The sequence below is a fragment of the Sphingomonas mucosissima genome (assembly GCF_002197665.1).
In the GTDB taxonomy this organism is placed as follows: domain Bacteria; phylum Pseudomonadota; class Alphaproteobacteria; order Sphingomonadales; family Sphingomonadaceae; genus Sphingomonas; species Sphingomonas mucosissima.
Genome location: NZ_NBBJ01000007.1, coordinates 1 through 57,671 on the forward strand (window position 1 = coordinate 1; position 57,671 = coordinate 57,671).

44 protein-coding genes and 4 pseudogenes (1 of these 48 running past the window's edge) are annotated in these 57,671 nt (G+C 63.2%); 22 read left to right on the forward strand and 26 right to left on the reverse strand.

Features of this window, described 5'->3' with window-relative positions:
* The first annotated feature begins 526 nt into the window (after positions 1 to 526).
* Positions 527 to 1,157 (forward strand): annotated as a pseudogene (locus SPMU_RS15680) (tyrosine-type recombinase/integrase).
* Positions 1,158 to 1,375: 218 nt separating this feature from the next.
* Here SPMU_RS15680 and SPMU_RS15685 read toward each other — a convergent pair.
* Positions 1,376 to 3,907: a M16 family metallopeptidase gene (locus SPMU_RS15685; RefSeq protein ID WP_088335196.1), complete on the reverse strand. Its 2,532-nt coding sequence runs from the start codon at positions 3,905 to 3,907 to the stop codon at positions 1,376 to 1,378.
* Between the two features lie 350 nt (positions 3,908 to 4,257).
* Here SPMU_RS15685 and SPMU_RS15690 point away from each other — a divergent pair, with 350 nt between their 5' ends.
* The 4 genes and pseudogenes from SPMU_RS15690 to SPMU_RS15700 all read left to right on the forward strand — a co-directional run bounded on the left by SPMU_RS15690 (position 4,258) and on the right by SPMU_RS15700 (position 6,846).
* Positions 4,258 to 5,625, forward strand: coding sequence for an erythromycin esterase family protein (locus tag SPMU_RS15690; protein WP_088335198.1), 1,368 nt, complete (start codon positions 4,258 to 4,260; stop codon positions 5,623 to 5,625).
* Positions 5,626 to 5,706: 81 nt separating this feature from the next.
* A complete protein-coding gene (locus SPMU_RS15695) occupies positions 5,707 to 6,339 on the forward strand; it encodes an SGNH/GDSL hydrolase family protein (RefSeq protein WP_088335200.1) in 633 nt (210 codons plus the stop codon).
* An 8-nt stretch (positions 6,340 to 6,347) separates the two neighbouring features.
* Positions 6,348 to 6,416: pseudogene (locus SPMU_RS17570) on the forward strand (hypothetical protein); the annotation flags it as partial.
* A 28-nt stretch (positions 6,417 to 6,444) separates the two neighbouring features.
* Positions 6,445 to 6,846: an RNA 2'-phosphotransferase gene (locus SPMU_RS15700; protein WP_245833425.1), complete on the forward strand. Its 402-nt coding sequence runs from the start codon at positions 6,445 to 6,447 to the stop codon at positions 6,844 to 6,846.
* A 94-nt stretch (positions 6,847 to 6,940) separates the two neighbouring features.
* Here the strand turns inward: SPMU_RS15700 and SPMU_RS15705 are convergent, their stop codons facing one another.
* On the reverse strand, positions 6,941 to 8,176 hold the full coding sequence (locus tag SPMU_RS15705) for an erythromycin esterase family protein (RefSeq protein WP_169715741.1): 1,236 nt from the start codon (positions 8,174 to 8,176) through the stop codon (positions 6,941 to 6,943).
* Positions 8,177 to 8,249: 73 nt separating this feature from the next.
* Entirely contained in the window at positions 8,250 to 8,477 is a 228-nt protein-coding gene (locus SPMU_RS16745) for a hypothetical protein (protein ID WP_140418496.1), read from the reverse strand.
* Positions 8,478 to 8,563: 86 nt separating this feature from the next.
* Between SPMU_RS16745 and SPMU_RS15710 the strand changes: the two genes are divergently transcribed.
* From SPMU_RS15710 to SPMU_RS15720, 3 genes are all read left to right on the forward strand, one after another.
* Entirely contained in the window at positions 8,564 to 8,962 is a 399-nt protein-coding gene (locus SPMU_RS15710; protein WP_088335204.1) for a DUF4267 domain-containing protein, read from the forward strand.
* Positions 8,963 to 9,244: 282 nt separating this feature from the next.
* Positions 9,245 to 10,837 carry a M28 family peptidase gene (locus SPMU_RS15715; RefSeq protein ID WP_088335206.1) on the forward strand — a complete coding sequence of 531 codons (1,593 nt, stop codon included), beginning with the start codon at positions 9,245 to 9,247 and terminating at the stop codon, positions 10,835 to 10,837.
* 250 nt (positions 10,838 to 11,087) lie between these two features.
* Positions 11,088 to 12,902 carry a M14 family metallopeptidase gene (locus tag SPMU_RS15720; protein ID WP_088335208.1) on the forward strand — a complete coding sequence of 605 codons (1,815 nt, stop codon included), beginning with the start codon at positions 11,088 to 11,090 and terminating at the stop codon, positions 12,900 to 12,902.
* Positions 12,903 to 13,370: 468 nt separating this feature from the next.
* Here SPMU_RS15720 and SPMU_RS15725 read toward each other — a convergent pair whose 3' ends face one another.
* The 5 genes from SPMU_RS15725 to SPMU_RS15750 all read right to left on the reverse strand — a co-directional run bounded on the left by SPMU_RS15725 (position 13,371) and on the right by SPMU_RS15750 (position 21,276).
* Positions 13,371 to 13,676, reverse strand: a complete 306-nt coding sequence (locus SPMU_RS15725) for a DUF2149 domain-containing protein (protein WP_088335210.1) — start codon at positions 13,674 to 13,676, stop codon at positions 13,371 to 13,373.
* Entirely contained in the window at positions 13,676 to 14,146 is a 471-nt protein-coding gene (locus tag SPMU_RS15730) for a MotA/TolQ/ExbB proton channel family protein (protein ID WP_088335212.1), read from the reverse strand. Before SPMU_RS15730 ends, SPMU_RS15725 begins: the two co-directional genes overlap by 1 nt.
* Positions 14,133 to 18,014: a cobaltochelatase subunit CobN gene (cobN, locus tag SPMU_RS15735; protein ID WP_088335214.1), complete on the reverse strand. Its 3,882-nt coding sequence runs from the start codon at positions 18,012 to 18,014 to the stop codon at positions 14,133 to 14,135. The genes SPMU_RS15730 and cobN overlap by 14 nt, the downstream gene beginning before the upstream one ends.
* A gap of 2 nt (positions 18,015 to 18,016) precedes the next feature.
* Entirely contained in the window at positions 18,017 to 20,008 is a 1,992-nt protein-coding gene (locus SPMU_RS15740; protein ID WP_140418497.1) for a TonB-dependent receptor domain-containing protein, read from the reverse strand.
* 791 nt (positions 20,009 to 20,799) lie between these two features.
* A complete protein-coding gene (locus SPMU_RS15750; RefSeq protein WP_088335220.1) occupies positions 20,800 to 21,276 on the reverse strand; it encodes a Crp/Fnr family transcriptional regulator in 477 nt (158 codons plus the stop codon).
* 1,091 nt (positions 21,277 to 22,367) lie between these two features.
* On the opposite strand from SPMU_RS15750, the gene SPMU_RS15760 reads away from it, so the two are divergent.
* Positions 22,368 to 23,615 (forward strand): hypothetical protein, encoded by a 1,248-nt coding sequence (locus SPMU_RS15760; protein WP_088335224.1) that lies wholly within the window; start codon positions 22,368 to 22,370, stop codon positions 23,613 to 23,615.
* The gene (locus SPMU_RS15765; RefSeq protein ID WP_088335226.1) at positions 23,615 to 24,340 is read left to right on the forward strand and encodes an HAD family hydrolase; all 726 of its coding nucleotides are present in this window, start codon (positions 23,615 to 23,617) and stop codon (positions 24,338 to 24,340) included. Before SPMU_RS15760 ends, SPMU_RS15765 begins: the two co-directional genes overlap by 1 nt.
* Here the strand turns inward: SPMU_RS15765 and SPMU_RS15770 are convergent.
* Entirely contained in the window at positions 24,337 to 24,771 is a 435-nt protein-coding gene (locus SPMU_RS15770; RefSeq protein ID WP_140418498.1) for a hypothetical protein, read from the reverse strand. The genes SPMU_RS15765 and SPMU_RS15770 overlap by 4 nt on opposite strands.
* A gap of 20 nt (positions 24,772 to 24,791) precedes the next feature.
* On the opposite strand from SPMU_RS15770, the gene SPMU_RS15775 reads away from it, so the two are divergent.
* Positions 24,792 to 25,109 carry a hypothetical protein gene (locus SPMU_RS15775; RefSeq protein WP_088335230.1) on the forward strand — a complete coding sequence of 106 codons (318 nt, stop codon included), beginning with the start codon at positions 24,792 to 24,794 and terminating at the stop codon, positions 25,107 to 25,109.
* A gap of 340 nt (positions 25,110 to 25,449) precedes the next feature.
* On the opposite strand, the gene SPMU_RS15780 is transcribed toward SPMU_RS15775, so the two are convergent.
* From SPMU_RS15780 to SPMU_RS15810, 7 genes are all read right to left on the reverse strand, one after another.
* A complete protein-coding gene (locus SPMU_RS15780; protein WP_088335233.1) occupies positions 25,450 to 26,805 on the reverse strand; it encodes an NAD(P)/FAD-dependent oxidoreductase in 1,356 nt (451 codons plus the stop codon).
* 258 nt (positions 26,806 to 27,063) lie between these two features.
* Positions 27,064 to 28,542, reverse strand: coding sequence for a PH domain-containing protein (locus tag SPMU_RS15785; RefSeq protein WP_169715743.1), 1,479 nt, complete (start codon positions 28,540 to 28,542; stop codon positions 27,064 to 27,066).
* 5 nt (positions 28,543 to 28,547) lie between these two features.
* Complete coding sequence (locus SPMU_RS15790) at positions 28,548 to 29,168, reverse strand: PH domain-containing protein (protein ID WP_088335237.1); 621 nt, start codon at positions 29,166 to 29,168, stop codon at positions 28,548 to 28,550.
* 457 nt (positions 29,169 to 29,625) lie between these two features.
* Positions 29,626 to 29,814, reverse strand: a complete 189-nt coding sequence (locus tag SPMU_RS17575) for a DUF6961 family protein (protein ID WP_088335239.1) — start codon at positions 29,812 to 29,814, stop codon at positions 29,626 to 29,628.
* A complete protein-coding gene (locus tag SPMU_RS15800) occupies positions 29,814 to 30,608 on the reverse strand; it encodes a S1/P1 nuclease (RefSeq protein ID WP_088335241.1) in 795 nt (264 codons plus the stop codon). Before SPMU_RS15800 ends, SPMU_RS17575 begins: the two co-directional genes overlap by 1 nt.
* A gap of 71 nt (positions 30,609 to 30,679) precedes the next feature.
* Positions 30,680 to 30,874, reverse strand: coding sequence for a hypothetical protein (locus SPMU_RS15805; protein ID WP_088335243.1), 195 nt, complete (start codon positions 30,872 to 30,874; stop codon positions 30,680 to 30,682).
* 89 nt (positions 30,875 to 30,963) lie between these two features.
* Complete coding sequence (locus SPMU_RS15810) at positions 30,964 to 31,611, reverse strand: hypothetical protein (protein WP_088335245.1); 648 nt, start codon at positions 31,609 to 31,611, stop codon at positions 30,964 to 30,966.
* Positions 31,612 to 31,950: 339 nt separating this feature from the next.
* On the opposite strand from SPMU_RS15810, the gene SPMU_RS17495 reads away from it, so the two are divergent.
* The 4 genes and pseudogenes from SPMU_RS17495 to SPMU_RS15830 all read left to right on the forward strand — a co-directional run bounded on the left by SPMU_RS17495 (position 31,951) and on the right by SPMU_RS15830 (position 34,483).
* A complete protein-coding gene (locus SPMU_RS17495) occupies positions 31,951 to 32,508 on the forward strand; it encodes a thermonuclease family protein (protein ID WP_342746455.1) in 558 nt (185 codons plus the stop codon).
* 463 nt (positions 32,509 to 32,971) lie between these two features.
* Positions 32,972 to 33,394: a hypothetical protein gene (locus SPMU_RS15825; RefSeq protein WP_140418499.1), complete on the forward strand. Its 423-nt coding sequence runs from the start codon at positions 32,972 to 32,974 to the stop codon at positions 33,392 to 33,394.
* Positions 33,395 to 33,460: 66 nt separating this feature from the next.
* Positions 33,461 to 33,564 (forward strand): annotated as a pseudogene (locus SPMU_RS16750) (IS5 family transposase); the annotation flags it as partial.
* A 238-nt stretch (positions 33,565 to 33,802) separates the two neighbouring features.
* The gene (locus SPMU_RS15830) at positions 33,803 to 34,483 is read left to right on the forward strand and encodes a TetR/AcrR family transcriptional regulator (RefSeq protein ID WP_245833436.1); all 681 of its coding nucleotides are present in this window, start codon (positions 33,803 to 33,805) and stop codon (positions 34,481 to 34,483) included.
* Here the strand turns inward: SPMU_RS15830 and SPMU_RS15835 are convergent.
* From SPMU_RS15835 to SPMU_RS15845, 3 genes are read right to left on the reverse strand one after another with little or no spacing between them, the layout of a single operon-like run.
* The gene (locus SPMU_RS15835; RefSeq protein ID WP_140418500.1) at positions 34,480 to 35,406 is read right to left on the reverse strand and encodes an alpha/beta fold hydrolase; all 927 of its coding nucleotides are present in this window, start codon (positions 35,404 to 35,406) and stop codon (positions 34,480 to 34,482) included. The two genes, SPMU_RS15830 and SPMU_RS15835, sit on opposite strands and share 4 nt — an antisense overlap.
* Positions 35,407 to 35,450: 44 nt before the next feature.
* Positions 35,451 to 36,170 carry a TetR/AcrR family transcriptional regulator gene (locus SPMU_RS15840; RefSeq protein ID WP_169715745.1) on the reverse strand — a complete coding sequence of 240 codons (720 nt, stop codon included), beginning with the start codon at positions 36,168 to 36,170 and terminating at the stop codon, positions 35,451 to 35,453.
* Between the two features lie 25 nt (positions 36,171 to 36,195).
* Positions 36,196 to 37,344: a DUF3089 domain-containing protein gene (locus SPMU_RS15845; protein WP_211275833.1), complete on the reverse strand. Its 1,149-nt coding sequence runs from the start codon at positions 37,342 to 37,344 to the stop codon at positions 36,196 to 36,198.
* A 195-nt stretch (positions 37,345 to 37,539) separates the two neighbouring features.
* Between SPMU_RS15845 and SPMU_RS15850 the strand changes: the two genes are divergently transcribed.
* The gene (locus SPMU_RS15850; protein ID WP_088335255.1) at positions 37,540 to 39,186 is read left to right on the forward strand and encodes a carboxylesterase/lipase family protein; all 1,647 of its coding nucleotides are present in this window, start codon (positions 37,540 to 37,542) and stop codon (positions 39,184 to 39,186) included.
* Between the two features lie 55 nt (positions 39,187 to 39,241).
* Here SPMU_RS15850 and SPMU_RS15855 read toward each other — a convergent pair whose 3' ends face one another.
* The 7 genes and pseudogenes from SPMU_RS15855 to SPMU_RS15895 form a co-directional block, all read right to left on the reverse strand.
* On the reverse strand, positions 39,242 to 42,280 hold the full coding sequence (locus tag SPMU_RS15855; RefSeq protein WP_140418501.1) for a TonB-dependent receptor domain-containing protein: 3,039 nt from the start codon (positions 42,278 to 42,280) through the stop codon (positions 39,242 to 39,244).
* 94 nt (positions 42,281 to 42,374) lie between these two features.
* Positions 42,375 to 42,554 (reverse strand): annotated as a pseudogene (locus tag SPMU_RS15860) (oxidoreductase); the annotation flags it as partial.
* Positions 42,555 to 42,904: 350 nt separating this feature from the next.
* Positions 42,905 to 44,611, reverse strand: coding sequence for a recombinase family protein (locus tag SPMU_RS15865; RefSeq protein WP_088335259.1), 1,707 nt, complete (start codon positions 44,609 to 44,611; stop codon positions 42,905 to 42,907).
* Entirely contained in the window at positions 44,608 to 45,036 is a 429-nt protein-coding gene (locus SPMU_RS15870; protein WP_245833427.1) for a DUF2924 domain-containing protein, read from the reverse strand. The genes SPMU_RS15865 and SPMU_RS15870 overlap by 4 nt, the downstream gene beginning before the upstream one ends.
* Positions 45,033 to 45,533: a DUF3489 domain-containing protein gene (locus tag SPMU_RS17330; protein WP_245833429.1), complete on the reverse strand. Its 501-nt coding sequence runs from the start codon at positions 45,531 to 45,533 to the stop codon at positions 45,033 to 45,035. Before SPMU_RS17330 ends, SPMU_RS15870 begins: the two co-directional genes overlap by 4 nt.
* Positions 45,534 to 46,157: 624 nt before the next feature.
* Positions 46,158 to 47,423 carry a dicarboxylate/amino acid:cation symporter gene (locus SPMU_RS15885; RefSeq protein WP_088335265.1) on the reverse strand — a complete coding sequence of 422 codons (1,266 nt, stop codon included), beginning with the start codon at positions 47,421 to 47,423 and terminating at the stop codon, positions 46,158 to 46,160.
* A gap of 803 nt (positions 47,424 to 48,226) precedes the next feature.
* Positions 48,227 to 49,327, reverse strand: a complete 1,101-nt coding sequence (locus SPMU_RS15895) for an aldo/keto reductase (RefSeq protein WP_088335327.1) — start codon at positions 49,325 to 49,327, stop codon at positions 48,227 to 48,229.
* Positions 49,328 to 49,421: 94 nt separating this feature from the next.
* Here SPMU_RS15895 and SPMU_RS15900 point away from each other — a divergent pair, with 94 nt between their 5' ends.
* The 6 genes from SPMU_RS15900 to SPMU_RS15925 form a co-directional block, all read left to right on the forward strand.
* Positions 49,422 to 50,315 (forward strand): LysR family transcriptional regulator, encoded by an 894-nt coding sequence (locus SPMU_RS15900; protein WP_088335267.1) that lies wholly within the window; start codon positions 49,422 to 49,424, stop codon positions 50,313 to 50,315.
* Between the two features lie 364 nt (positions 50,316 to 50,679).
* The gene (locus SPMU_RS15905) at positions 50,680 to 51,573 is read left to right on the forward strand and encodes a helix-turn-helix transcriptional regulator (RefSeq protein ID WP_169715746.1); all 894 of its coding nucleotides are present in this window, start codon (positions 50,680 to 50,682) and stop codon (positions 51,571 to 51,573) included.
* Between the two features lie 70 nt (positions 51,574 to 51,643).
* On the forward strand, positions 51,644 to 53,782 hold the full coding sequence (locus SPMU_RS15910; protein WP_088335271.1) for a TonB-dependent receptor: 2,139 nt from the start codon (positions 51,644 to 51,646) through the stop codon (positions 53,780 to 53,782).
* Entirely contained in the window at positions 53,782 to 54,498 is a 717-nt protein-coding gene (locus SPMU_RS15915; RefSeq protein WP_088335273.1) for a class I SAM-dependent methyltransferase, read from the forward strand. Before SPMU_RS15910 ends, SPMU_RS15915 begins: the two co-directional genes overlap by 1 nt.
* Positions 54,495 to 55,691 carry an MFS transporter gene (locus tag SPMU_RS15920; protein ID WP_088335274.1) on the forward strand — a complete coding sequence of 399 codons (1,197 nt, stop codon included), beginning with the start codon at positions 54,495 to 54,497 and terminating at the stop codon, positions 55,689 to 55,691. The genes SPMU_RS15915 and SPMU_RS15920 overlap by 4 nt, the downstream gene beginning before the upstream one ends.
* A gap of 79 nt (positions 55,692 to 55,770) precedes the next feature.
* On the forward strand, positions 55,771 to 57,671 hold the 5' portion of the coding sequence (locus tag SPMU_RS15925; RefSeq protein WP_211275834.1) for a TonB-dependent siderophore receptor. Its footprint extends 217 nt past the window's final position; only the first 1,901 of its 2,118 coding nucleotides appear in the window; it begins with the start codon at positions 55,771 to 55,773; the stop codon falls past the right edge of the window.

Below are 57,671 nucleotides of genomic sequence, written 5' to 3' on the forward strand. Positions count from 1 at the left end.
GGTCGACAGCATGACGCAGTTCCTCGAATATCAGCGGCTATGGTCGGACGAGCTGCTCGCCGAACGCGATCCGGTTACTGGCCGCAAGCTGCGGATCAACCGACCGTCACGTCTGGTGCGCGGCTAGTCAACCCACTGCCATTTCCGAGTACCAACGCCACCGGCAGCGTGTCGCGCGCGCACTAGGCGAGCAGTGCAAGGCGACTACCGGCGTGCCGCTCCGCTATTCGCTGGGTGGATGCTCACCCTGAACTTGGGCTAGAGATTAGCGGGGAGTAGGACTGCTTCTAAGCCATTTCGGAACGGCCGCCGTTGGGAGCCAACCCGTCGATCACGGATGATGGGAATTGGGCGTAAGCGGAACGGCAGCTTTGAGGCCGACAAAAACATTTCATGTCCCGCCGTTCGTCTGACCTCGATCGTAATTTCGGGCGCTTTACAAGCACAATCAACCACATCTTTGAACCGCCCGTTTACCAGACCGGTTTATAGTAGCAGTGTTGAGTCGGCGTAATGGAGATGAGTGATGGGTCACTCGTCGATGGATCCTGCCTTCCACGAACTTCCACCTTGGAACGAAGGTCGGCTGATCGGTGCGAAACGGGCGCTCAAACAGCAGCAGGTCTGGGCTATTCGGTTCTGGCTTGATCAACAAAGGCGATTGCGCGATCGAGCGCTATTCGACTTTGCTATAGATAGTAAGCTGCGTGGCTGTGATGTGGTCAAAACGCGGGTCGGAGATGTCGTGTCGGGTGGACGTATCCGCGACCGTGCCATCATTGTTCAACAAAAAACCAGACGCCCGGTCCAGTTTGAGCTGATGGACACAGCCCGGAAGACAATGCGCGCGGCTGGAGCGTCGCGGCGGTACACTGAACGACTTCGTCTTCCCAAGCCGCAACGACTACATGGCTCATATCAGTACGCGGCAATATGCCCGTCTCGTACACGAGTGGGTCACAGGCATTGGCCTGCCGCCTCAGGAGTACGGAACGCACTCGCTTCGGCGCACCAAGGCCTCAATCATCTACAAGGCGACAGGCAACCTCCGCGCAGTTCAGATCCTTCTCGGCCACGCCAAGATCGACAGCACTGTGCGTTACTTGGGCGTTGACGTAGAAGATGCTTTGGAACTGGCTGAACGCACGGAGGCCTGAGCCGACCCAATCTCGGCCATTCGCCACTGCTCTCCGGCAGCCCAGAAACTGCCATTCGTTCACCTGTACAAACGAGCGACTTCGGTGTTGGAACGCGAGGCTAGAACCGCTGAAAATGGGGGAGGAAAGCGGCCCGGCCGCTTCCAGGGCGACAGAAGGCGATTACCAACAGGGTGGAACGCTGCCGCGGTCGCAAAAAATTGCGACCAATGCACGGTCTAATTTCCGCCGGCCAAGATCCAAGATGGTTCGCGAGACAGAAACTGCCGAGCGCTAGCGCGAACTTCATCCACAGTTGGAGGTGCATCCGAGCTCCGGGTGCCGCCGATAGTTTGATGCGCGATCGCCACGGCTGCACCGCTGCCGGTTTCCCAGCGGGCGGCTTTCTCGGCGGCGATGCTCGCGGTAGCCGTGCGCAACTCTTCATCGGTCACCGACTCCTCCCCTAGGCGGCGCAACTCGCGTTCGACGATGGCCTGCGTTTCCCGCACGTTCGTGGCGCTTACCGGCACCTCCAGCGTCAGCAGGCGCGATCCCTGGTTCTGCGAAACAGTCATTGCGATGCCGTAGGTCCACCCTCGCTCAACTCTCAAGATCCGGTCCAGACGACCGGTTGTGTTGGCGCCGAGGATGGCAAGCGCAGTCTCCAGCCCAGCTGCCTCCGGCGTGTCGGCCGGCGGCAGCGGCAACGCGGCCAGAACCATAGCCTGGTCGCCCGACATCGGGGTCGACACGGTGCCGGGTCGAACGATCTCTGTTCCGTTTGGAGCGCAGGTCGCCCCATTTGACTGCGGCAAGGCGTCGAGTGCGGAAGCGAGCGAAGGCAAGCTTTGGTGCGGGTCGGGTCCGACGTAGATCGCATGCAGATCCCCGCCGCGCCAGCAGGCGCGCATCGCCTCAATGTCAGAAAGCTGGACGCGGTTCAGCGTTTCGCTATCCGGCGCGCGACGTCCGTAGAGCGTCGGCAGTAGGATCTGCGGCAGGGTCAGGACGTTCCGCCGCGATGCGAACACTCGCTCGCCGATCTTCGACTTTGCCGTGACGACCACTGCATCCTTCAATGAGCCGGGCCGGAGTGCTTTAATCAGGATAGATCCCGCACGCTGGAACGTGTCCACGGGCACACGCAGCAGGATCAGGGCGGCCTGGGGATGCTCTTCGACCGTGACGGTGGCACCAAGCCGGTCTAGCGACTGACGAACGGTGCCTTCGCTGACAGGCTGCTCCAGCAACGCTGTGAGTGCGACCGAACGCGCGCCAGCACGATCGTCGCCGCGTTCCGCGCCAGGCAGGATCAGCGCCAGGTGCGCCAATTGACCAGGACGAGAGATCATGGCCAGTCGCCTGCCGCTGACCGATCGGCTTTCCACCGCGTCTGGTGCCTTGAACGGGGCGGTTGCGGTAATTGGCGGCGGCACGAGCGGCCTTTGACCAGCCGTGTTGCTCGGTTGTGACGCGGGGACGAAGGCCAATGTGTAATGGTTGGCGTCTAACCACCGCTTTGCCGCAGCGGTGACGGCGCCGCTCTCGGGGGAGGCGTATCGCGTCAGCCGGCGTTGCCAAGCCATGGGATCGCCAAGAAATCCCTCGCTGGACGCCAGCGTGTCGGCCCGACCACCGAATCCGCCTATTCTCTCCATCCGCGCCAGGAGCGCCGCCCGCCGTTTCGCTGCGACACCCTCGATTTGTTCGTCTAGCGCGCCTCTGGCCAGCGTCTCCATCTGCTCAGTTAGCCATGCCTCCGCACCCCCGAGATCGGCATCCTTTGTCAACGTCACGTCAACGATGAACTGGCTGCCCAACGCCTGCTCGACGATATAGGCGCTCCCCGCCGCGACCGGCGCGACGGAAGTACCCGCCTCAGCTTCAAGGCGCTGCTGCAGCGCATCGGCGAACAGGCCGAGGTCGATCGCCGCTGGAGTACCATAGCCGGGTATGTTCCAAATGCGGAAGATGCGCGGCACTGACACGGCATCGGCTACGACATCTCGCCGCGGCGACGGCAGCGGCGCCGCCCAGGCGACAGGGCCGGATATGCGCTCTCCGGCGGGGATCGAGCCGAAATGCCGGTTGACCAGTTCGGTGGCGCGCGTTGGATCGACGTCGCCGGCCAAGACCAGAATGGCATTCGCAGGCACATAATATCGTCGGTGGAACGCGCGTAGTTCGTCGACCGTCGCGGCGTTCAGATCGGCGATCTCGCCCAACGTGTCGCGGGCGTAGGGGTGCCCAGGATAGGTAGCTGCTGCGACGCGCGTCCAGACCGAGCCGGCGGGACCGGCCCGGTTCTGACGAAGTTCGTTCTGCACCACCGCGCGTTCAGAATTTAACGTTTCCTGGGACAAGCTAGGCGCGAGCGCCGCCATCCGGTCAGCCTCACGCCAGAGCGCATATTCAAGAGCGCCGCTGGGTACCGTCTGGAAGTAGGTTGTTCGGTCGGGCGCGGTGCCCGCGTTCGTGCCGGTCGCGCCGATCCGCCGCATGTCGTTCCAGTAATCGCCCGCGGCGTTCTCACTACCGCGATACATCAGATGTTCGAACAGGTGCGCGAAGCCGGACCGATCTTTCGGATCGTTGTTTGACCCCACGCGATACCAGAGATGCACAGCGACCCGTGGCGTGCTGTGATTCTCGGCAACGATCAGCGTGAGCCCATTGGCCAGTACAGACCGATGAACCGCGTCTGTCGGCTGAGCGGACGCGGCGCTGGGAAGGACGGCGAAGAGGAGGACGAGGAGGAGAAACTGCATATCAATCAGATAGTATGATGAGCAAGGCAGGGGTCTCAATAGTCATCGTTTGACGACGCAGTCACACTGGTGTCGAAGGGCGAATCAGTCTGGTTCTGCAGGGCCGCGCCGAACCGCATAGATGACGGAGGTCTAAGCAGACCCACAATCGCCGTTCAGGACCCACTCAACGCTTCCCGAGATCGGCCGCTCGTTCAGGTTCTGAGGTTGGCTGAGTTCGCCGAGAACCTCGACGATTTGCCGGGTGTGAGCGCATACGCTGCGGACGTGCCGTGCAGGCAGCAAGCAGCTGAAATGGGCCAGAACCTAAGGTGCCTCTGCTCGTTGTTGCTTGCTGAGGGAGCGTCGTGATGCCCGGACTGCAAGAATCAACCGAAGAACTGGATCGAGCAGGTCAGGGAGACCGGATCGCGGCGATGATCGCGCGCGACGCGGATCCGCTTCCGGACATCGACGATCCCGCGTTCGGCCGAATGTTCGACCGGTTCGCGGGCGCGAGGCTAGTCCTCCTCGGCGAGGCGAGCCACGGCACATCCGAATTCTACCGCGCGCGCGCGGCCATCACGCGGCGGCTGATCGAGGAGCACGGCTTCAACATGGTCGCGGTCGAAGCGGACTGGCCCGATGCCGCCACGATCGATCGGCACGTTCGCCATAAGACAGCACGTGCCAATGGCGAACCGCCCTTCACCCGCTTTCCGACCTGGATGTGGCGCAATGCCGAGTTTGACGGCTTCGTGCGCTGGCTCCGGGGCCACAACGAGGCACGCGCCCCTGAGGCGCGCGTGAGCTTTCACGGCTTGGACCTCTACAACCTGAATGCGTCGATCCGCGCAGTGATCGACTATCTCGAGGAAGTCGATCCCGACGCGGCCGCCACGGCCCGTCAGCGCTACGGTTGCCTGAAGCCCTGGCGCGAAGACCTCGCATTGTATGGTCGGATCGCCATGCGCGAGGGGCATGCGCAGTGCGAGGCGGGCGTCGTCGCGACGTTGCGGGACCTGTTCGCGCGGCAGCGGGAGTACGCTGCCGCCGACGGCGACGACTTTATGGATGCGGCGCAGAACGCGCGGCTCGTCGCCAACGCGGAGGCCTATTACCGAGCCATGTATTATGGTTCGGCGGCCAGCTGGAACTTGCGGGACGAGCACATGTTCGACACGCTCGATCTGCTGATGCGCTCCAAAGGGGAGAATGCCAAGGCGGTCGTCTGGGCACACAACAGCCACATCGGCGATGCTCGCTTCACCGATATGGGCGAGTCCCGGGACGAGCTAAACCTCGGCCAATTGGCACGCGAGAGCTATGGTGACGACGCTTGCCTGATCGGTTTCGGCACGCACGGCGGCATGGTTGCGGCTGCGGACGATTGGGACGCGCCGATGAAGATCAAGCGGATCAACTCGTCGCGCGCCGACAGCTACGAACGGCTCGCCCATGACAGCGGCGTAGAACGCTTCCTGCTCGATCTTCGCGAAGGTGTGCACGACCAGCTGCGCGACGAACTCATGGAACAGCGCCTGGAGCGCTTCATCGGGGTCATCTACCGCCCTGACACGGAGCGCTGGAGCCATTATTCTTCGGCCAGTCTGCCCGCGCAGTTCGATGCCTTCGTCTGGTTCGACACGACCAACGCCGTCACGCCCCTGCCGGCGCCCGGCAGGACCGAACGCCCTGAGCGTGCCGGAGCGGATGACACATATCCGTTCGGACTCTGAACGACCTGCCGGAGACATCCGTGGCGGCCCTTCGCATTTTCCGGCAAGTGTGGTTGCGGAGCCAAGAGCTGAGGACAGACTATGAGCCATGTCGTGCTGCTCGGAGACTCCATCTTCGACAACCGGGTTTACGTCTCGCCCGAGCCCGATGTTCGGGATCAATTGCAGACCCGTCTCGGTAGCGACTGGAGGGTCACGCTGCTGGCGACCGACGGCCATGTCACTGCGGACGTCAGGCGGCGGCAGCTTCAGCGGATGCCGAAGGACGCGACCCACCTCGTCATCTCCGTCGGGGGCAACGATGCGCTTGGCCATGCCTCCATTCTTGGCGAGCGCGCCGGTTCCGTTGCGGAAGCGGTCGAGCGGCTGGCGCAGGCGCAGTCCAGCTTCGCCGCCGTCTATTCCGACATGACCGACGCGGTCATCCAGCTCGGCATCCCGAGTGCCGTCTGCACGATCTACGATGCGAACTATCCCGAGCCGCAGCGACGCCTGGTCGTCACCGCGCTCACATTGTTCAACGACGTCATTACGCGCACCGCGTTCTCGCGCGGGCTGCCGCTCATCGACCTCCGCCTGATCTGCAACGACCCTGCGGATTATGCCAACCCGATCGAACCCTCGGCCCAAGGTGGCGACAAGATCGCAGCTGCCGTTGCTGCCATGGTTCGTGGTGACATGACGGGGCGGCTGGTGTCTTCCGTGTGGGTGTGAGCGTGACGATGTCTGGAGAGGACACGCGTCTGTCGAAGGCCCTGTCCTACCGGCTGCGACATCGACCCGACGCAGCCGGCCTCGTGCTCGATGAGCAGGGATGGGTTGACCTCGGCACAGTGCTGGCGGCGCTGGCCGGTCGGGATCCCGGCCGACTTCGACCGGCTCCGGATGATGATCGATCGCAACGGCAAGCAGCGCTTCGAACTTTCGCCAAACGGCAAGCGGGTCCGGGCGCGACAGGGTAACTCCGCCGCCGTTGCTCTGGACTGGCCTTCGGTCGTGCCGCCGGATCTGCTCTACCACGGCACGATCGGGGGCAATCTTGATGCCATTCTGAAGGAGGGACTACGCCCGATGCGGCGACATCACGTCCATCTCTCGCTGGATGTCGAAATGGCAAGCAGGGTCGGAGCGCGCCGGGGTATACCCGTGGTCCTCGGGGTGAAGGCGGGGGAACTCCATGCCCGCGGCACACCCTTCTTCCTGACGGCGAACAATGTCTGACTTGTGGAGGCAGTGCCGCCGCGATTTATTGCGTTTGAAACGCTCGCCGGCAGCGAGCGGGCCCCGTGAGGCTTGCCCTGCTAACAGTCGCTGTTCACGGGAGCGGAGTGACAGCTGTGGTCTTGTCCAGAAACGTGACCGCATCGAACTCGGTCGCCAGCTGTACGCGAGAATAGACGGCCTCGGGCATCCTCGCGTCGTACACGGCGCCGACGCCACGTTGCGGACGCTTATCGCTATGCCCGCCGTGTGCAGCACCGCGCAGCATCAGAACCGCGCGCTCCTCGCCGGAACGGCGGAGCAGGCCCTCGACGCTGTTTCGCGCCGCAGGATCGAGCCGGTAAATCTGGCCGGGCCGATCCCATGCGGGAGCGGCCATGAAGGTACCCGAATGGGTCAGCAGTCCCATCGCGAAGACCTGGTCGCCTCCGTCCCCACGCAACAGGTCAGCGATGCTCGTTTCCCCGCGATCGACCATCGTCGTGCTGGCCGCCCGCGCGACGTGACTGTTGTGCGTCCACACGATCACGCGCGCGGTGCCACTCTGCCCGGCCGCGTGAGCGGCAACCCGCTTGATCGAAGCCGCCATGCTGCGCTCACGCACGTTCCATGAATAGGCGCCGGCAAAGGAAGCGTGTAAATAGGCCTCCCCGTCAACCAGTGCCTCCGCGGCCTGAAAAGCCGCAAAGCGCTCCTCACCTGCAGTCACGAGGTCGACAGTCGGCGCATGCCTCAACGCGTCCAAGAGAGCTTGCGCGGGAGCCGCACATGATCGCGCCGCTTTCCGCGAGGCAACGCCATACGCTTCGGTGCTCCGCCGGTGCGGTGCGAAGCATCTGATGGCAGCATTCGCGGCAGCAGCAGCGCCGGGCACATGAAGCCGGACGTAGGCGCGGACCCGCTCCAGTGCGCCGTAGAGATCATAGACATCCATGCCATAGAGGCCGACCCGCTCCGCTTCCGGAAGGCGGAGGTTGGCGGTCCGGAGAGCCTCCACGAACCCGGCGAACTCGGCGTTGCGCCACATCCAGCGCGGAAAGCGCCGAAAGCTAGATAGCGCCTCGGCAGCGGACCGGTCCAGGCCGATCCCGCGCACGAACAGATTGACCTGCTCGACCTCGGTTCCGTCCGCCTCGATCACCACTGCGCTGGCGCGGTGATCGTCGAGCAACCGCATCGTGACCTTCGCGCGTTCGGAATAGAATTCGCTCGTGCCGTGTGTCGCCTCCCCCAAGAGCACAAACGTCGCGGCGCGCGCGGCTGCGATGACAGTATCATCGCCGCGGCCGAACTCCCCACCCGGCACTGCACCTCCGGCAGGAACACTCATCGCCGACGCCCCCCACAGCAGCAGCGAGCCTGCGAACCGGTGGCGCCGCCGAACCGGATAAGCGCCGGCTGCCTCAACGGCCTTGAGAGGGCACATTTCCCGTGCCGGCACCGCCTGTGGACCCGCCGCCCGTGCCGATGCTGCCTATGCTCGCACCTGGGCCACCGCCAGGGAGCGTTCCTCCCGGCTGGAGATCGCTGGACAGGCCGTGTCCCGAAGACGGCTGATGCTGAAGATCAACGTCGGGCGCGTCCTCTTCCACCTTCTTCGATTGCTCCGCGTTATCGCCTTCGTGCGCCATCGAACCTCTCCAAGGATCCCTCAAATCAGCGCAAAGGCGCAGCGGAAGTTCCGCTTTATCGCGGTCAAGCTGCTGGGAGGCAACGAATGAATAAACCAGCTTCCTTTGGCAAAGCCCTGCCCATGACGATCACGCTGTTGGCCTGCATGTTCGCCGGGCTTGGTGCACTGTTCGTGTTGGCGCCTGCAACAGCCGCAGCGTTTTACGGAATCGACGCTGGATCATCCTCCGGGCTGTTCTACGTTCGCGCCGTCGGGTTTCGCGATCTCGCACTCGCAACGTACCTGTTCGGGCTGACACTCACCCGGCAATTCCGGGCATTGTCGATCGTGATGCTGTCGACTCTGGTCATCCCGGTCGGCGACATTCTCCTGCTCGCCGTGTCCGGCGGAGCGCGGCCGATCCACTATCTTCTCCACGCCGCCAGCTTCCTGTGCTTCGCCGGGCTGGCCTGGTGGGCGGGACGATCGGAAAGCGCGCGATGACGCTCGATATACCGCCGGGATGGGCTGTGCTGGCGAATCAGCTCGCCTCGTCATCGTGGCGGCGCCGAGTATAAACGACCCACAACCAGTCACTCAGCGTGATGGGGTGGTTTACCGACTCCGGACGCTGGTTCATATGAACCAACGGTTCTTTTGGCGGCATTGCGCCCGGCTGACTGATCGACCCTCGGAACGATCTGGCGCTTGCTGGAAGCGCTCCAAGGATAGATCCGGATTTTTATCGCCTTGCTATCGCGCGTTCGATCCGCTCCCTTGCGGGTCATGCTGCTTCTTTCTCTCCTGCTGGCCGGCGCGGCTCCGACCATCTCGCCGGCCGAAATCAAAGCCGATGTTCGCGAACTGTCCTCCGACACCTTCGCAGGTCGCGGACCAGGTGAGGATGGGGAAACAGCGACACTTGCATATCTTGAACAGCAGTTCGCCAGCGCTGGGCTGCAACCAGCGGGAACGAATGGCAGCTGGTACCAGGACGTCCCTCTCGTCCGGCTTGACCGCCTGCCGGGCGCCGCACTGTCCCTGACCGTTTCGGGTCGCCGGATGCCACTCGCGATTGGTCGTCAGGCGTCGCTCGGGCTCGCGAATGCGGGTCGAACGCAGATCACCGATGCTCCCCTGGTCTTTGCCGGTTTCGGCATCGTGGATCCGGCAACGGGCCACGACGACTTCGCCGCGGTCGACATGGCAGGCAAGGTTGCGCTCGTGCTGGCGAACGATCCTGATTTCGAGGCTGGTGAGGATCTCGGGTTTGAGGGCAAGCGGCTCGTCATCGGAGGACGTGTCGGCTCGAAATTTGCGGCGGCCCGGAAGGCCGGGGCCATCGGCGTGCTCGTCATCCACGAGGACGCAGCCGCGAGTTATCCGTTCAGTCAGGTCACCCAGCCACTGCCGAGCGCCGTACCCGCACCGCTGGCAACCAGTTCGCTCCAGCTGACGGGTTGGCTGGATCGATCGGCCTGGACGCCGCTGCTCAAGTCGCTCAACTTAGATCTCGCCACGCTCAAGGCGCGCGCCCGGACGCCCGGTTTCCAGGCGATGCCGCTCGACAGCGTCGCTGTTTCGGCTTCGGGCGACGTGAAGGCGACCCCATTCACCAGCCGGAATATCGTCGCACGCTTGCCCGGTACCACCCATCCCGAGGAGGTCGTGCTCTACGGCGCGCATTGGGACGCCAACGGGCGCAACGCGCCGGACGCGACGGGCGATGCGATCCGCAACGGCGCCGTCGACAACGGCATCGGTACCGCCGAGCTCCTCGCGGTCGCGCGCGCGTTCGCCAAGGCGCCCCGCACGGGGAGGACGGTCATGTTCGCCGCCTGGACGGCGGAAGAGAAGGGTCTGCTGGGCGCGAGCTTCTATGCCGCCCACCCGTTGACACCGCTCGAGACCACCGTCGCCGTCATCAATCTCGATCCGCACGTCGCGTTGCCCACTTCGACAACGATCGAATTGATTGGCGGCGGTCGAACGACGCTCGAAAACGATCTTACGCGCGTGGCGGCTCAGCAGGGCCTTCGGGTGGTACCCGAGCCCAGCCCCGAGGCGGGATGGTATTTCCGGTCCGATCACTATCCATTTGCAAGCGCCGGCGTGCCCGCACTGGCGTTTCGCATCGGGCGTGATCTCGCGGCAGGCGGTGCCGCCGCGGGAAACCGGATCGTGGAACGCTATAACGCCCGCTGCTATCACCAGCCCTGTGACGCGTTCGACGCTGGCTGGACTGCACAGGGCGCGGCACAGGAAGCAGACGTCGCCTTTGCACTCGGGCGCGAGCTCGCTGCAGGGCGATCATGGCCGGGCTGGACGGACCCTGCTCTGCAGGCAAAACGCGATTTGTCGAAGGCCCGGCGCCAGTGACCGTACGGCGGGCGACGGTTAACGAGCGCGCGCGCGAACCATATTCTTCATCGATCTGCCCTTAGCCGATACGTCATCGTCCAGTTCCGGCTCGACCACGGATGCTCCCCTGATGGTGTCGACCGGCGCTCCTTGGCGCACCGTTATATCATCCGTGATGACATATTGTCTTATGAAAGATGTAGCAGCAGGCAGCCTCAACGGCATACCTGCCCAGCAGCGGACTAACAGGAATTCGACAGTGTGGCAGATGCGCCTTCCCCTCACACCATTGCGCACTCGAGTTTTGGTCGCCTTCTTAGCGACCATCGCCATACCAGTGGCAGCCGCGGACGCCCCGTCTAGGTTCGTGTCAGACACGATTCTTCCGGCGGCCATGCCTTGGAAGGGTGCAAGCGAGCGCTTGATCGCTTCAGCGGACGACTCCTGGATCACGCCGGCTGAGGCGGCGGAGTTCAGGAAGACGCCGAGCTACGCGGAGGTCATGTCCTGGCTGCAGCGTCTGGACGCTGCCTCTCCCCTCATCACCGTGAAGACCTTTGGTCGCACTACCAAGGGACGCGAGATGATCTATGTTCGCGCGAGCAAAGGCGGCGCCGGCAAGCCGGTGGTGCTAGTGCAAGGGGGCATCCATTCGGGCGAGATCGACGGCAAAGATGCCGGGCTGATGCTGCTGCGCGACATCGCGCTGCGCAGGAAAGACAGCTTGCTCGACAAAGTCGATCTGGTGTTCGTGCCGATCTACAATATCGACGGTCACGAACAGATTAGCGCGTATAATTTCCCGCACATACGCGGTCCAGCCGAGAAGGGCCGTGACGCCAACGCACGCAATATCGACCTCAATCGCGATTACGCCAAGCTCGATGCACCAGAGTCCCGGGCGATGATTAGCCTTATCCGATCGCTCGATCCCATCCTCTATATCGACTGCCATGTCAGTGAAGGCTTCGACATGCAGTATGACATCACCTTCACCTATGCCGGATGGGGCAAATATGCACGTCACCGTGCGACCGCAGACTGGCTGGAAGGGCGCTTCGGTCCGGCCGTGTCGAAGGCGCTAACCGCGGCGGGGCACACGCCGATCATCTACCCCAGCCCAATCGACACACGCCATCCGGAGAAGGGCATTCGCTACGCTCCCGAAGGACCGCGCTATTCGACCGGTTACGGTGACTTCATTGGTATGCCCACCGTGCTGGTCGAAAATCATATGCTCAAGCCCTATCGCCAACGCGTGCTCGGTACATACGTGCTGCTGGAAGCAGCGTTGAAGATTGCGGCGACTGATGCCTCACGGGTCTCAAGGGCCAAGGCAGAGGATCGTGCCAGCCGACCGACGGAGCTGCTGACCAGGTGGAAGCCCGCCGCGAGCCCGATCGGCTGGATCGACAATTTCAAGGGCGTGGCTTTCGACACTTACAGGTCGCCAGCCTCCGGTCGGGAGGAGCAGCGCTGGCTCGCCAAGCCGATCACCTTCCGAATGCCAATTATCGGTCAGACGCCTACGGAAACAGTGCGCCTGCCCAAGGCATGGTGGGTGCCGGCCGAGCAGGCCGAGGTGATCGATCGACTACGCCGCCACGGCATCACGTTCGAGACGACGCAGTCACAGAGGAGGCTCAGCCTCGACGAGGTCCGCCTCGTCGATCCCAAGCTCCTGCAGCCGAGCGAAGGGCGATACCCAATCACCGCCCGGTTCGTGCATGGCCAAGTTGAGCAGGTCATGCCGGCGGGCAGCGTGCGGGTGCCCGCGGACCAGCCGCTCGGATTGTTGGCGGCGTCGCTGCTTGAACCTGAAAGCCAAGACTCGTTCCTGGCCTGGGGCTTCTTCCCAGAAATGCTGTCGCCAGCACCGAATACGGACGCATTTGTGCTCGCCGCTCTGGGCGATCAGCTTCTAGCAACCAATCCGAGGATCAAAACAGTATTCGAAGGGAAGCTTCGCGACGAGCCCGCCTTTGCAGCCGATCCCGATGCGCGTCTCGCCTGGCTTTATGCGCAGGCTGGGCCGGGGCATCCCTATCCGCTGCGCTATCCGATTGCTCGCGAAATTAACTGAAGGTCGAAGCTATCCGGCTATACAGCGCTGGCTCCTTGAAAGGGGAACCAACGATTGGTTTCGGATAGGTATCGCGAAATGCGACTACATACCCGACGCCAAGAAATCAGGATATTTGCAACAGCTACCAAGCAGCGCGCTCGGCCCAAAGCCGCTCAGGGTCGGATTTCGTTTCGCGGGATCGGACGGCCGTTCATGTGAATGTCGCCTGGTCCGGCGGACCGAGCCAGCCGCTCGCAACCACTCGAACTAGCACTGCGTGGTCAACCCCGCCGCTGGTGGTGAACGGAAGCCTCGCACAGGAGAACTTCGCGCCTTCGTCGGAGGGGGTCGGGAGCAGCCTTGGCAGTTGCGGAATGGCCGTTCATACCAAGTGCTTCAGAACGCTGCGTTCGGCGCTAGTTCAATAGATGAAGAGGTTGACCATCGCGTGACACATCAACACACCATCTGCTCGGCCGGCCCGGCTCACTCGGGCACGTACACCAGGTCTCCGCTCGGCAAGCGGTAGGTTACGCCCGCCTTTACGCCGCCACCCTGCCCCATCCGTTCGGAGGCGGTGTAGCGCTCCAGCTTCTCGCCGTCCTTGACGGTGATCGTCATGTCCTTCTGGCCCGGGTTCTCGACGACCACCACCTGTTTCGACTGGAACGGGTTGAGCGGATTGCGGGCGATCACAACCATCAGCACGGCGGTGATGACCAGAAACAGGTCGACGAGGTTCACGACTGACAGGATCGGATCGTCGCCTTCGTCGTCTTCGATGAAGCGCATCAAGCGGCTCCCGTTTCGATCGCGCGCAGCTCCTCAAGCAGCCAGCGGCGACGGATAGTGTAGACGAAGAAGGTGATCGACGCCGCAACCAGCGCGAGCACGACCGAGGAGAAGGCGACGACGAGGTTCTCGCCCACAGCCTGCCCATTGTTGCTCCCGAGCGCGAGCAGCGCCGGCCCCATCGGGATCATCGTCGCGACCAGTCCAAGCATTGGCGCCGCACGCGAGACGATGCGCAGCCATTCAAGCCGGCGCAGCACGACGAGTTCGAGGTCGTCGACGGCGCAGCCCGTGCGCTGTTGGTGCGCACGAAGGCGCCCGTTGCGCTGCCCGCGCGCACGCTGCACCGCCTCCGTCGCAAAGCCCCCGAGGCTGACTACGGCATAAGCGAGCGCCGCAAGGATCAGCACCATGACAGGAACGAGGAACAGGCGCGACACGTCGTAGAGCGTCGCCTCAAGCGCGGGCATGGGCATGATCCTTGGGTTGGGCCGGCATGCGACGCGAACGCAACTCGCGCATGACGCCGAAGAGAAAGAGCAGCAGCAGGCCGAGCAGCATCGGCACGATGTTTTGCGAGCGCAACGAAGGCGGCGACGGCGGCATCACCCGTTCGAGCACTATTCCACGGGGTGCAGCAGGCGGGGGGCGTGACTCCGCCGCTGGTGCGCGAACCGGACCAGCCGCTGCGCGCGCAGGTGCCACAGCGGCTGCGGCGCCAAAGCCCATGCGTTTGGTTGTCCGCGTCGGCACTTCGCTGGCCGTGGTCGCCGCGGCCAGGCTGGCCCGCTTCTCCTCAAGCGAACGGCGCGTCGCCTCGTCCGCCCGCCAATAACCGCGCGATACCGCTTCGAGCATCCGCTCGACCATCTGCAACTGTGCAGTCGGATGGACGCGCGCGAAGAAACGATCGAGCCCAAGTTGCCGTGTATCGCGCACATAGGTGTCGTGCATCGCCTGCCACTGGTCGGCGCGTACGCTCGCGGGATCGGTGACTTGCCAGCCCCACAAGTTGTTGACGATACCGAGCATTGCATTCGCGCCGGCATAGCCCTCCGCCTGCATCGCGCCGATCCACTGTGGGTTGAGATAGCGGCCGCGCAGCTCGTTCGACAGGAACGCACCGGTGGTGGTCACCTTTCCTTCACTTTCTCGCATGTCGGCGACATAGAGGTCGGGCGTCTTGCCAGTCAGGCTGCGCACCGCGAGCGAGAGGCCACCGAGATACTCGAACGGGTGGTCGGTCGAGAGCAGCCCGTGCAGGTTCGACGAGCGCGAGAGCACCGCGGCATCGACCCCGCGTAGCTGCTCGGCAAACAGGTTCTCGCCAGTGGTTGCTGTGCCCCATTCGCGCGCGCCATAGGCAAATTGCAGACGCTGCAGGAACGAATCGGCAAGATCCTGTTCGCCGCGCCAGTCCTTCGCCTTGGTGATCTGGTCGGGCAAACCGCTGCCATAGTCTCCCGGCGCGTTGCTGAAGACGCGCAGGCGCGACAGCGCGCGGGCGCGCTCGGGCGCCAAGCCGCGCGCGATCAGCCGCGCTTCGAGCGCCATCGCGTTCGCGGCCGGGCCACGCGCTTCATCCAGCCCAGCCACGAGATCGATTCCGCCAGCGAGCATCCGCATGAAGCCATCGAACTGATCACGATAAACGCTGCTCGCCTGCACCACGACATCGATACGCGCCCGGCCGAGTTCGGCGAGCGGCACCACTTCCAATCGCTCGACGCGCTCGCCACGGCCCCACACCGGACGCAGGCCAAGCGCGTGGAGGATCTGCCCCTCGACCACACCCAGCTGGCGGATCGTCTCTCCTGAAAACATCACGAAGGCCAGCTTCTCCGGCAGCTCTCCGCCGTGCTTGGCTTGGTGCGCGGAAACGAGCGTGTTGAGCATAACGCCGCCCTGCTCATACGCCGCCTTGGTCGGCACCTTGTCGGCCTCGAATGCAAAGAGGTTGCGACCGCTTTCGACTTCGGGGTTGCGCACCGGATCGCCGCCCGCGCCCGGCAGGACGAAGCGGCCTGCAAGTCCCGCGAGCAATGCCTCGATCTCGCCGGTGTTCGCCAGCTTCCGATCGAGCACCACCGCACGCTCGATCTGCCCTCGCAGCGTCGGGTCCGCGATGGTGGCGGGGTTTTCGCCGTCGCGCAGGTAACGCGCGAGCGTGCGATACGTCGAACTGCTCACGATCGTGCAGAAGTCCTCGGCGAACGCTTCTCTTGGATCGAGGCCAAGCGCCTTGAGGTAATCGGGCCCAAGCTGCTGCATCACCGTCGTCAGCCGGTGCTCGGGTGTCGCGGGCTCGCCGAAGGTGTGCAGGCCGAGCGGGATCGTGGCGCGCGCGACCTGATGGAGATGATCGTGAAGTTCGTCATAAAAGCCGGGGAAGTCATGCTCGATCGCACCCTGCGTCCAGCCGATGTCACGATCGAGCTTCGCCGCTGACGCCTTGACTCGGATCTCGGCGGCGACGCGGTCGCGCGCGCCCCCCTCGTCGAGTTGCTCATATTGGTGGATCAGCGCATGAATATCGCGCAGCTCGTCGTAGAGCCCGGAGGGACCGAACGCCGGCGTTTGGTGGCTGATCGTCACCGCGCGCCCACGCCGCCGCGCCTGGATTGCCTCGGCGACATTGTCCTGGATGTACGGGTAGAAGACCGGCAGGTTGCCGACGAGCAGGAAGGGATCGTCGCCGGCCCATAGCCCGCGATCCTTACCCGGCGTCCACTCCTGCGTGCCGTGCGTGCCGAAGTGCACGAGCGCGTCGGCATGGCCTCGAGCCCATAGATACGCGGCGAAATAGATATGGTCGGGCGGCGTCTTCTGGTCGTGATAGCTCTTGGCGGGATCGCCACCACGCGGCGGCTGCGGCAGGATTGCGAGGTTCCCAAGCATCCGCCGCGGTATGACGAACGCGCCACCACGTAGCCAAGGGCTCGCCTCGGGTGTCCCCCAGCGCTCGACGATGGCATCGCGGCGCGCCGTTGGCAGCGTCGTCAGCCACGCCTGATACTCGCCGAGCGGCACCGTGGCGGCCAACCCGCGCTCGCGCAGGTCATCCAGCGTTTCGGGCCGATAGTAGCCGCCGAGCATTGCTTGCCCGTCGGCGATCACCTGCGCTTCCTCACTGGGCGTCACGCGATAGCCTGCCCCGGCCAACGCTGCAGTGACGTTGGCGACGCTCTTCGCCAGGTTGAGGTTGGAGGCCGCGAGATTGTTCTCGCCCACCGGATAGTTCCAGAAGAACAGCGCAAGCCGCTTGTCCGCCGGCGAGGTCGTGCGCAGCGCCACCAGCCGCTGGAGCTTGGCTGCAAGCAGTTCGACCTGCTCCGGGATCGGCGTCGCGATCCCCTTCTCTACCACGCTCAGCACCAGCGGATCGGACGCGCCCCAGCTTTCAGGCACACTCAGCAGCACGGCGGTGCTGGCAGCAGGAATTCCAGTCGTTGCCGCGCGCCATTCACCAACGCTGGCGGAGCGATCGGCGAGCGTTTGGATAACTGGCACGTCGAGCGCAGCGAACTCGGCTGCACGCGCAATGCCGTTCTGCATATGCGTCATGTTGACGATCGCAGCCACGTGAAGCGGGCGCACGACCTTGGCGAGCGCCTCTGGGTCCGCCTCGTCATACCAGAACGGTGCGGCGAGCAGACCTTGAGCGCCGATCGCGGCGACGGCAGCGTCGACGACGCCGGTCTGCATGTCGCGGATCAACCCGTCTGAGATTGCGAGCGCGACGATCGGCCGCTCGCCCCAGCCCTGCGCCACGGTCCAGCGGCGGAAAGCTTCTGGGTCGGCAAAGGGCGCAGGCGCGGAAGGATGGTACAGCCCTGTGGCCCCAAGCCGCACCGGCGCCGGTAGAGCGCTCATGTCGCCGCCACTCCGCGCCAACCGAAGCGCCGTTACCAGCGTCCGGAGATTGGTTGCGCCGCCCCCGGCCTGATAGCCGATAAGCCGCCCTGCAATATCCGCCCCGAGGCCGCCGGAGCGCGGCGGACCGCCACCGATGGCGATCCAGGGCACCTTCAGCGTGTCGAACCCGCCAACCGCGTTTTCGATTAATGCCATGTCGCTCGGCCGCGGACCATCGAATAGCAGCAGGTCGGCACCGTTTGTCAGCTCTGCCGCGGCACCGCCGTTTTCCACCTGCCGCCAGTCGATGCGATAGCCCTCCTCGCTCGCCCAAGCCGCCATGCGCTCGAACTTAGCGGTCAGAGTGAAGCGCGTCGCGATGATCCGGACGACGACCGGCGTTGAGGCGCTGGCGGTTACCTCGGCCGCCGGCGCCGTCGTGCCAAGCAGGACAAGCAGCAGAAGCGTGACGAGCCACCGCATCGTCAGAAGTTCGCCCCCATCCCCGCGAAGAACACGCGCCCCGGCTCCGCGAAGCTGTAAAGCGCGGACGATTCGGCAAGACGCTTCTTGAAGAGATTGTCGACGCCCAACTTCAGCGTCAGCTGCCGCGTAAGGTCATGGCTCACGTCGACCGACCACAGGTTGTAATCGTCGAGCCGCACCGGAACATCGGCCTGATAGATCGTCTGTTTGCCGGTATAGCGTCCGCGCACGTTGAACTCGGTCGCATCAGCCACCTGCCATGCGAGCTTCACGTTCGCACTGTGGTTGGGCCGTTCGGCAAGCTCGCGATCCTTCGATCGGTCGCGCGGCTCGACATAGGTGTAGCTCGCGGACAGCGACAAGGCGGGCAGCGGCGTCACCTGGCCCGAAACCTCGATGCCGCGCACGCGCGCCTCGTCGACGTTGACATAGGCGCGGCGCTCGCGCCCGCGGACCCCGCAGAATTCAACGCAATTAGTTTGCACAAGCCCGTCGAGGTCGTTCTGGAACAGCGTTGCGCCCAGGTTCCAGCTCCGGCCGTAATAGGTACCGCCAAGCTCATACGCCGTGTTCGTCTCGGGCTCGAGATCGGGATTCCCGGTGATGATGAAGCGTCCCCCCGCCGCAACGGTGATGTACCCGAGCGACAGCTGCTTTAGGCTTGGCGCCTTGAATGCCTTGCCCACACCGCCGCGTAGCTTCAGCCCCTCGATCGGCTCGACCACGAGATACGCGCGCGGCGAGGTTTGCCAGCCGTAGGCCGGGTGGTGATCAAAGCGGCTGCCCAGCGTCAGCGACACGCCGTCCCGCAGCGCCCACTCGTCCTGCACGAACAGCGCATTGTGGTTGACGTCCGCCTTTCCTGCCGTGTTGACGGTGGAATCACGCAGCGTCTCGTGCCGGTGCTCGCCGCCCACCGTCAGCCGGTTGCCGGCAAAGACGTTCACCGTCAGACGGCCGTCAAACACGGTATCGGTAGCCTTGGTCGGCTGCGTGGGCGTCTGGTTCTGGTCGCGCTCGTTCACGCGTTCCAACACCGAGCGATAGGCCCGCGCCTGTAGCTCGCCCCAACCGACGCTGCCAGTGTAGCTGCCGTGCGTCTGCGCGCGCGTGATGTGGTCCTGATACTCGTAATAGACCGGCCGCGCGCCGGTCGTGACGGTGTCGCGCGCACGATCGTCGTCGATTGCGGCCTGACCGATCTCGATGCGATGCCCTTGAGCCGGCTCCCACCAGCCGATGATACTGCCGCTCAGCGCCTCACGCGCTTCTAGCTCGCTTTCGCGTGGACTGAGCGGGCTCTGGGTGCGGCGGCGGTGGCGATACTCGCCCCACGCGACGACGCCCAGGCTTGGGGTGATCGAGCCGCCGATGAGCGCCGACAGCTGACCTGTGTCGCCGCCCTTCCCGTCGCGTAAACCGAGCAGCCCAAGCCCACTCGCCTCCAGTCGCTCGCTCGGACGCCGCGTGATGACGTTCACCACGCCGGCCAGCGCTTCCGAGCCATAGAGCGCTGAAAGCGGTCCGCGGACCACCTCTATGCGCTCGATCGCGACACTCGGCACCCAGCCGAGGTCAAAGTCTGCATGCGCCATGTTTGCCAACGCATCGTTGATCCGCCGCCCATCGATCAGTGTCAGCAGATGCTCGTTCGACATGCCGCGGATCGAGATGCCGCGCCGAGTCATTCCGATGCCATTGATGACAATACCGGGTTCGTTCTCTAGCGCTTCGGCAAGGTCCTGCACGGGACGGCGGCGCAGCTCGGTTCCCGTGACGACCGACATGGTCGCCGGCGCGTCGGCGAGCGGCTGCGCGCTACGCGTGGCCGTGACGACGATCTCCTGCCCCTCAGTGGCGGCCGTACGTTCGGCCGCGGCGCGGCGGGCTTCCTGAACCGCCTCCGCAGCGGTGAGATCGCTCGCGTTCGCAACGTTGGACAGCGCCAGGGCGGAAGCGCCAGCGAGGAACATCAAGTTCTGAAAACGCAACGGATGTCCCCCCGGACGTGATGTCGCCGACGCACGATTCGGCGGCAACGCCGCGCCGTTTAGCAGGATGATATCTTATAACTCAACCCAATATTCTGATATCTCATCACACGATCTTACCCGCCAGCTGAAACATTTGGCGGCTTCGACCTGCGAGATTGCGACAAGCAGAGTTACACCAACGCTGCGAGTGGAGTGATGTTGGCCCCGGCTTAGGGACCTCTAACGCCTGTGAGCGACGGCTCTTAGCGACAGCGGGTGCCTAGTTGCGACTCGACCATGATCTCGGATGACCTCCTTCAGCCTAGAGGCCCTGATGCAACGACCCACAAGCTGTCATTCCCGAGCCGATCTGGGCCTCTCAACTCCGGCCGCTCGTTCATGTGAGCGGCGCCGCAGAGGTTGACCGGTAGATGGTTGTCCCAACCACCGGCCTTTCCCGAGAACGATCGAGTATCGGGACAACTCTGGCATTCCAGAATCTCATGATCAGCATGGAAACGGGACGAGGTCGGCACCGATCAGGCGCCTGCCAGCGCCCGAGGTTTGTCCTTGCCAAACGGCGCGATCAGCTTCCGATACTCGGCTTCGGGTCGCCCGTAGCCTTCGCCTGCAAGCTCTTCGAGCTTCTCGCGATCGAGAATGAGAACCCACCCCCGCTTGGACGGATCATGCCGGCGCCTTCTAGGACATGAAGCGACACGATAACGCTGGATCGGTCGGCTGCGATCATCATCGCCATGAACTCATGTGTCGGCATGTCTCGTCGCTGTCATTGCGGTCGTGGCACATCAGAGCCAGCGCGCGAGCCGGGCCTCGGTGCGCTGATGAGCATTGGAGATGGCGCTACCCGCGGTTTGAATGATGAAGGTCTGAACGTAGCGCAGCAGCGTTATGCGCAAGGTGGCGCTCTGGTTCATCGCCTTCAGGAAAAGCGACGCCCCGACGCGCAGTCCAGTGCTACCGTTCACCTGTACGAAGATCAGGTGCGGTGAGGTGTCTGCGCCCGGCAGCAAAGGCGTGCCCGCGAATTCTTCGCGGCCAAAGATGCCGACTTCGGTGGGGCCGGAGTCGATCTTGTGCGCAATCACCGAGGCGACACCGCCCTCTGGAAACCAAACATGGTCGATTGGCTGATTGGCGGGAAGCAGCACCTTCTCGCGTTCCAGCTTCTCACGCGTGAAGAACGGCTTGAGCAATGCCCAATCATCGAGCGAAAGCACGGCGAGTAGCAGGTTGGTCGTGTAGCGATCATCTGGGTGCGACATGCGCGCGCCCTCAAGCTGGGGCGATAGCGCAATTGTCCTCCGGCCGCCTGCGCCCTGAAGCTCAGCGAGCGATGATAGCCATATAGGTACGCGGACCTAATTCGTCACCGGTCTGTGGTGCATCAACAGTTCTCGTCTGTAATCATTTCAACGCTTCGGAATATCCAGTGAAGTTGGTGGGCCGGGAGGACGGTACTTCGGAGCGAGACCCCGGGTCTCGGACGGGGATTAATCACCCGCCACAAGGAATTGGTGGCTCAGCCACATTGGGTGGCGGTCATTCTCACCACGTGCGATCCAACCTGAACCGATTTTCCCGAAAGATCGCAACATGTCCAAGGATGATCGGTCCTATTATCAGCGTCGCGCTGAGGTTGAGCTCGAGCGCGCGCAGTCGGCAACGCTGCCAAGGGTCGTTCGAGCGCACTACCAGCTTGCTGAGGCATATCTCGGTAAGGTTGGTTCTGACGGGCCCGCTAAGGTCGAAGCGTCGTGATGGAGGGGATGCATCTTGTAATCTCGCCCCTTACTCGCACCGTGCCAGGCCCGCTACCGTCGCTGGCAAACACACGCCTATGGGCGTCTGGCTTCCTCTCGCGTGAAGAACAGCATGCGCTTGAGGACGCCGTGTCGCCCGTAAGGACGGTCGCGCCCAACATCGACCTGGTTCGCGAAGGAGATCGCGTGGACGCGCTGTTCATCGTCACGAACGGTGGGCCTGTCGGTACGCGACGACGCGAGAGGGTGGCCGTCAGCTTTCTGCCCGTTTGGTGCCGGGCGACGTCGCCAACCTGGATTCGCTAACGTTCGAACGGCTCAAGTTTCAACTAGGTTAAGTGCATTAACACTCTTCCTGAATCGAATACCTGATACGTCTGAAGATAGTTATACACACGTAGAGACCCACATTTGTTATGATGGCATGAAGAATGCCTTCAGGCTGCGTCTTCTTGATACTGTGGTGGAATCACAGTTTTTTTGCCACCAGTTCGGAAACTTTCCTTGTTCTTACCAGTTACTTGACATGAATGCAGTTAGACCGGGCGAAGACCTGTCGATCCAGCGTTCCACACCGTCGCTCATGGGCGACAGTGCTCCAATGTCTCACGATCGGTGGTTTTCATGTTGCACATCCATTTTGGCGCGGGCCGTCTTGGCCTCGGCTTGATCGGTCCTGCCTCCAACGGCAGGGATCAGAGCTGTTCCTTTTCAATCGGGCGCAGTCGAGCGTAAAGGCGACTGGCGCTACCTCGCTCGGTTCCGATCGCCGCAATGCGCTACTCGCGACTGGCGGGCCGCACCGCTACCTCAGTCAAAAGCCGGGTGGGGTCGCCGCAGACCGCTTTGCAGTCTGCTACGACGGCTTTGTCACTTATGACGACGACACGCTCCTCGTTGCAATCGAGACGGTCCTCGACCGAGCGCGCCGCGCCGCGGACGGCGTGATTGTCACCGCGTCGATCATTGCGCAGGAGAACTATTCGCCGGTGATTGCAGCACTGAACGAACTTGCCCACAGGCGTGAAGCCGGGGAGGCGATCGGCCCAATCTCGTTCATTGCCTGCGAGAACACACTCAGCGCGCCGGCACTCTTCATGGATGCTGCGGTGCAACCGATGCTCACTACCGAAAGCCAGGTGCATGTCACGCCCGTTCACGCCCTGGTCGACCGTATGTGCGTCGGGCTCGAGGAGGTCGAAACTGGCGACGGTCCCGCAGTGCTCGTTGTCGCCGAGGATTTCGGGTCGGTGAAGCTTCAGCTCAATCCTGGCAGCGAGGGCCTGGTCGCACTTTGCGAGGGCACGACGGTCGAGTTCAGCCGCCATGTAGATACGGAGAAGCAGATCAAGAGCTGGCTGTTGAACGGTACGCACTGGGTCATCGCGTTGCAGGCGTTCGAGGCCAGCCACGGCGATCAGGCGTTGAAGCTCAACGAGTTTCTCCTGTCGCACCCGAGTCGCCTGGAGTTTGCGCGCATGGCCATGCGTGAGATGCAGGAGGGGGTTGCGCTCTTGCTGCGCGGCGACCCTCAGTTCCAGGGGTTCGTGGACGAGGTGGACGTCGACGCCTATCTGACGCAGGCTGCCGACGCCATCCTCCGCCGATTCTGCTCCAATGAAGACCCGATCACGCGCATCCTGGCCCGCTTTCGCGCGCCGACGCCTGACTCGGTGGACACCATCGTCAACTTCTCCAAGCGCTTCGCCGACCGTGTGGATGGGCCGATGCAGGCCTATGAAGCACGACGCGGCGCCTTGCCGCCGGCGGCGAGCCGCGGCGTCGTCAGCCTTATGCGGCTGGTCGCCAATGGCATTTTCATCAACGCCGCCGCTGCCTGATGCCCCCGGCCAGTCTCATCATCTTCGACTGTGATGGCGTCCTCATTGACAGTGAGATCCTGGTCTGCCGGCTCACGAGCGAAGAACTGACACGGGTCGGCTATCCGATCGGCGTGGACGACGTAATCTCACGCTTCGCTGGGCGCGCCGAGCCGTCGATGATCGCTGAAATCGAGCGTGATTGGGGTCGGCCAGTGCCGCCCTCTTACTACAAGCAGATTAGGTGGCGCATCGCGCGCTCTTATCCGACCGAACTCCGAGCCATCCCGGAGGTGGCCGAGACGTTGGCGCAGGTTGAATCGCCGATATGCGTCGCTTCCTCCAGCTATCCCGAAAAGCTGTTGGCGGGCCTGCGCATCACCGGGCTGCTCAATCTGTTCGGTGACAATGTCGTCTCCGCCACCCGCGTGGCCCATGGCAAGCCTGCACCGGACGTGTTCATCTATGCTGCGGGCTGGATGCGCACACCCGTCGACGAGTGCATCGTTGTCGAGGACAGCGTCCCAGGTGTCCGGGCTGCGTGTGCCGCGGGAATGCGCGTGCTGGGCTTTGTAGGCGGACGTCATTGTCGGCCAGGGCACGGCGCTGCCCTGCTGGCAGCCGGGGCAGAGTCGGTGCTCGAACGGATGGGTGACCTGCGGTCCGTAGTACCGGAAGTGTTTGGCGAACGATGCTTTACTCCGGAGCGTGGCGCCTCGATCGGCAACCCTTCGGCTGTCAGTTAGCCAGCCCCCTGGTTGGCTCTCCTATCCATGCCAAGGACGTCGAAGCCGCCATCACGCACGGGTACGAACATGAGATGGATAGGGTTGATAGTGGCTGTCGTTGCGGTGTCCGACTTGAGCGCGGAGGCGGAAGCGCAATCCGGGACCGATGCTGCCGGCGCGATGTGGTCGCACAGAACCATGTGGCCACTTAAAAAAGGGGTGCGGCCGGGTGCCCCTAAGCGCGGGACCATGAGCGGCGTACGCCGCCCGGTCGCGGGCGCGGCTTCGAGCGCTGACCGCGGCAAGCCTTCGGCGCGTGTGCATTGCACCTCGGCCGGCTCCGGCGGTACGAGCTGCAGCGCGAGCGCGCCTGGCAGCACCTCCAAATGAACAATACCCTGATTGGCCGAAAGACCGGACACCGTCGGGCTTCGGCTTCGTTCCTTCATGACAAGGCTCCGCGATTCCCATGGCGCAAGATGAGGAGCGGCTCGTCCATGCCGACTTCAAAATGGTGGAGCGCAGTGGAGCCGGCGAGAACGGATCCTTACGCTGCATTGAGGTGATTTTGCGGTCGGCTTGGCCCTTACCGGTGGACACGTTTGTCACGACCGAGTTGCCCCTCCTCATGACAAAGCTCAACCTGCTGATGGCGGTTGGGGCTACCCAAGTGTCCGAAGGTCAGCCAGAACAGGTCGCCGATCCGGCTCTCCTCACCGAGCCTGTCCTGCGTACCTGCCTGAACAGGCAAGTTCGCCCCTCGCCGGACCATTCTGGTATCGGATGAGGCGCGTCGTATCGCATACCGTTATGGTATGCCGACCCCGAGAGACGCGTCTAGCCGTTTCTGCTTTCCCGCAAACGAAGGTGCAGCGGGATAGCCGGGGCAGGATCGGTCTCCTCGATGACAGCGGTAAGGCCGCTTTCCGAAAGCCTGTTCCCAATCGCGTTTTTCCGAGAGGGTGCGTCGGACCTGGAAACGGTACTGCTACAAGTTGGTGAAGCGGCCTATCTCAGAGTCCCACACTGATCTACCGAACGGCCGGAAGCACCCACGTTCCGATATCCGAGGCCGGGTTACGGCTGCTCGGAACCAGACATTCCTTAACCTGCCACAAGGATGCTCATCAGCCCCAAACGCGACCCTGCTCCGACCGCACTCCGGCGTTCGCTGTTGGAGTCGTGGCCGAAGGCTGGCCGGACGGCCCGGCGGGCTCCGCTTGGGCGGGTCGCGCATCCGCAGGCTCGGTGATCAGCCTCGCGCGTCGACCCAGCGTCACGTAATCCCAAGTCCAGCTGAACGCGACAGCGATCCGGTTCCTGAGGCCGATCAGGAAGAAGACGTGAGCCACGCCCCAGAACACCCATCCCATGAAGCCCGTGAGCGTCAGGCGCGGCAACCTCACCACCGCCGCCTTGCGACCGATCGTCGCTAAGTCGCCCTGGTGCCGGTAGCGGAACGGGCCAGGGAGCGCCGCCCCGTTCGCGCGAGCGGCGATGACGGCGGCGGCATATCGCCCCATCTGCTTGGCCGCGGGCGCAATGCCAGGAACGGGTTTGCCTCCCCCGTCCATGACGGCGGCGGTGTCGCCCGCGATCAAGATCTCCGGTCGACCGGGCACCGTCAGGTCGGGCGCCACCTTGACGCGCCCCGCCCGGTCGCGATCTGCGCCGAGCCAGTCCGCAGCCGCCGAAGCCGCTACGCCGGCGGCCCAGATCACCGCGCCGGCCGGGATGACGCGGTCACCGACGGTGACCTGGTCTGCGTCGATATTGGTGACCGCAGCACCTGTCATGACCTGAACGCCGTGCTTCTCCAGCTCAGCCTGCGTGTAGCGGCTGAGCTCCTCGGGAAACGCGGCGAGCACGCGCGGGCCCGCTTCCACGAGAAGCACGCGCGCCTGGCCTGGGTCGACGTTGCGGAAGCCGCGCGGCAACGCGTCACGCGCCATGTCGGCGATCGCGCCTGCCATTTCGACACCAGTCGGGCCGCCGCCCACGACCACAAAGGTCGTGAGCGCGTCGCGCTCCGCCGGGTCCGTGACGAGCTCCGCGCGTTCGAAGGCGAGCAGGAGGCGCCGCCGGATCTCCGTCGCGTCCTCGATGCGCTTCAGCCCCGGCGCGTGTGGCGCCCACTCCTCATGCCCAAAGTAGGCGTGGGTGGCGCCCGTGGCGATCACCAGTTGGTCGTAAGCGAAGTCGCCGAAGCTGGTGCGCACGATCCGGCCACCGGCGTCCACCCCCTCCACATTCGCCATCAGCACGCGCATGTTGCGCTGTCCCGACAGGATGCCGCGGATCGGCCAGGCGATGTCGGCGGGCGACAGCGTCGCACTCGCGACCTGATAGAGCAGCGGTTGAAAGCAATGGTGGTTTTGCCGATCGATGAGCGTGATCTCGACAGGCGCCCGCGCAAGCGCCTTCGCCGCCTCGAGACCGGCGAAGCCGCCGCCTATGATCAGCACGCGCAAGGGGGTCGCCATCAGATGAACTATCCTCTCGTGTAGCGAACCAGAGCCGTTCACGAATGTTCCGTTTTGATGGCGCGGCTGATCACACGATTCCCAACCGAGGGTCGGCAGAGTTGACCCACAAGCCGACGTTCGGCGTCGTTCTGACTGTCCCAAACTTCGGCCGTTCGTTCAGACTGAGAGGAGGAAGGCCCGCTGAGTCAATGCCTCGAACGATCACCTCAGGTCACTCGAGATCCCGAGGCGTAGTTGATATCCTGAGAGCCAAATCTAGATATTATAACTTCTAAGCACCTGCATCCGGAGCAGGAATGCAGCATCACGAAGCACAGCGGGGATATGATGGGAAGAGTAGCCGCGCCCACTGGCTACACCAAAGGTGACGGCAGCTGTTCCGAAGTAACGACTGACAAAGTTCTCGGTCACGTCCGCGCTCTGAATGCTGGTCAGCGGAAGGATGATTAGCCGGCGCTGCCACCAACCGGAGCGGATCAGCAGGCGGTCCTTTTCGAGCACATACCCGAAGCGATGCCAGCACAGCCAGCGGCTGACGACCAGTACGGCGACGGCAATCACGCCGCCCAAACTGATCCAAGGCACGGCCGGCGAACAGACGAGAAGCGCGGTCGCCATGACCGCTCCGAGGGCTGTAACGCTCCAAGCGTAAGTGGACGACGATCTCGTCCACGGAACGGATGGTTCGGGAAATCGCCAGCCCAACTCGTTCAGGATCGCCGCGACCTCCGGGTCACGAGCGAGCGGTGCGACCACATGGTCGCCCTTGGTACCCTCGTCCTTGGCCAAGCTCTGGAGCTTCAGGTCGCTCCAACCGAGTTTGGCGCGCACCGGACCCGAGCCGATGATCGCCGCCTGGACGCGAAGAATTGGAAGCGTCACGTCCGTGACGGTGAGTAAGCCACGACGGCGACGCAGACCGCTGGTGGTGCGATCGAGCCGGAAGCGGAAGTCGCGCAGGACGGTACGTGCAATGCCGGCGGCAAGGCCGATAGCAGTCAGCGAGATGACGCCGGCGAGAATCGCGACGACCTGATGGGCCATGATCAGGTCGACGACCGGCGATCCGGCCTCCAGCATCTGACGCCAGAAGCGCCGTTTCAAGAAGTTGAGACCTGCCGCATCACCAATCGTCTTGGCAACGCCCAACAGGCCGGCGATGACGGCAAGCGAGAAGTTGAAGACGCCGGCCAACAGAACGCGCCTGAGATCCATCGCTAACAACGCCGGGGCGTCGGAAGCGTCGCTTGTGTCTGGTACCGCAAGTCCGCATCCCTTGGGGCGCCGAGCGCGCACGAGGTTGCGTACCGCTTCTGCACGGGCGAGCGGGATACCGGCCAGCGCGCCGTCGTCATCCTTGTCCCCGGCAGAGCCGCCCGTCTCAAATTCGACGCGCGCAATGCCGAGCAGCCGCGCAAGCAAACCCTGGCTGACATTCACGTCCTGGATGCGGTCAAACGGTATTGAGCGATGCGTGCGACTGAGGATGCCGCTGTCGATGCGGATCTCTTGAGCGCCGACGCGGTACTCGAAGCGCCGCCAGTGCAGGAACGTTCCGACGAACGTCGCCACCGTGACGATGACCAGCAACAGCACCGCCATGCGCCACCTGCCGGTCGCCGCGAGATAGCCGATCACGGCATAGCCGCCGACCATCTGCCGTAGCGAGCCTGCTAGACCGGCAAGAAAGTACATAGGGTGCAGCCGCTCAGCCCCTCCAACCGCGACGTCCACGCGTGTCATGCGACGTCCGAGCGCACATGCTCGCGTATGACGTCCCGGATCTCGGCGGCACGCTCCGGCGAGAGGCCGTTGATCGTAACGGTGCTGTTGTGGGTACCCGCGGTATGAACGACGAGGCTGGCCGTGCCGAACAGTTTGTCGAGCAGCCCGCGCGTGACGTCCAGGTGCTGAACGCGGACAAACGGCACAAGCGTGTCCGTGTGAAAGGTCCAGCCATGGACGCTGTGCAGCATCTCGCCCGCCAATCGGTAGCCTAGGCGACGGTAGATGCGCTGGGGCACGACCGCGATGCTGATGATTGCGAACAGCGGGACCAGCGCCGTGAGAACGCCATGTAAGGTTGTGGCACGCAGCAGAAGCTGATCGATCGCGATGGCGCCGGTTGTTACCGCTAACAACGCGGCGGCCAGCCGCACACGGAGAACGTTGCGATAGCCGGGTTCAACGGCGAGCAGCTGTGGCTCAATTTCGAGTGTCATGCACCAATAGTACAGTGCTGATCCTCGATGAAAACCGAGATGACCGATCGGCTGCAAATCCGCGCTGCATGATGACTGGAGGTCGGCAAACGATGCCGATGCACCGGAGGCTGTCGAGTCTACCAGCGTCGACGGCATTAGCGGCTTTATTTGCTCGCCGTGGAGCGCCAAACTCCCATCGTCCAGTCCGTCGAGTCACGCGGCGCAACCAAGGCAGACCTGTATCATCAAGGAAGCGCTGCTGGATGCCCGCGGCGTGCTGCGCTTGAGAATAAGATTGCAAGCGCCTCGGAACTTGCGGATGCTAACGGGCTCGCTGATCTTGCTATTAAACTCAACGAGGCTTTGAGGCTTGTTAACGGCGTCGGCAAAGGTCCGCCAACTTCCCCGTCCGGATCTCAAACGCCGAAAGAGCGAACAGAAGCACGCAAAAAAGCCATCCTTAATCGTACTTCTCGGCTGCGATGTCGGTTGATCTTCAACGCACGTAATCAGATCAAAAATCCGCCGAGCAGGAGTAGCCCAAACCCGTACAGCGGCAGCCAAACCCAAGGGCTGCTCGTTTGATAGTTCCAGGCGCGGGAGATCCAGCGCATCACGTCGGGAGATCGCCTCTGCGGAGCTGATGCAACCGCATTGCAATCTGCTGGAAACGAACGACGCCCGCGCGCTCACCCGCGACGGAAAGCGCACGGATGCGATTAGCAACCCACGCCGCGGCCTCCGTCCCATACATGCGCTCAATCGCCAGCGCCTCCGCCCAACGCTCCTGTTCTGGTGTCATCACCTGCGCTGGCGCTTGAATAGGTCGTTGAGGTACGCGGCAAGGCGAACGCCTCCTTGCTGCAAACGCAACTCCATGCGCGGTGTGTTCTCGTAAATGTAGCGCCAGCTGAGCGAGCGGTTCTCTCCTGTCGGATAGACTTGATCCCGAAGCGCCGTGCTTTCGGCTATCCAGACCTGCGGGTCCGCGATCATCCACTCACGAGACAACGCCGGGGTGATGCGTGCCCCCAGCCACTCTGCCATCTCCGAGTAAGATAGCTGCTCCTCGTCAACGAGCGCCGAGTCCCAGACACTGTGCAAATTGGTTGATCGGCCCTTGAATGTGACCCGCACGTCGTTCGCACCCTGATCCGTGCCGTTGCCGGCGTGCAGCGGCTGGTGAAGATCGCCAATGATGTGAATAATGAACCGGATCGCCGCTTGTTTGTCGGCGAGGCTCGCCTTTGGATCGCGCACCGTGGCTGCAAATCGCCGCAATGCCGTGACGCCGTCACCCTCGGGCGGGTGGCCAGCCTCAGCGTATGTTTTACCTTTCGGAACGGTGACGTAGTGGTAGGGCCCAGCTTCACGCTGCCAGAAAGGAGCTGGGTCGCTCCGCATCGTGTCAGGCCAGTTGCTTGCCTCGGCCATCGTTTCTGCACCAAGGATGCGCTTCACGCCCGCTTTGGCCGCGGCGGCCAGGTATGGCTCGGCAATCTTGCCGATAACGCGATGACCGGTTTTGCCCCACGCAAATGCTTGCCCTGGCACAAAGGCAAGGACGGTCGCGGCGGCGGAGAGGAACAGACGCATATCTTCGCCAACTAGTGGCAAACTGTGGCGCTGCGATGAACGTAATGCCGGCATGGAACTAGTCAGGTACGTCACCCGAACCACGGCTCATCGTCATCTCGGTAGAGCCCACCCATTCGGGCCCAGCCCTGCCGCTCCCCGATCAGTAAGACGACGCCAAAGATGATTATGGTTGGAAAGATGACGAAGAGCATGATGAAAAGCAGGAGCGTGCCGACAGCCAGGCCGGCCACCAGCACCGCGGGCAAAAGAAAGAATTCGCGCACCGCCCTAACTCCTGTTCAGGCGTGGCGCGCTGGACGCCACGCCTCGCAAGCCGGTGCGCCAGCGTAAGCCAGCGCACCCCGCAGCACCATCACTTGGGCGTCGTTGCGACCGCTGGAGTGAGCGCCGGAGACGACGAAGCGGCAGGTGCAGTCGTGACCATCGGAGCGGTGGGCTGAACCATAAGCGGCGTAGCAGCGGCAGCGCTCATCAAGGGCACATCCTCGCCGATGAAGCCGGTGACCGCAGCGCCGAGCGGAACCTTGGCGCTTGTGCCTGTTGTGAGAAATCCGGCAATCGGCACAAAGGCGATAGCCGCCACAACTCCGCCCGTGCCGGTAACACCCTTGTCGTCGAAGGTGCCGGTCATCCGTATTTGCCGCCCGTTTGCGCTAACGTACAACATCTGAGCAGTCAGGTGCCCCGACTTGCCCCACATGCCCTTGTTGCGAACCTCGGTAATCTCGCCGACGGCGGGCGACCCGGCAGGGATAACTACTTGGCCGCCGACCAGCACCGGCTCGGTAACCTCCATGCGGAAATGTTGGCCTACACGAAGCTTTTTGCCTTTTGTGGTCAGTTCCTCGTTCAGCTTTAGCGGGACTTTAGTGCCAACGCGAAGCATGTTGTCTGCTACCGGCGCCAACGTCGCGACCGGCGCTGTTGCCGGCGCCATTTGAGCCTCTGCATTGACAGAAAAGCACAGAGCGCACGCGAGCGCTCCAAAACGTCCAATCATGAAATTTCCCCCAAAAGTGATCAGGCGCCCCAATGCCTGATCGGTCGCAAGATTGATGAGGTTTGCGGCGATTCGTCAAGCAAGCTGATCTTGCACGTTAGCAGGCTCAGTCAGGTCGTAAGCAGCTGCCCCCCGTGTTCTTGGTTATATCCGACGCGTTCGGTGCGGTGCGCGTACTCGAAGCCACAATCGTGCACCCATGCTCCCGATCAACCAACATCGCCAGCGTCGCAGCTGAGCAGCTTCGTGGATCTTCCTGCCGCAGATCGAAGCATTAGCTTTTGGGCAACTGAGCGGAGCTAGCCTGCGCGGACCCTTAACCTCCACCGAGCCGCCACCATGTCCTTCGTAGCTCTCGCCTGCCTACTCGTCGCGCTCGACGGCGACACGCTTAGGTGTGGCGCTGAGCGCATCAGGCTGATCGGCATCGACGCGCCTGAGTTGCCCGGCCACTGTGCGAAAGGACGTGACTGCGCGCCGGGCGATCCAACCGCTGCTCAGGCCTCGCTGGCCGCGCTGGCCAAAGGTTCAGCGGAGATCGAGCGCGACGGGGTCGATGACTACGGACGTACGCTAGCGAGGGTACGCGTCAATGGGACGGAGCTGTCGTGTGCTCAGCTCAAGAAGGGTCATGCCGTTTATCGATCGGAGTGGGACCCATACGGCAACGTCACCGTCGCCTGCGGTCTTCAAGTCGTTGAACCGTACGTGACCCCCGTTCGGTCGGAAGCGCGTCGAACCAAACGTCATTCGCCTTCCGACCAAGGCGTGTTCCGCAATTGTGCCGCCGCTCGTGCGGCCGGTGCCGCGCCCCTGTACCGCGGCCAGCCCGGCTATGGCGCGCACATGGACGGTGACGGCGATGGGATTGCGTGCGAGCCGTACCGCGGCCGATAAGCGGGTTCTCTCACAGCGGCACAATCGAGGCTCTTCCAAGGCCCAACGCTCGCGCCTCTGCCAAAGCCGACTTTGACCGTGCAGCTGGGGCGCCCGGACCTTGATGCCCCTCCGCCGCGCTTCTGCGCTTTCGGGCCAGCAGCTATACAAGCCATTCTCGGCGATGCGCCAGCGATGCCCGTGCGAGACGTGCCCCGGCGTCCTTGTTCAACACGCTTGCGACGCGCGTGCAGCGAATGTGGTGCCGGGCGGAATAGCGGCCCCGGCGGGTGCGGCGAGAATCGTGATCATGACACGCACCCTGCACAACTTCTCCAACATCTCCAGCCCTTAGGTTCTGCTTTCGTTCTGGCATTGATAGCGGCCGACGGTTGGCCCGCCGAAGACCCTTCACGATCTCTACCGCGTCGAAGCGCAGGTGCGCGTCACGTGTCGAAGCTGCAAGGCAACCGAACTGTGGGAGTTGGACGCGCTGATCGCCGAAGTGCGCAACAACGGCGGCAACACGGACTGGAAGGCAGCGCAGTGGGCGATCAAATGTCCGCAGCGGTGCGCGTCACCTCGAGTTTCCCTTCTCGCTTTACCATTCGGCAAAAAGCGAGCTCGGCGGCAGGCGCACCGAAACACCCTCATCAACCTGGCGCTTCAAATCCTGCGCGAGGCCGCGCAGCGATCGTCACAAGAGCCAGTCGGGACACTTGAGGTGAGGCTCGCACTGCACGTTCTGCGTCCCTTCGTGGGCGATCAACGCCTGCTTGTCGCGTTCTGGGAAGCTGCCACAATCGAGCCGCGGCACCCATGGACAAGCTGCCACCTACCATATCGCTTGATCGCACAATTTCTGATCGAGCAGGATGCCTCGCTGGATGACGAGAACAGGCCGTAAAGGTTAGGGTGAGGACCCATCAATGTGAGCGTCGCGATCCGATTTAGGCTCGGTGAGGAGACCTGGATGAGCGACCTGTTTTGGCTGGCGGACGAGCAGATCGAGCGGCTACGGCCGTTTTTCACAAAAGCCACGGTAAGCCGCGTGTCGACGATCGCCGGGTGCTGAGCGAGAGGCTAGCCGCAGACAAGGTGCCATAGCCCTCTCGTCGTAATTTCGAGCAATGCGCAGAAGGGCAGTTAGACCCAGTTGTGGACGTTCAGCCCGCCTTCGCTGCTCTCAGAAAGCGGTCGGCCGTTCATCTGCTGCCGATGCCAGTTCGGTGTCTCCCTATGACTGGGCGAAACCTGCCCACCCGCTTTGACGCATTTGGGGGGGCCAGGTAGCGGGCTGATGCATTGCGGGTTGGTGCTCGTAAGTCGCAGCATCGACATCGAAGGCGTCCTCCCATATTTGAAGGTGATGGCAGCGAAGTCTTCCCGCACGCAGGCGGAGCGTTCCGAGACCATGCGAGCCCGCATCCTTGACGCGACGATCGCCAGTCTCGCCCAACACGGTTACGGTGCCACCACAACCTTGATGGTGCAGAAGATCGCAGGATTGAGCCGGGGTGCGATGCTGCATCATTTTCCTACCAAGGCCGATCTGATCCTGGGAACGATGGAGCGCATCGTCGATCTAAACCACGAATTTTTCCAGCCGCGGCTGATGGAAATTCCCGATCCGCTGCAGCGCTTCTTGTCCCTTATTGATGCGCGCTGGGATTTGGCCAAGCAGCCCCATGGCGTGGCGCAGGCTGAGATTATGGTCGGCGCACGCAGCGACGAGCTGGTCAGGGAACGCTACCCGGAGGTGCTGGAGCGGATGCGCCCGAAGCAGGCGCGCCGCCTGCAGGCCTGGGCCTCGGACGCTGGGCTGTTGCTGGACGAGCGTGACCAGGCGGTATCTCGCGCTATCGTCTATGCCCTGCGCGGTATGGCGATCGAGGTTCAGATCGACCCGACCATCGAAACGGAATCCGTGCTGGGCGTGCTCCGCGACTTGCGACGGAACACGCTTGGTGATCGCATCAAGCCGTTCGCGCGCTAAACGGCTGGCGGCGGATTGTTGGCCCGGACGAAATCGCCCAACGTTTTGATGTAGATCGGCGGCACGAAACCCTGCATCACGGCGGAAAGATGACCGTAGCCCGGCAGCACCAGATTGGAAAAATTCGGCAATTCGCGCCACATCCGGTGCGTCTTGGCGAAGGGGCGATCATAGTCGCCGTTTACTGCCAGCACGGGAATGGCGATCCTGGTAAGATCAAGTCGCTCAAGCAGCGCCTGCCGCTCACTTTCCATCCGGACGCGATCCGTGGCGGTCATGGTAAAGCCGGTGGTGGGCGGCGCACCGGTGGCGGTCCGGGCGTTGCCGATCTCCTCACCGCGCGCCGCCAGTCGTTCGCGCTGGATGCGGTAATAGGCCTCGCGTGCCTTTGTCTCCATGGGAGCATCGCCTGTCTTATCGGCAGGCACACGATCACGCCATGCCGCCGTCTCGCCGATGCCAGAGCCGCCGAAATGCGCGGTGATGAACTTTTCCGGATTGCTCGCCAGCAAGGAAAGCGTCACCGCGCCACCCATCGAGAAGCCGCCGATGTGCGCGCGCGCGATCCCTTGCTGACGCATGAACTCGAGGACGTCGCCGGCCATCTTGCCACGCCCATCCTCAGGCCCGCGCTCACTGGTGCCATGGCCGCGCATGTCGATGCCGATGACCCGATTGGTGCGCGCCAGTTCCTTCGCGAAGCCGTTCACGAACCAATTGCCCACCGCACTGCCGCCCGCGCCGTGGATCAGAATCACCGGGGTCCCCGTACCCATCTCGACGTAATGAAGCCTGGTACCGTCGGAGGTGGTGAAGGTTTTGTCCACCCAGGGTTTGGCCGCGCTTGCCGGCTCGGCGCGCTGGGCGGATGCAAGAGCGGGTGCGGCCAGCGCGAGGAGCGCGGCGGCGAGGCGGTAGGTCATCCTGTCTCTCCCAACGATGTTATTATAGTTGGAGCCTTTTACCGTCATCTATGACTGTTTTGCAACACGGACCAAGGCATTAGCTGCTGCGTTGAAAACGTGCCCTGGCTACCCTCCGCCAGCAAGCGACCGACGATCTGCTGCTTGTACCAGCTGAGCAGCTTGAAGGCTTCGTCCACTGCGCGGCGGTCTTGCTGGAACAGTTGCTCGATGATCAGCCCGCGCATTGCGGCCAGGTGGAGCCGGATCATGGCCTGAACCGCCCGATCATCGGTAATGCCGAGATCGTGAGTCACCTCCAGCGGACCCGAGTTCAGTCGCTCCTCGATATCGTGCATGACGCTGGGGATCCGCGAACTGAGATCAGGATCGCTGCGCGAGCCGAGCATGATCTCGGTCAGCGCGAGCGAGGCGGGCTCGTTCATCGTCTCCCATGCGACCTGCGTGATGGCGTGGAGCCGCTCGACCCCGCGCGGCACCGAGCGCAGCAATGCACGCCGTCGCTGGTCCTGATCGCGGACGATATGTTCGGCCGTGGCGATGATCAGGTCGACCCGGGTCGGAAACTGATGAAGCATTGCCCCGCGGCTGACGCGTGCGCGCCGGGCCACCGCCACCGTGGTAGTGGCGGCATATCCCTGTTCGAACAGGCACGCGATCGTCGCATCGATCAGCTTCGCACGCGTGCTCGCACTTCGTACCGCGTGGCCGTTGGCCGGCGCGGACGCTTCATCCGAGATCTCGCTCCCGGGCTTTGACCTCACCAGTCGACTGCTCCAGGCGTGACGCTCACCGGCGTGCCAGGTAAGCGCGCGATTGAGCACGGGCGACATCGAGCAGATCGCCCATTGCGAGGTTCACGTCGATGACATGGAGCCCCCAGTCCGCCGCGGGCTGGCCATCGTTGATGACATCGCCACTAATCTCGTCCGTGCGGGGATCACCCGGGACGGCGTTGACGGTCACCTTGAGGTAGCGCGCAGAGCCTTCGGTGGTGCATGCGGCGGTTAGCAGGCCGGGAGTCTGCACGAAGGGCGTGGAAACGGCTTTGCCGGCCACCCACGGCTTGGGCGGCAATTGTGAGGAGGAGATGGCCGGACGATTGCCAAGATACGATTTGACCGTCGCAGCACGGTCCTCACCAACGGCAGCCGGATTCACGCAGGCGACCTGCATGCCCGGCGCATCGGTGCGACCGAAACGCGTCTTGGCAGGCGGGGGCACGTTGGAGCGGAAGGAGACGTAGCTGATCGCGCAGCCCACTTCACCCGCTTGCGTACAGATCGGCAGCGACTTGAAGTCTCCGCCAACGGTCTTTTCATTCGGCACAAGCAGATTGGTGCCGATCAGATAGGCACCGATGATGCGGGCCTGATCCGGCTTGCCGTCGATCTGCTCGGCAATCAGCCGCTTCAGCACGCCTGAACCCTGGCTATGGCCGATCAGAATGACTCCGCGGCCTTTGTTATCCCGCGCCAGGTAGTGGCGCCACGCCGCCAGCACGTCGGCATAGCCCAATTCCCGATCGATGCCCGGCATCGGCGCGCCTGCCATGCCCGACCGCAATGCTGGGATCGTGACCTGCCGGTACATGGGGGCGAACGTCCGACAGACTTCACCGAAGCGCGCGAACTGGTTGGCGATCACCGCCTGTTCCTCCAGCCCGGGCACGAGATCACTGTTCGGCGATTGGTCAAGTGAGATGGTGGGGTAGACATAGAAGCAGTCGACCGCCGCGTCTTTAGCGAGGCGGAACTGGGCCGGCGTCAGCTTGCCGTCTGCCGCCACGATGGTCGAGGACAGATCCGCGGCGCAGGCATCCTCCCGATCGGGTCGGCAAAGCCAATTGGTGGCATCGTCATAATTCGCCGGCCCCTGCCCCGCGCCTTGGGGCGCAGCGGCAACCGCAGCCATCGCGGCAAAGAATTCGAGAATCATCAGCTGTTCCTCCCCAAGCGCCTTATTACGGCGTCTAATAAACAATCAGTCCTGACTGTAGACGAGGCGTTCGAGCACCGCAAGCGACAGCACGGAGCGGAACGGACCATTGCAGGCCACCAGACTTTGTGTGAACAGTCACCACTGACGGTTTTAACGTCCTGCGTCACCCTGGACCATTAATCGGAGCCTGCCATGACATTCATCCTGCATCGACGCCAACTCCTTGCCGCGAGCGCGGTCGTGGCGGTACTGCCGACCCGCGCCCTGGCTCAGCCCGGGCCGGTGGTGGAAACCCGCCATGGCAAGGTGAGGGGAAGCACAGCCTCTGGTGCAATGTCGTTTAAGGGCATCCCCTATGGTGCAGACACTGGCGGTCCCAACCGCTTCATGCCGCCTCAGCCTCCTGCACCATGGTCCGGCATTCGCGACTGTCTCGAGTACGGTGCGTCCGCGCCGCAGGGCGGGGTTTCGGAAGCGGGGGAAGCCGGCGACCGCGCGCTCTCTGTGCCAGCGAACTTCTATCAAAGCCCGATCGGCGGTGGACGCAGCTTTCCGGAGCGTGAGGACTGCCTGGTGCTCAACGTCTGGACGCCATCCATCAGCGGCAAGCGGGCCGTGATGTTCTGGATGCACGGTGGCGGTTTCTCCACCGGATCTGGCTCGTCGTCCTGGTACGACGGCACCAATCTCGCAGCGAAGCACGACGTCGTGGTCGTCACGCTCAATCACCGGCTCAACGTGCTGGGTTATGCCGACCTGTCCGGCTATGGCGAACGCTTCCGCCACAGCGGCAATGTCGGGATGCTCGACTGCGTCGCGGCATTGCGCTGGGTGCGAGAAAATATTGCGCAGTTCGGCGGTGATCCTTCCCGTGTCCTGATCCACGGCGAGTCCGGCGGCGGACGCAAGACCAGCATGATGATGGGCTTCACGCCGGCGCAGGGGCTGTTCCACCGCGCAGCAGTGCAAAGTGGATCGGGGCTCCGGATGGACAACCGTGATCTTGCCCAGCGCAAGTCCGCCCGACTGCTGGCAGAACTCGGCATAGCTGCAGACAACATCGACCGTCTTCAGCACGTGCCGCTGCGCGTGCTGCATGCCGCGCAGCGTAAGGCGACCGCGGGCCTGGGCCAATGGCGGCCGGTCGTGGACGGACGGCTGCTGCCGGCAGATCCTTTCTCTCCGCAGGCCACGCCGCTGTCGCGAGATGTGCCGATGCTTATCGGCACCAATCGGACCGAACAGTCCGTCTTCCTGGGGCTCGATCCCGCGGTCGACATGCTGGACGAGGCGAAGCTCGTCGAGCGGCTCGGTAGATGGAATCTCGGCAACCGCGGCGCGGAGGTGGCCGCCGATTACAAGCGGCGTTACCCCAAGAAGAGCAATGCCGAGTTGCTCTACATGATCACAACGGACCGCAGCTATTTTCTCGACTCAACCATTCAGGCGGAGCGCAAGGCTGCGGCAGGCGGCGCGCCGGTGTGGATGTACGGCTTCAATCGCGAGACTCCGGTACAGAACGGACGGTTCCACGCCCCGCATGGTGCGGAGATCCCCTTTGTTTTCGACACGGTGTCGAAGGCCGAGCGCATGGAGGGGCCAGTCACTGCAGAAACCGATCGGCTGTCGCTCGAGATGGCGTCGGCATGGACCAGCTTCGCCAAGACCGGCGTGCCCCTGGTGCCGGGTCAGCGGACATGGCCTCAATATGATGCAAAGACGCGCGCGACGATGATCTTCGATAAGACGACCCGACTGGAGAATGCTCCGCGTGAGGCTGAACGTCGCTTGATGAGCAGTTTCGGCTCGCAGCAGGAGTTGCCCGGGGCAACAGGCTGACACAACAAGGGGCCGGATCACTCCGGCCCCTCTGAAGAACAAGTTAGGTCTTGTGTCAAAACCGCTTGGTCACGCCCAAGAAGTAACGGCGGCCGATCACATCGTACGTGGAAAAGTCAGTGCTTGCCGGTCCGCCGAAAACCGGCGGCTGCTTGTCGGTGAGGTTGGTCACGCCAGCGCGGAACTCGACGCCCTCACCAGCCTTCAATCGCCCAATCAGGTCAAAATAATTGACCGATGGCACGCCCGGCGCGCTTCCATTCGCCACGCCGACATTCGCGGAATTGCCCATCGCGTCGATGAAGCGCCACCGCAGGCTGAGCGACCCGAGATCACCGAACCACGACAGCGTCGTAGCTGCCTTCCACGCCGGATGCGACTGCGAGTAACCGTCAATTTGCAAGTTGCCAATCGTTCCAGCATAATCAAACGTCGGATCGGAGGGCAGCGTCTGGATCTTGTAATCCAAGACGTAGCTGACAAAGCTGTTGAGCGAGAACGCTCCCGCATTTCCGGCATCGACTGTAGCGTCGAACTGGAAATCCAAGCCCGACGTGGAATAGGATCCAAGGTTGAACTGCGGCTCGTTGATGAACGCGAGCAGGCCTGCCGCGTCGCGGTTGATCAGTGCGCAGTAGCTATTGGTGGGATCGAAACTCGGGTTCTGCCCGCCAAAGTTGAAGCATTGCTGCAAGGCCACCTGGCTCGTTACCCGGCCAATCGCATCGTCCAGCTTGATATTGTAATAGTCGACCGAAAACGAAAGGTTGCGGAAGAGAGACTTGGCAAACTCGGGCTGGACGACCACGCCGACGGTGTAGCTGTCGGCGGTTTCCTCCTTCAGGTCCGGGTTCCCGACGCGGAAGGCGGCCGTCAGCGTGCCGGTATAAGCGTAGCTGGAGTAGAGCGAGGAGGGCACGCCTTGCGCGATACAGAGTGCCTCCACCTGGCCGGGCGTCACGCCGCTCACCCGCCCGGCCCGCGCAGCGCTGCGCGAATCGCATGGATCGCCAGTTCCGGTTGCCGGGCTGCCGATTGTACCCGAAACGCCGGCGCGCGGCGCGAACAGTTCGCCCAGACCCGGCGCGCGGATCGCACGAGAATAGCCTCCGCGTGCCGTGATGCCCCGAACCGGCGTCCAATTCAGCCCTGCCTTGTAGGTGTGAACGCCGCCGACGCGATTATAGTCCGAGTAGCGATAGGCAAGGTCCAGTTCCAGCGATTGGGCGAAGGCGGTGTCCCGAAGCAGCGGCAGCAGCACCTCGGCATAGACTTCCTTGACCGCGACGTTCCCGGAGGAGGAGCCGCTACCCGACAAGCCGAGCGTCTCCGGCGCGGCGTAGGTGGTAGCGCCGTTGACAGTTGATGGCACCGGTTGGTTGGCAGGATCGATGTTCGCTTCGAATGAGTTCTTCCGATACTCCGCGCCGACCGCAAAACCGGCGTCCCCGCCCGGCAGGGTGAAGAGGTTGCCAGAAAGATTGGCTTGCACCACCGTCTGCTTGTAGTTGTAGAGATTGGTGGAATTGCGCAGCAGGTACGCCTTGCACGATTCAGATACGTCTTCGTAGCCGAACGGATTGTATCCGCCGTCGCAGACACTGCGGCCACCATCCGGTGCTTGCAGCAGAGTGTTGAGGCGGCTGCGGCTATATTGATTGAAGGTCGATTCGGTCTGATCGGTTTCGCCATAGCTGGCATAAACGTCATAGTTGAGGCTGGTGTCGGTGATTTTGCCCTTCACACCGCCGAGGAACTGGTAAACGTCATAGTCTTCCACAACACGCAGGCGACCAGCGCGCGTGCCGGTGAAATAGTAGAGCACCGGGTCGTTGGGACGCCGCCTTGCGTTAAGAGCGATACGCAGATCGGGCGTCACGAACGGGTTGCTCGCCGGGACCCGGATTGGATCGACGATCGTCTGAAACGTGCCCTGGTCGGAAAGTTGGTCGGTCTTGTAGGTGGCGTAATTGAACTGGCCGTAGATTGTGATGCCAGGCGACACTTCAAATTCACCGCGCCCGAACGCTGTGTAGCGTTCCAGCGGCAGCTGGATCGTGGAATCGAATACGCTGCGCTGGGTGATGATACCAGCCTCGTCCGCGACATAGCCATAGCGGGCGGCATCGCGCAGGTTTGATCCGGTGTTCCGCGCGAAGATCGTTCCGTCGCCGTTGACGACTAGCGAACTGGCGCTCGGCGGCAACGGGGCGCGATAGACGTTCGCGAAAAGGTTGCGATAGGCTGCCACCGCAGCGGCATCGCCGACGCCGAACGGGTTCGTGCCGTCGACAACGAGCGTTCCCGCGGTCGACGCAAGGCTGCCCGGCCGGTCGGCGAAGAAGGATCGACTGTTGCGAGACGCTTCGTTGCGCTCAAGGTAGGACAGCGAGAGGAATAGCCGCGCGCGATCGTCACCCGTGGCCCCGCCCCAAGTGAGCGATCCTTGGTAGTTGGTGCCGTCGCCCTGTTCGGTGACGCCTCCGTCGAATTCTACCTCAAAGCCGCGAAAACGGTTGTTGAAGCGAAAGTTGACGACGCCGGCGACCGCATCTGAGCCGTAGACAGCGGAGGCGCCGCCCGTGATTGTCTCTACCGACGAGATCAACGCGCTCGAAATGGTGTTCAGGTCGATGCCGCCCAGCGCGTCTGATGGCTGCAGCCGTCGTCCATCAAACAACACCAGAGTGCGCGCGGTACCAAGACCGCGAAGGTTGGCGTTCGAACGGCCTCCGGACGCGGTTGGACCGCCGATGGCGGTCGACGTCGTCTGAGCTCCCTGCGTCGCCTGGAACTGCGGCAGCACGTTCAGCGCCTGCTCCACCGTTGTCGGGCCGGCGTTCTTGATGAAATCCTCGTCGACGGTGGCGATCGGACTTTCGGCGGTGAAGTCCCGGCGGGCGATGCGTGAGCCCGTGATGACGATGTCTCCTCCACCCGCTGTCGGCTCGTCAGCCGTCGCTGGTGCAATCACACCAGCAGGATCAGCAGGCGGTTGCGGGCGCGCTTGCGCATCTTGAGCCGATGCGGGCACCGCTGCCAGACAAGCCAGCGTGGACGCGCCCAGCAGCGCGAGCGCCTTCACCTTTTTCATGATTTCTTCCCCTCCTGACTCGGTCGCGCTGATGCGCAATCCTATGCGGAGGAGATCACCCGACTTTTACAATCAGTCAAGCCTGTCTGTAAGTCAGCAGGATGTTGGGCGAGCGCCGCAGCAGCCAAGCTAGCGCCACCTGCATCGGCGTTGCCGCCACGCGTTCGGCGACGTCGGACAGCGTCGCCGATTGCAGCGGATTGAACCCGCCGAGCGGGAAGAACGGGACATAGGCGATCCCGTCCTGAGCCAGAGCGTCGATCAACGCATCGTCGCCAGTGCCGCAGCGGCGAGCGCCGATAACGCTGGGCAGGCAGTCCAGTTCATGGCCGTCTTCTGCATCGTCTGCTTCGCACGATCTACCCTGCATCAGGTGGCTTGTGGACTTCCGCGCCGCTCAGGGGTGGTCTTCAGGGGAAGGTACATGAAGATCCAGCAGATGGCCTAGTTCATGTTCTGTAAGTGTTCTGTCCTACACGACGCCGTTGTGAGAACTGGTGGCTACGAAAGGAGTCGCACCATGTTCGTTCTGGATGCCGCCGCGCTTCTGGCGATTGCCGCCGTCATTACCAGCTTCTCGACACTGATCTGGTCGGTTCGACGTAAGCCGTGACAAAGTGATTCTCACCGCCCGCTTGCCCGCGGCAGCATGCTTGACGCCTGCTTCTGCCAGCTTGCCGGTATCGGTGCATCGAGCGTCAGCGCTCTGGCGGTGACGCCGGTTCTCTGCTTGCCAGTCAGGATCGCCGCCGTGACAGCCGGTGAGAGGAAGGCGAGACGTACGACGCGCGTAATATAGGCGGCACTGACCTGCTCGCGTGCTGCAAGCCAGCTAATGTCGATCTCGCCCTGGCGCAGTTCGGTCCACCACCCACGTGCCTGCACCAGAAGGCGCGTAAGCGATCGGTCCGGTACGCTGGTGCTGGCCTGACCATCTCCCTGGATCAACCGCATCGCCCTGCCCGAGCGCGTCAGCCGCACCGTTTCAATCAGAGTGATCGTCGCTGGTGCGTCGGGGTGGGTTGAGGCGTCGAGCGCCGCCGCGATGTCGCTGGTGCGGCAGACCAGGTCGATGCGCGTGTCGTGAACCTGCACCTGCTCGATCAGTGCAAGTGCCTCTGGCTGACGCTGGCGCTGCCTGGCAGCGAGTTCCCTGCAGCGCTCGGTGACATCGGCGTAGCGATCAGCAGGCAGGTCGAGCCAGGCGGTAGCCGTCAGCTCGATGGAGTCATCAAACAGTGTAGCGATGCGGTTCGTGACCAGCGTCTCGATTTCGCGTGCGGGCAGGCGGATGCCGGTGGTGCTGTCGCCCTGAGCGAGCGCCCGGCTGACATAATAGCGATAGCGGCTGGTGCCGCCTTCTCCCCTGCCGGAAGGCTTCGCGGTGTGTGTGACGATGAGCGGCTCACCTTTGCTGTCGACAATCCGACCGGCCAGTAGGCTCGTGCTGTCGCTGCGGGTGCGCTGCTGTCCTTGAGTGTTGTCGGCGAGCATCGCCTGAACGGCGTCGAAGGTGCCGACGTCGATGATCGCGGGATGGTTGCCGGGGTAAATCTTCTCGCCGTGCGCGATCCTGCCAGTGTAGGTCACGCGCTTGAGAATGAGATACAGCGTTCCGCGCGAGAAGGGCACACCGCCCAGCAGCTTGCCGTTGTTGCTGGTGCGCAGCGGCGCGATGATCCCCTGCTCCTGCAGCTCGGTTTCAAGCTGGCGCACGTTGCAGACAGCAAGATAGCGAGTGAAGATGTGCCGGATGATGGCAGCATGCTCGTCGACCACGGCAAGGCTGCGACCGTCGGGCCTGTAGCCGAGCGGTGGGGTACCGCCCATCCACATGCCCTTGGCCTTGGAAGCGGCAATCTTATCGCGAATGCGCTCGGCAGTAACCTCGCGCTCGAACTGCGCGAACGAGAGCAGCATGTTGAGCGTCAGCCGCCCCATGCTGCTGGTGGTGTTGAACGCCTGCGTGATGCTGACAAAGCTCGCATCCGCCTCCTCGAACGCCTCGACCAGTTTGGCAAAGTCGAACAGCGAGCGGCTGAGCCGGTCGACCTTGTACACCACCACAATGTCGATCCTGCCGGCAGCAACATCGTCCATCAGGCGCTTGAGTGCTGGACGCTCGAGCGTGCCACCCGAGATGCCGCCATCGTCGTAGCGTTCGGCCAGCTCGGTCCAGCCCTGCGATGCCTGGCTGCGGATGTACGCGGCACATGCCTCCCGCTGCGCATCGAGGCTGTTGAAGTCCTGCTCGAGTCCCTCGTCCGAGGACTTGCGCGTGTAGATGGCGCAGCGGATCGGGCCGGCGGTTTTGCTAATTGCCTTGCTCATGCCGCCACCTTCTTCCTGAGGCCAAAGAAGGCTGGTCCCGACCAGCGTGTGCCGGTGATCGCGCGGGCGACCTCGCTCAAGGAGCGCCACTCGCGATTGCCCCAGCGGATCACCTGATCGCTGCCGTCGCCGCTCTCCCCAACAGTAACAACATGCACCCGCCCGCCCCATTCGCGCACCAGCCGCATGCCGGCGGTTGGGCGGGCGGTTCTGGTTTCTCCGCGGCCGAGCTGATCGAGCAGGCGCGTCGTCTCGCGTGCGTGCCCGCCCAGGCGCCGCGCCTGGATCTCCCAAGCGAGCGCGAGCCGCAGCAGTTTCGGGCTGATCCTAGGCACTGTGCTACCGGTCTCAGCCACCCAGCGCCGGCGCAGCTGATCCGATGACAGCGCATCAAGCGCTGCAATCTCCGCTTCGATGTCCATCATGCCGCATCCACTATGCGGTAGCAGGTGACGCCATCACGTTTGCCCTTGTCCAGCGCACGACCGTTCCTGCGCAGGCCGGTCAGCGCGGCGCGTGTCGTGTGCGGCAGCCAGCCGGTCGCCTCGACCAGTTCTGTGAGCGTCGCGCCCTCCCCTCGTCCGAGTAGCGCCAGCACCAGCGCTGCCTTGGTCTGCCTGGGGGCTGCTGCACCAGCCGCCGCATTGGCGCTGATCGGAGGTACGACCTGCTCGATCCCGATCGCCCCTTTGCCCGTAGCCGTGATGAACATGCCAAAGCGGGCCACCCCGTCGATGCGCCACACGCTTTCAGGAGTGGTTGTCCCGCGTTCTTCAACCAGCCCGCGTTTGACCAGCGAGCTCATGGAGCGGGCGATGCCGCCAGGGGGTGCGGTGATCGTGGCGGGCAGCGGATGAAGGCTGCCGCTGTCGCGCTGTGCAGCCTGGCTCAGCAGGATACGCTGTGTGTCGGTGAGGGTCATAGGTGGTCTCCGTCTCGGCACCGGCGTCAGTGCCGGTCCCACCACCCAGAGCCCGGTCGATCAGATCGGCCGGGCATGTGGCCCGGCGCGATCAACGCTGCGGCTCACGAGTGCAGCAATGCTTGGTTGCTGCGAGAAGTCGAGCAGATTGTAGCGGCGAGCAGCAATTCACATCCGATCGCCATGCAGTTCGTTGGATGCATAGCCGGCGAGCCGAAGCTCCGTGGAGAGTCCGAAGTGAGCGTTGAATTAACGATTACAATCATACAGTGGGCGGTGATCGCACAGGCTCCTTTCTTGTGGTTTTGAGCCAGTCGCGTTTTGAAGCGTCTTGATAGACTTTCATCTTCGATCGCCGAACTTACTGCAATTTTGCGAGGGCCGCTTGACTATGAAGACCTCGAATTGACGGAGTTGGAAGCGCCACTAACCCTTTCGGTTAGTGAGTTGCAAGCGTCCGCTTTATCCGACAACCGGTCGTCCGTTCGAAAAGCCTTACGATAAGTTTCGAGCGTGGTCGCACCACAGGCCGGCGAGCGGGCCGCAAGTCGTCAGGTAGCCGTACGTTAGCGGCCACTCGGCTCAAGACATTTGAATTGATGCCTACTTACTATGAATTCGCGATCATCCGATCAGATCGATTGCTGCGATGTCGCTCGACGAGTCGTTAAGTTCGCCCTCAATGGCCGCAACGCAGGTGGCCACAGCCAGATCGCCCGTGACGTTGATGACGGTGCGCCACATGTCGAGAATGCGATCGAATGGCAGAAGGAAGCCGATCACCAGCGCTGTTTGTTCGGGCGTGATGCCGATCACCTCGAGCACGGCGGCCATCAAGAACAGCGAGGCCGAGGGCACTGAAGCCGTTCCGATCGATACCAGCATCGTTGTGAACGCGATCGTCGCATAGTCACCGACGCCGAGCGGCACGCCAAAGATCTGCGCCGCGAAGATCGCGACGGCAGCGACGTACAGGGCGGTGCCGTCCATGTTGATCGTTGCGCCGAGCGGGATAACCGATGATGCGACGGGACGGCCGACATGCATCCGCTCCACCGCCGCCTCTAACGTCGCTGGCAAGGTCGCCGCGCTCGAACTGGTCGAGAAGGCGAGCAGTTGCGGCTCGCGGGCAGCCGTAAGGAACCCAAGCAGCGGACGTCTCGCCAGCAGCCGTACCATCCCGCCGTGCGTTGCGATCATGTGGAGAGCCCCGCCGATGTAGACGACGAACATCAGCCAGAACACGGTGATGAACGCCGACGGCCCCTCACTTCCCATTACGGAGGCGACCAGCGCAAACACGCCGATCGGTGCCGCCTCCATCACAATATGCGTGATCCTCAGCATCGCGGACGAGCCGGCCTGGAACAGTCGGGAAAGGGGCCGAGCCGTTTCCCCGGCGGTCAGCAGTCCTGCACCCAGGAGGATGCCGAAAAAGATAATGGCGAGAATGTCGCCGGATGCGAATGCAGCGAAGACGTTCTCGGGCACGATTGCCATTAACCGTTCGCCCAGCGGCACCGGCTCGCTCAGCGGGGCCGCCGCGGCTACCCCTTCCAACGTCACGCCGCGACCCGGCCGAAGGGTGAGTGCGCCGGTGATGCCGAACAGGATCGCGACGAACGTCGTTGCAAGGTACAGCGCCATCGCCTTCAGCCCGATCGAACCGAGCTTGGCAGGCGCCGGTATGGAGGTGACGCCGGAAACCAGCGTGACGAACACCAAGGGCACGATCAACATGCGGATCATGCGGATGAACAGGTCGCCGACCCACTGAATCTGCGTCGCGGCCGGTCCCAGCAGCCAGCCGGCGGCAGCGCCCAGCACCAACGCCGCCAAGATCCGTTGCCATAAGGGAATGCTGAACCAGCCAGTTACAAATCGCTTCATGCCGGAACGATAGCACAACCCTTGGCCGGCTCAGACTGGTCGGAAACAGAACGACATGGGCCAATCAATGCCAGGCATCACACTTGGACCGAAGCCGTCTAGCAGTAGGTCGACCCAGTATCGAACGTTCCGGGGCTGGTAGCGGCCTGCCCGTAACCAGTCATTCGTTCATGAGGTTTGAAGAGTCGGGTCGAGAGGTGCGAGCGAGCGAGCGGCGCTGCTAGCACGCAGATTGGTCAACGCTTAATAGCCGCATCAGCGGCCCTCGTGGGCGAGCACGATCGCGTGCCACTCAAGCCGACGCGAAGCGTTCAGCTCACATGCGGAAGGACAAGGGCAGCGGCATCACCGACGATTACTCGCGTGGTCGGCTCGACAGATTTAGATTGGCACTCGCGGTGCTCGCGCGGAGGAGGCAAAGTGGGCCGCGCTGCTCGGAGGCACCAGCTCCTGGCGGACCAACACAATACGCGAGGTGCGGCACAAAACCTTGCAGGTGGCGCAGACCCGGTTGCGCACGGCGATGAACCGGATCACGCCGAAGGACGATGCTTCGATCGTGGGTGAAGAACTAATCGGCGCGTTGGAAGAAATTTGTCTCTAGCGGCAGGTCATCACCGTCAAGGTCAGCTGAGCGGCGGACGGTTGCAAGCATGAGGCTAAGGCTAGCCTGGCCTACTCTCGGCGTCGACCCAGGCCCACCTCCGGTCATTCAGGACCTCAAGCGGCTCCCAAGAGCGGACACCCGTTCATCCATGTTTTAGCCTGCTGCAATCATTCTGGGCGCACCATCAGGCGTTGATTTAGTGCTTCCATGGTCGAATGCGGCTGCAGCCGAAGATCTGCTGCCGCGGCATCTGAAAGATGAAGTAGGGATTGAGCGTCGGTGGTGCCCCTGCCGTGTCGAGACGGGCCAATTGCTCCAGCGACAGCGCGATGTCGAGCGACGCCGCGTTCTGCGTGACTTGTTCAGGCCGGCTCGCCCCCATCAGCACCGACGACACGCCCGGCCGCGACGTGACCCAGGCCAATGCGACTTGCGCCATCGGTCGGCCAAGCTCGTCAGCCACGGCACGCAGCTCGTCGACAATGTGGAAGTTACCCTCAGTGAACAGCATACCTCCATACGGGTTGTCACCGTTCAGGCGGCCGTCGCTGCCGCCGGCGGCCGTCTCGCCACCCTTGTTCGGCACGCTGCCGGCAGGACCAAAGTCGACGAGCTTCTCGCGGCCGTACTTGCCGGTCAGCATGCCGAAGCCGAGCGGGCTCCAGGCCACCAGCCCCATGCCCAGCGCCTGTCCGGCCGGCAAGAGGTCTAACTCCACGCCGCGGTCGATCAGCGAATAGCTATATTGAAGGCCAACCGGCTCCGGCAGCCCATGAGCGCGCGCGAGCGTTGCGATCTGCGCCGTGTACCATGCTGGTGCGTTCGAGAAGCCATAGTAAAGGATGTCCCCGCGCCGGACCGCATCTGTCAGCGCGCGGAGCACTTCCTCAGGCGGTGTCGTGCGGTCCCAGACATGAGTCCAGTACAGGTCGATATAATCGGTACCCATGCGCCTGAGCGAGCCTTCCACCCCGTCGCGGATGTTACGCGCCGAATTACCCCCAGCCAGCGGATTGCCCTCCGCTCGCGAGAAGCCCGACTTGGTCGCAATCACCATCCGATCGCGCTTGCCGCTGTCGCGCAGAAAGCGGCCGAGCATCGTCTCGCTCTCACCACCTGAGTAGACATCGGCGGTATCGAGGAAATTGCCTCCTGCATCGACATAGGTTTCGAAGATGCGGCGGGAGGTTGCCTCGTCCGCACCCCAGCGGCCTGCGCCAAACGTCATCGTCCCCAGCGCCAAGGGACTCACGATCAGACCGGATCGTCCAAGCGTGCGATAATGAGTCAGGTCCATGGTTCGCGTCTCCTCGTTCATTACTGAGCTAGCCGCGAAGTTGTGTTTCGATTAGCCGTTGCAGACCGTAAGGGCTTGTGAGCATCATGCAGCAATGCGGCGCGGTGACTTCGATGATCTGGCGGCGTTCGCGATTGTGGCGCGAGCGCGCAGCTTTACCCGAGCGGCTGCGGAACTCGGCCTTTCACCATCGGCGCTCAGCCACGCAATGAAGGCGTTGGAAACGCGGCTAGGCGTGCGCTTGCTTGCCAGGACGACGCGCTCGGTCGCGCCCACTCCCGCCGGCGAACTGCTCCTGCGCTCGATAGACCCAGCTTTGGCGCAGGTCGCGAACGGACTGGCCGCGCTCGCCGACTGGCGCGATGCGCCGTCGGGCACGGTACGGCTCACCACTTTTGGCTATGCCGCGCGCACCGTCTTGGCGCCCCATCTGCCGCGCTTCCTGCTTGAACATCCCGACATATCGGTCGAGGTGATAGTGGAGGATCGCCTGATCGACCTGGTCGCCGGCGGGTTCGATGCGGGCATCAGGCTTGGTGAAACCGTTCAGCGCGACATGGTGGCCATCCCAGTCGGACCACCGCTTCGCACCGTAGTGGTAGGAACGCCCAGCTACTTCGCGCATCGCGATCACCCACGGACGCCCGAAGATCTCGCAGATCATGTCTGTGTCAATTACCGCCTCTTGGGAGGTGGTGGGCTGCTCCCTTGGGAGTTCAGTGTAAACGGGCGTGACCTGAAGATGAGAGTGTCGGGTCAGCTCATCGTTAGCGATGAGGTATTAGCCGCAGCCGCAACGCGAGCCGGTGCAGGTCTTGGCTACATGATGGAACACGACGTGACGGACGAGATCAGAGATGGGCGGCTAGTGCAGGTGCTCACAGAGTTCTGCACCCCCTATCCCGGCTGCCAGCTCTACTATCCAGATCGTCGCGTCAGCCCTGCCCTCCGCGCCTTGATTGACACTCTTCGCTGGCCGCACGCTTGAGACCCATACCCGGCCGTTCGTGCCACCCTGCCCGCTCTCCGAAACCGGTCATCCGTTCATCTGATTGTGCCGGCCGCTTTGGGGTCCTCGGCGAGCCGCTCGGAACGACTTCAATTTGGGGACTTTCCCGTCTGTCAGCTTTCGGGAACCCAGATCCAGATAGCTGCCGCTTTGCGCAGCCATTCGGTTCGGGTTGCGTGTTCGTCTTTTCTGCCGACCGCTGTCCGAGACCCGCGTTGACGCTACAGATACAACATATCATTGTTGTTCCATGGACACGCGAAAGGAAATTGGCCGGCCTTTGCCCAGCAACACCGCGGCAATCGCACAGGCAGCGGTTGCACCATCGGCCGTTTGGATCGGAATGCGAACCGTTGGCCAGCATCGCGTCGAGACGCTGAAACTCCGCGACGGCGTGACGCTGGTTCTGAGCGACATCAGCTCGGGTGAGGAATGTGCCTATCACCATGTCGAGCCCGAAGACGTGTTCGCCATCGGTTTCCACCTAAAAGGCGGAAGCCGCTTCGATATGGAGGGGACGCGGTTCGACACCAAACCTCTGGAGGTGCACGCTGGCGCGGCACCTCGGGCAGCGACGTCGTCGTTCATCCTGCCGGCGCATGGCTTCCGTACCATGTCACTCCGCTTCGCCCCGGAAGCCGCTCAGGAGCTGTTGGCGCGTCACGGGCTTAGGGACAGCGGCCTTATGTCTATGGTCGCCCAAGGAGCACAGGCAGTCTCTGCAACGCGACTTGCGCCTTTGAACCAACCGGGTGTGGCGATGCTCGAAGCGATGTTCGCGGCGCCCTATTCGGGTGCTGGGCGATCCTTGTTCCTTGAATCCTGCGCACTGGGTCTGCTGGCAGCACAGATCGACGCTGCGGTGCCGGGTACTGGCGAGAGCGAGACAAGCGTGCCGGAGCGCGGGCTCGGCGAGGCTCTTGCCTACCTCGATGCGCATCTCAACGACCCGCCGACTATCGTGCAACTCGCTCGCATTGCCGGCATGAACGACTTCAAGCTGAAGCGGGCATTTAAGGCGGCCTTTGGCACGACGGTCTTCGGCTATGTTCGCCAACGCCGGATGGAGCGTGCGGCGGGCGATCTGCATGCCGGGCTGTCGGTGGCGCAGGCAGCAGGCCAGGCCGGCTATGAGTGCCCGCGATGCTTCAGCGATGCCTTCCGCCGCCACTTCGGCATGCTTCCCAGCGAAGTGATGCGCGCCGCTCTTGCAGAAACTCCCGCACGCTACGGTTGATACTCCCGCACGCTACACACGGCTGAATGAGCGCGGACCTACTGCGGGGCAAATCATTCTCCGGGGGCTTATGCGTCACTATCTTCTGCTTACTTCATCCGCCCTGCTGTCTGCCGTGGGGGTTCCCGCCGTCGCCCAGACGTCCGCAGATGCCGCGATCGCATCGCGCGACGAGATCATCGTCACGGCACGGCTGCGCGAGGAGCCGGTGCGCGAGGTTCCGTTTGCCGTAACGGTGCTCGATACCGAGACGCTGGCCACGCGCCGCATCGACGACACGCAGAGCTTCTTTCGCCAGGTGCCCGGGCTGTCGCTCACCAGCTTCGACGATGGCCGCTTCGCCTACTTCCAGCTGCGCGGCATCGGCCCGTTGAGCCAAGCGGCCAGCCCCGATGACGGATCGGTCGTTACCTACATCGATGGTGTGCCGCAGCCGGTCTACGCCTCCGAGTTCGCCTATCTCGACCTGGAGCGGATCGAGGTGCTGCGCGGGCCGCAAGGCACGCTGTTCGGGCGCAACAGCCAGGGCGGGGCGATCAACATCACCACCCGCCAACCCGGCGACAGGCTGATGGGCAGCGCGCGGATCGAGGGCGGCGAAGACAAATACGGGTTGGTTCAGGCCTCCGCGTCCGGTCCGCTCGTTGCGGATCGGCTATCGGCCGGGATCACCGCACGCGTCTCCACGATCGACGGGTTCATCCCCAACGTCGCTCCCGGCGGCGGCAAGCTAGGAGATCGCGACACCTATTCGGGACGCGGAACGCTCGTGTTCAAACCGTCGGGGGAAGGCGGCGCTCGCTTCACGCTGACCGGCAGCGTCGATCGCCAGCTCAGCGATCCCTTCTACTATGTGCTGGGTGGGCAGGCACGCGATCAGGTTGAACTTAACCCCGAGTTGCGCGTGAAGCGCACTTATTGGGGCGCTAGCCTCAAATCGGAGGTGCCGCTTGGTGCGGTCGACCTGACCTCCATCACGGCAATCAACGGTTTCTACAACGATCAGGTCACCGACGACACCGACGGGTTGATCTACGCCCCGCTGTTCGGCGCACCACCCGCCACCTTCCTGCCGCAGAACGAGCGCTCGGATTGGCTGGAGGATGAGGACTGCTTCTACCAGGAGGTGCGTCTGGGCAGCACGGCTGGCGCGCCCGTCGCCTGGACAGTCGGCGGAACCTACTTCCGCTCGAACTTCAACGTCGATCTGCGGAACATCTCCAGCTTCTCGCCTTATCTCAACGGGCGCCGCCGGGATCGTCAGACAATCGACAGCTACGCCGCGTTCGGCGAAGTCACCGCACCTGTCACCACCCGGCTGAAGCTGACGCTGGGCGGCCGCTACACGCGCGACGAGAAGACGTTGCGTGCTGCGTACACCGGTAACGGCTTCCCTGGGACGGTGGCGGCGTTCAACGAACGGCAGGAACGCAACTTTGATCTGTGGACCGGCCGCGCTGCACTGACCTACACCGTCACCGACGACGTCAACGTTTATGCAACGGTAGGACGCGGCGCCAAGAGCGGTGGCTTCCCTCGCTTCTGGCAGGATGCTGCCATCGGTAATCCGAACCGCAGCTACCGTGAATCGACCTCCTGGACCTATGAGGCGGGCATCAAGGCGCGGGCGCTGGGCGGGCGGGCGCACTTTGATCTCACCGGTTTCTACAACGATGTGAAGGACGAGCAGCTGTTTGCGCTCGACTTCACCAGCTTCCAGTTTCTTCCCGTCAACATCGACACGCGAAGCCACGGGATCGAAGCGCAGGGCGACGTGGTGCTTGGCGGCGGGTTCAGCGTAGCGGGTGAGTTGGCATGGACGCATGGACGCGTGCGGGAGGCGGACGAACTGTCAGGGGCGGTGCGGGGTAACCGCATTCCCAACGTCGCCGGCTTCTCCAGCACGCTGGCACTCGACTGGCGCGGCGGCGATGCAGTGGTGATGGGCGCGCAGCCAATCCTGTCTGTCAGCCACCAATATGCCGGCCGGCGCGCCGCCGACGTGGCCAACAATTTCGACATGCCTGGCTACCACAATGTTGATGCCCGTGCCGGCTTGCGCTTTGGAACGTTCGAGGCGTACGCCTTTGCCCGCAACCTGTTCGACGCGCGCCAGGTCCTTAACGGCGTTCTCTACGGCCCGGGCGTAGAGGGGGAAGCCGTGGCGCGCGGGCGTGTGGCAGGTCTCGGTCTTTCGGCGCGCTTCTGATGCGGGGCTATGCTGTCACGGCGCAATATTACGATCCGCTGGCGAGCGGCGCCCACGCAGAGACGGACCGCCGAATCGCTGCGGCGCTTGCAGGCCTGGACGTTACCGCCGGACCGATCGTCGATGTCGGCGCCGGAACCGGACTGACCACGTCGCTGATCGCGGCAGCCCTCCCGGAAGCAGAGATATGGGCGGTGGAGCCCGATCCGGCAATGCGACCGGCGCTTATGGCGCGGGTGTGGGGCAACACCGATCTGCGCACGCGAGTGACGATCCTGCCTTTCGGGATCCTTGAAACCCCGTTGCCGGACAGGATTGCCGGAGCGGTGCTCAGCGCGTCACTGGTCCATCTAGGCCTCCCGGAACGCACACGGCTTTGGTCGCTGCTGGCGGAGCGACTAGCGACTGGCGGCAGGATCATCGTCGAGGTCCAGTGCCCGCAGGCCGAAGACATAACCGAAACAGCTATGGGCGACGTTCAGGTCGGTCGCATGACCTATCGCGGCAGCGTCGCCGCCCAGCGGATCGGCTCCGATCAGCAACGGTGGCGCATGACCTACCGGGCGATCCTGGATGATCGTGAGGTCGCCTGCGACGTGACGACCTATGACTGCTGGGCGATCTCTGCGGACGCTATCTTGGAGGAAGCGACGGCTGCTGGTCTTATCGGGCACGTCGCCGACGAGCTCGTAATCCTTGAGCATGCGAGCCGATGAACACAGATGAAGCGCACTGGTCGTTCGGTCACGCCGCTTCCATCCTGTTGCCATACACGCTGCGTGGCACGCTGCTGTCATTTCTGTATCTGATCCTGCCGGCAATCCTCAGGGCGGGCGGAACCTCCCTGCCCATGACCTCGCTTTCCACGCTGGTCTTCCTTCCTGTCGGCCTGTCCTGGTTATGGGCGCCGCTGATGGACCGCACGGCAGGCCGGGGGCGGCGGACCTGGATCGTGGGCGCACTGCTGGTTGCTTCAGCAGTATTTGCCGCGCTGTCGTGGCTCGACCCGGTAGCGGACTATGCGTTGGTGCTGACGGTGGCGCTGATGGTGGCAGCAGCGGCAGCGACAATCGGGACGGCAACCGATGCGGCCATCATCGACGGGGTGGCAGTACGTCACCGCGGATGGGCCAATGCATTACAGGCAGCCGGCGTAGCGCTTGGTGGCTTGGCGATCGGCGCGGTCGGCATTGTCTACGGCGCCCATGGCTGGGCCGCGACAAGCATCGTTATGGCAACCGCAGCTCTGGCCAGCGCCGGCTTCGTTGCGGTGGCGCCCCTAGCGACGGGTATAAACGTAAACGCGCCTGTTTTACGGCCCGCCGCCGGAACCTCGCTCCTGCGCGATCGACGAGTGCGGCACATGCTGCTCATAGTCATCCTGTCGCGAGCGGCGCTGCATCTTCCAATGGGTATCATTGCCGCATTCCAGATCGATGCAGGTCTGTCGGTCGCAAGCGCTGCCCTGATCGGCGGAACGGGAGGCGCCGCGGCCGGACTGATCGGAGCAGTGCTTGGAGGCGCGATTGCCACGAAGCTGCCGCCAAAGCGGGCAATTATCGCCACGCTAGCTGCTGTCGCGACTGCGTCGCTGATGCTCGCTGCGTCAATCGCTTTGCAAGGCGCTACACCCGGAATCGCGGTCATTCTAGCGTTGTACGTGTTTCTGCTGACGACGCCCGTCTTCGTCGCGATGCATCGACAATTCATGCTTCTCGCGCGTATCGGACGACATGCCTCGGACATGAGCGTTCTCACCGGAAGCGAGTTCCTGTCCGGGATAATGATTGCCGCCACTGCAGGTTGGATTGTGCAATCCGCCGGCTATCCCACTCTCTTCGTATTGGCCGGACTCTCCGCCTTTGGGGGCATGATGTTGGTTGGCCGGTCCTTGGACGAGGGTTCGTAAGCATGGGCGCGACCAAATACTTCTGCTTGCCCCTGTGTAACGTTGTATCGTACCTAACCTTGAGATTGATGAGGGGGACGTGGTGAGAATAATCCTGGCGCTCGGCCTATCGGCCCTGGCGAGCAGCTACGCACATGCGCAGGAGGCGAGCGGCGTTTCAAGCAACGTTGCTGCTGACGAAAACGAAATTCTTGTCCTTGGCACCCGAGAGCAGGGCTACCGCGCAACGGTGGCGCCGCAGACCAACAAGTCCGACACTCCGATCCAGGAGACACCTTTCTCGGTACAGGTCGTTACGCGCGAACTCATCCGCGACCGTGGGATCACGACGGTAGGTGAGGCGCTACGCTATGTTCCGGGGTTCAGCCCTCAGGTGGGTTTTGGCGCCAGCAACGATCGCTTTTACATCCGTGGCTTCATCACGCCCTACAATCTGAAGAATGGGCTGCGCCGCTCTGCGTACGCGCCCGACGAGCAGCTTCAGAACATCGAACAGGTGGAAGTGCTGAAAGGCCCGGCATCGGCTCTCTACGGTCGGTTCGAACCGGGCGGTGTCGTGAACTTCATCACCAAGAAGCCTCTCGAGAACCCCTTTTTCGAGGTCGGCGCGCTCTATGGCCAGTTCGATCATCTGCGCCTCACTGCAGACGTCTCGACGCCAATTACCGACACGCTCGGGTTCCGGATCAACGTCAGCTACGATGATCGCGACGGTTTTCGCGACTTCGTCTTCGCGCGCGACCGCTTCGTGGCTCCGGTGCTGCAATGGCGCCCCTCCGACGCGACGACGGTGACGTTGGAAGGCGAGTACGCCCGCAAGACCGGCTATTTTGATCGCGGGTTCGCCAACGATCCGTTGTTCTTCGAAGCGCCCCGCAATCGGCAGTTTGGTGAACCCGATGCCCGCTATGAGAACGAAGGCGGGCTCGCCAGCCTGTTCGTCGATCACCGCTTTTCGGATGCGATCTCCGGCCGGGTGGCCTTGGGCTATTCGGACTTCACCAAGGACAGCTACTATTACGCCTTCGGCTTTCCGCCGATCGATCGAGCCGATCCCGAGCGCCCCCTCGTCAATCGGCGGCCAAGCCTCGCCTTTGACCGACAACGGGATCTGACCGCACAGGCCGAGCTGTATGCGCGCTTCAACACCGGCGACGTCGAGCACAAAGCGCTCGCCGGCGTCGAGTATGGCTATGATCGCTGGCGGTTTGACGTGCGGAACACCCCCTTTGGCGTGAACCTCCCGATCGACTTCTATTCACCCGCTTACGGTCAAAGCGCGACGCCAACCATCCTGACTGCAGACGGTGCGTGGAACAGCGACACCACCGCGATCTACGCGCAGGACGAATTGAAACTTAGCGCATTCAGGCTGCTCGCCGGCGGGCGCTATGACTGGAACAGATTGTCGAACAGGGATGCGCTCGGCGGGCCCGGCGACGAGGAGACCCGGCGTGGTGCCTTCTCGCCTCGGATCGGCCTGACATGGACGCCGGCTCAGGCTGTTTCGCTCTATGCGAGCTGGTCGCGCTCGTTCCGTGCGCAGGTGGACGTCGGCCGGCTGCGCGACGGCGCACTGCCTCGCCCTTTGATCGGCGAGAGCCTGGAAGCGGGCATCAAGGCCAGCCTCCTCAACGGCCGCCTTACACCTACGCTCGCACTCTTCGACATCGATCGCCGGAATGTCGCCGTTTCCGATCCGGAGGATTTCGATCTCGTCATCCAGATCGGGCGCTCGCGCTCGCGCGGCATCGAGTTCGAACTGCCGGCGGTGATCAGCCCCCGCTGGCGGATCATCGCCAACTACACCTACCTCGACGCGGACGTCCGCGAAGACACGTTCGTCACGCCAGGCGCTCGACTGGTCAATGCGCCCGAACATTCTGCTAGCTTGTGGACGACCTATGACCTTGCCGGCCCCTTGCAGGGCGCGAGCGTCGGCGTGGGCGCACAACATATCGGAAATCGTGCCGGCAATAC

What these genes read in the sequence shown, in the direction of transcription:
- SPMU_RS15685 (WP_088335196.1), bottom strand. Translation starts at nt 3,907, where the DNA reads ATGCAGTTTCTCCTCCTCGTCCTCCTCTTCGCCGTCCTTCCCAGCGCC.
- SPMU_RS15690 (WP_088335198.1), top strand. Translation starts at nt 4,258, where the DNA reads ATGCCCGGACTGCAAGAATCAACCGAAGAACTGGATCGAGCAGGTCAG.
- SPMU_RS15695 (WP_088335200.1), top strand. Translation starts at nt 5,707, where the DNA reads ATGAGCCATGTCGTGCTGCTCGGAGACTCCATCTTCGACAACCGGGTT.
- SPMU_RS15705 (WP_169715741.1), bottom strand. Translation starts at nt 8,176, where the DNA reads ATGAGTGTTCCTGCCGGAGGTGCAGTGCCGGGTGGGGAGTTCGGCCGC.
- SPMU_RS16745 (WP_140418496.1), bottom strand. Translation starts at nt 8,477, where the DNA reads ATGGCGCACGAAGGCGATAACGCGGAGCAATCGAAGAAGGTGGAAGAG.
- SPMU_RS15710 (WP_088335204.1), top strand. Translation starts at nt 8,564, where the DNA reads ATGAATAAACCAGCTTCCTTTGGCAAAGCCCTGCCCATGACGATCACG.
- SPMU_RS15715 (WP_088335206.1), top strand. Translation starts at nt 9,245, where the DNA reads ATGCTGCTTCTTTCTCTCCTGCTGGCCGGCGCGGCTCCGACCATCTCG.
- SPMU_RS15720 (WP_088335208.1), top strand. Translation starts at nt 11,088, where the DNA reads ATGCGCCTTCCCCTCACACCATTGCGCACTCGAGTTTTGGTCGCCTTC.
- SPMU_RS15725 (WP_088335210.1), bottom strand. Translation starts at nt 13,676, where the DNA reads ATGCGCTTCATCGAAGACGACGAAGGCGACGATCCGATCCTGTCAGTC.
- SPMU_RS15730 (WP_088335212.1), bottom strand. Translation starts at nt 14,146, where the DNA reads ATGCCCGCGCTTGAGGCGACGCTCTACGACGTGTCGCGCCTGTTCCTC.
- cobN (WP_088335214.1), bottom strand. Translation starts at nt 18,014, where the DNA reads ATGCGGTGGCTCGTCACGCTTCTGCTGCTTGTCCTGCTTGGCACGACG.
- SPMU_RS15750 (WP_088335220.1), bottom strand. Translation starts at nt 21,276, where the DNA reads ATGTCGCACCCAGATGATCGCTACACGACCAACCTGCTACTCGCCGTG.
- SPMU_RS15765 (WP_088335226.1), top strand. Translation starts at nt 23,615, where the DNA reads ATGCCCCCGGCCAGTCTCATCATCTTCGACTGTGATGGCGTCCTCATT.
- SPMU_RS15770 (WP_140418498.1), bottom strand. Translation starts at nt 24,771, where the DNA reads ATGAAGGAACGAAGCCGAAGCCCGACGGTGTCCGGTCTTTCGGCCAAT.
- SPMU_RS15775 (WP_088335230.1), top strand. Translation starts at nt 24,792, where the DNA reads ATGGCGCAAGATGAGGAGCGGCTCGTCCATGCCGACTTCAAAATGGTG.
- SPMU_RS15780 (WP_088335233.1), bottom strand. Translation starts at nt 26,805, where the DNA reads ATGGCGACCCCCTTGCGCGTGCTGATCATAGGCGGCGGCTTCGCCGGT.
- SPMU_RS15790 (WP_088335237.1), bottom strand. Translation starts at nt 29,168, where the DNA reads ATGCCGTCGACGCTGGTAGACTCGACAGCCTCCGGTGCATCGGCATCG.
- SPMU_RS17575 (WP_088335239.1), bottom strand. Translation starts at nt 29,814, where the DNA reads ATGACACCAGAACAGGAGCGTTGGGCGGAGGCGCTGGCGATTGAGCGC.
- SPMU_RS15800 (WP_088335241.1), bottom strand. Translation starts at nt 30,608, where the DNA reads ATGCGTCTGTTCCTCTCCGCCGCCGCGACCGTCCTTGCCTTTGTGCCA.
- SPMU_RS15810 (WP_088335245.1), bottom strand. Translation starts at nt 31,611, where the DNA reads ATGATTGGACGTTTTGGAGCGCTCGCGTGCGCTCTGTGCTTTTCTGTC.
- SPMU_RS17495 (WP_342746455.1), top strand. Translation starts at nt 31,951, where the DNA reads ATGTCCTTCGTAGCTCTCGCCTGCCTACTCGTCGCGCTCGACGGCGAC.
- SPMU_RS15835 (WP_140418500.1), bottom strand. Translation starts at nt 35,406, where the DNA reads ATGACCTACCGCCTCGCCGCCGCGCTCCTCGCGCTGGCCGCACCCGCT.
- SPMU_RS15845 (WP_211275833.1), bottom strand. Translation starts at nt 37,344, where the DNA reads ATGATTCTCGAATTCTTTGCCGCGATGGCTGCGGTTGCCGCTGCGCCC.
- SPMU_RS15850 (WP_088335255.1), top strand. Translation starts at nt 37,540, where the DNA reads ATGACATTCATCCTGCATCGACGCCAACTCCTTGCCGCGAGCGCGGTC.
- SPMU_RS15855 (WP_140418501.1), bottom strand. Translation starts at nt 42,280, where the DNA reads ATGAAAAAGGTGAAGGCGCTCGCGCTGCTGGGCGCGTCCACGCTGGCT.
- SPMU_RS15865 (WP_088335259.1), bottom strand. Translation starts at nt 44,611, where the DNA reads ATGAGCAAGGCAATTAGCAAAACCGCCGGCCCGATCCGCTGCGCCATC.
- SPMU_RS15870 (WP_245833427.1), bottom strand. Translation starts at nt 45,036, where the DNA reads ATGATGGACATCGAAGCGGAGATTGCAGCGCTTGATGCGCTGTCATCG.
- SPMU_RS17330 (WP_245833429.1), bottom strand. Translation starts at nt 45,533, where the DNA reads ATGACCCTCACCGACACACAGCGTATCCTGCTGAGCCAGGCTGCACAG.
- SPMU_RS15885 (WP_088335265.1), bottom strand. Translation starts at nt 47,423, where the DNA reads ATGAAGCGATTTGTAACTGGCTGGTTCAGCATTCCCTTATGGCAACGG.
- SPMU_RS15895 (WP_088335327.1), bottom strand. Translation starts at nt 49,327, where the DNA reads ATGGACCTGACTCATTATCGCACGCTTGGACGATCCGGTCTGATCGTG.
- SPMU_RS15900 (WP_088335267.1), top strand. Translation starts at nt 49,422, where the DNA reads ATGCGGCGCGGTGACTTCGATGATCTGGCGGCGTTCGCGATTGTGGCG.
- SPMU_RS15905 (WP_169715746.1), top strand. Translation starts at nt 50,680, where the DNA reads ATGCGAACCGTTGGCCAGCATCGCGTCGAGACGCTGAAACTCCGCGAC.
- SPMU_RS15910 (WP_088335271.1), top strand. Translation starts at nt 51,644, where the DNA reads ATGCGTCACTATCTTCTGCTTACTTCATCCGCCCTGCTGTCTGCCGTG.
- SPMU_RS15915 (WP_088335273.1), top strand. Translation starts at nt 53,782, where the DNA reads ATGCGGGGCTATGCTGTCACGGCGCAATATTACGATCCGCTGGCGAGC.
- SPMU_RS15920 (WP_088335274.1), top strand. Translation starts at nt 54,495, where the DNA reads ATGAACACAGATGAAGCGCACTGGTCGTTCGGTCACGCCGCTTCCATC.